The sequence below is a fragment of the Variovorax sp. P1_G12 genome (assembly GCF_056405555.1).
In genome coordinates, this window is the sequence record NZ_JBFUBW010000009.1 from 1 (window position 1) to 56,181 (window position 56,181).

General features: G+C 68.2%; 52 protein-coding genes (1 of these 52 only partly in view). 23 read left to right on the forward strand and 29 right to left on the reverse strand.

The annotated features are described in order from the left end of the window. Positions 1–357: 357 nt before the first annotated feature. The 6 genes from AC1D2O_RS11950 to purT all read right to left on the reverse strand — a co-directional run bounded on the left by AC1D2O_RS11950 (position 358) and on the right by purT (position 6,320). A complete protein-coding gene (locus tag AC1D2O_RS11950) occupies positions 358–1,170 on the reverse strand; it encodes an ABC transporter ATP-binding protein (protein ID WP_478090746.1) in 813 nt (270 codons plus the stop codon). Next, positions 1,167–2,243 (reverse strand): branched-chain amino acid ABC transporter permease, encoded by a 1,077-nt coding sequence (locus AC1D2O_RS11955; protein ID WP_478090747.1) that lies wholly within the window; start codon positions 2,241–2,243, stop codon positions 1,167–1,169. The genes AC1D2O_RS11950 and AC1D2O_RS11955 overlap by 4 nt, the downstream gene beginning before the upstream one ends. A gap of 8 nt (positions 2,244–2,251) precedes the next feature. After that, positions 2,252–3,127, reverse strand: a complete 876-nt coding sequence (locus AC1D2O_RS11960; RefSeq protein ID WP_478090748.1) for a branched-chain amino acid ABC transporter permease — start codon at positions 3,125–3,127, stop codon at positions 2,252–2,254. Between the two features lie 98 nt (positions 3,128–3,225). After that, complete coding sequence (locus AC1D2O_RS11965) at positions 3,226–3,969, reverse strand: AraC family transcriptional regulator (protein ID WP_478157154.1); 744 nt, start codon at positions 3,967–3,969, stop codon at positions 3,226–3,228. Between the two features lie 165 nt (positions 3,970–4,134). Then, entirely contained in the window at positions 4,135–5,082 is a 948-nt protein-coding gene (locus AC1D2O_RS11970; protein WP_478090749.1) for an alpha/beta hydrolase, read from the reverse strand. Positions 5,083–5,105: 23 nt separating this feature from the next. After that, the gene (gene purT, locus AC1D2O_RS11975; protein ID WP_478090750.1) at positions 5,106–6,320 is read right to left on the reverse strand and encodes a formate-dependent phosphoribosylglycinamide formyltransferase; all 1,215 of its coding nucleotides are present in this window, start codon (positions 6,318–6,320) and stop codon (positions 5,106–5,108) included. 176 nt (positions 6,321–6,496) lie between these two features. On the opposite strand from purT, the gene AC1D2O_RS11980 reads away from it, so the two are divergent. The 6 genes from AC1D2O_RS11980 (at position 6,497) to AC1D2O_RS12005 (ending at position 12,001) form a co-directional block, all read left to right on the forward strand. Continuing rightward, positions 6,497–7,345: a 3-hydroxybutyryl-CoA dehydrogenase gene (locus AC1D2O_RS11980; protein WP_478090751.1), complete on the forward strand. Its 849-nt coding sequence runs from the start codon at positions 6,497–6,499 to the stop codon at positions 7,343–7,345. Between the two features lie 132 nt (positions 7,346–7,477). Further along, positions 7,478–8,293, forward strand: a complete 816-nt coding sequence (locus AC1D2O_RS11985) for a crotonase/enoyl-CoA hydratase family protein (RefSeq protein WP_478090752.1) — start codon at positions 7,478–7,480, stop codon at positions 8,291–8,293. 22 nt (positions 8,294–8,315) lie between these two features. Then, complete coding sequence (locus AC1D2O_RS11990) at positions 8,316–9,653, forward strand: serine hydrolase domain-containing protein (protein ID WP_478157059.1); 1,338 nt, start codon at positions 8,316–8,318, stop codon at positions 9,651–9,653. Between the two features lie 120 nt (positions 9,654–9,773). Further along, the gene (locus tag AC1D2O_RS11995) at positions 9,774–10,229 is read left to right on the forward strand and encodes a MarR family winged helix-turn-helix transcriptional regulator (RefSeq protein WP_478090754.1); all 456 of its coding nucleotides are present in this window, start codon (positions 9,774–9,776) and stop codon (positions 10,227–10,229) included. A 128-nt stretch (positions 10,230–10,357) separates the two neighbouring features. After that, the gene (locus AC1D2O_RS12000) at positions 10,358–10,783 is read left to right on the forward strand and encodes an organic hydroperoxide resistance protein (RefSeq protein ID WP_478087346.1); all 426 of its coding nucleotides are present in this window, start codon (positions 10,358–10,360) and stop codon (positions 10,781–10,783) included. 114 nt (positions 10,784–10,897) lie between these two features. Then, positions 10,898–12,001 (forward strand): DUF2855 family protein, encoded by a 1,104-nt coding sequence (locus AC1D2O_RS12005; RefSeq protein ID WP_478087344.1) that lies wholly within the window; start codon positions 10,898–10,900, stop codon positions 11,999–12,001. A 67-nt stretch (positions 12,002–12,068) separates the two neighbouring features. Here AC1D2O_RS12005 and dhaL read toward each other — a convergent pair whose 3' ends face one another. Beyond that, entirely contained in the window at positions 12,069–13,844 is a 1,776-nt protein-coding gene (gene dhaL, locus AC1D2O_RS12010) for a dihydroxyacetone kinase subunit DhaL (RefSeq protein WP_478087342.1), read from the reverse strand. 285 nt (positions 13,845–14,129) lie between these two features. Here dhaL and rpiB point away from each other — a divergent pair, with 285 nt between their 5' ends. The 7 genes from rpiB to AC1D2O_RS12045 are packed head-to-tail and all read left to right on the forward strand — an operon-like array spanning position 14,130 to position 21,042. Beyond that, positions 14,130–14,636: a ribose 5-phosphate isomerase B gene (gene rpiB, locus AC1D2O_RS12015; protein ID WP_478157061.1), complete on the forward strand. Its 507-nt coding sequence runs from the start codon at positions 14,130–14,132 to the stop codon at positions 14,634–14,636. 12 nt (positions 14,637–14,648) lie between these two features. Beyond that, positions 14,649–16,127 (forward strand): sugar ABC transporter ATP-binding protein, encoded by a 1,479-nt coding sequence (locus AC1D2O_RS12020; protein WP_478087338.1) that lies wholly within the window; start codon positions 14,649–14,651, stop codon positions 16,125–16,127. Beyond that, positions 16,127–17,113, forward strand: a complete 987-nt coding sequence (locus AC1D2O_RS12025) for an ABC transporter permease (protein WP_478087348.1) — start codon at positions 16,127–16,129, stop codon at positions 17,111–17,113. The genes AC1D2O_RS12020 and AC1D2O_RS12025 overlap by 1 nt, the downstream gene beginning before the upstream one ends. Before the next feature lie 25 nt (positions 17,114–17,138). After that, entirely contained in the window at positions 17,139–18,137 is a 999-nt protein-coding gene (locus AC1D2O_RS12030; RefSeq protein ID WP_478087337.1) for a substrate-binding domain-containing protein, read from the forward strand. After that, on the forward strand, positions 18,134–18,922 hold the full coding sequence (locus AC1D2O_RS12035; protein WP_478087335.1) for a GolD/DthD family dehydrogenase: 789 nt from the start codon (positions 18,134–18,136) through the stop codon (positions 18,920–18,922). The genes AC1D2O_RS12030 and AC1D2O_RS12035 overlap by 4 nt, the downstream gene beginning before the upstream one ends. A gap of 25 nt (positions 18,923–18,947) precedes the next feature. After that, a complete protein-coding gene (locus AC1D2O_RS12040) occupies positions 18,948–20,042 on the forward strand; it encodes an alcohol dehydrogenase catalytic domain-containing protein (RefSeq protein WP_478087333.1) in 1,095 nt (364 codons plus the stop codon). A gap of 43 nt (positions 20,043–20,085) precedes the next feature. Continuing rightward, positions 20,086–21,042 carry a sugar-binding transcriptional regulator gene (locus AC1D2O_RS12045; protein WP_478087331.1) on the forward strand — a complete coding sequence of 319 codons (957 nt, stop codon included), beginning with the start codon at positions 20,086–20,088 and terminating at the stop codon, positions 21,040–21,042. A gap of 19 nt (positions 21,043–21,061) precedes the next feature. Here AC1D2O_RS12045 and AC1D2O_RS12050 read toward each other — a convergent pair whose 3' ends face one another. Continuing rightward, positions 21,062–22,045, reverse strand: coding sequence for an ABC transporter substrate-binding protein (locus AC1D2O_RS12050; protein ID WP_478157063.1), 984 nt, complete (start codon positions 22,043–22,045; stop codon positions 21,062–21,064). A gap of 177 nt (positions 22,046–22,222) precedes the next feature. On the opposite strand from AC1D2O_RS12050, the gene AC1D2O_RS12055 reads away from it, so the two are divergent. Both AC1D2O_RS12055 and AC1D2O_RS12060 read left to right on the forward strand, forming a co-directional pair. Continuing rightward, positions 22,223–24,673: a sensor histidine kinase gene (locus AC1D2O_RS12055; RefSeq protein WP_478157064.1), complete on the forward strand. Its 2,451-nt coding sequence runs from the start codon at positions 22,223–22,225 to the stop codon at positions 24,671–24,673. Positions 24,674–24,740: 67 nt separating this feature from the next. Further along, positions 24,741–25,865, forward strand: a complete 1,125-nt coding sequence (locus AC1D2O_RS12060) for an adenylate/guanylate cyclase domain-containing protein (RefSeq protein ID WP_478087325.1) — start codon at positions 24,741–24,743, stop codon at positions 25,863–25,865. Here AC1D2O_RS12060 and AC1D2O_RS12065 read toward each other — a convergent pair. From AC1D2O_RS12065 to coxB, 12 genes are all read right to left on the reverse strand, one after another. Next, a complete protein-coding gene (locus AC1D2O_RS12065) occupies positions 25,813–26,808 on the reverse strand; it encodes a winged helix-turn-helix transcriptional regulator (RefSeq protein ID WP_478157066.1) in 996 nt (331 codons plus the stop codon). The genes AC1D2O_RS12060 and AC1D2O_RS12065 overlap by 53 nt on opposite strands. A 51-nt stretch (positions 26,809–26,859) precedes the next feature. Further along, entirely contained in the window at positions 26,860–27,903 is a 1,044-nt protein-coding gene (locus tag AC1D2O_RS12070) for an NAD(P)H-dependent flavin oxidoreductase (protein WP_478157068.1), read from the reverse strand. Positions 27,904–27,914: 11 nt separating this feature from the next. Beyond that, entirely contained in the window at positions 27,915–28,901 is a 987-nt protein-coding gene (locus tag AC1D2O_RS12075; protein ID WP_478087319.1) for a Bug family tripartite tricarboxylate transporter substrate binding protein, read from the reverse strand. Further along, positions 28,898–29,623, reverse strand: coding sequence for an alpha/beta fold hydrolase (locus AC1D2O_RS12080; protein WP_478087317.1), 726 nt, complete (start codon positions 29,621–29,623; stop codon positions 28,898–28,900). The genes AC1D2O_RS12075 and AC1D2O_RS12080 overlap by 4 nt, the downstream gene beginning before the upstream one ends. Further along, positions 29,620–31,371 (reverse strand): class I adenylate-forming enzyme family protein, encoded by a 1,752-nt coding sequence (locus tag AC1D2O_RS12085; RefSeq protein WP_478087316.1) that lies wholly within the window; start codon positions 31,369–31,371, stop codon positions 29,620–29,622. The genes AC1D2O_RS12080 and AC1D2O_RS12085 overlap by 4 nt, the downstream gene beginning before the upstream one ends. 16 nt (positions 31,372–31,387) lie before the next feature. After that, positions 31,388–32,833, reverse strand: coding sequence for a carotenoid oxygenase family protein (locus tag AC1D2O_RS12090; protein WP_478087314.1), 1,446 nt, complete (start codon positions 32,831–32,833; stop codon positions 31,388–31,390). Between the two features lie 11 nt (positions 32,834–32,844). Next, a complete protein-coding gene (gene paaN / locus AC1D2O_RS12095; RefSeq protein ID WP_478087312.1) occupies positions 32,845–34,560 on the reverse strand; it encodes a phenylacetic acid degradation protein PaaN in 1,716 nt (571 codons plus the stop codon). Beyond that, entirely contained in the window at positions 34,557–35,012 is a 456-nt protein-coding gene (locus AC1D2O_RS12100; protein ID WP_478087310.1) for a lipocalin-like domain-containing protein, read from the reverse strand. Before AC1D2O_RS12100 ends, paaN begins: the two co-directional genes overlap by 4 nt. A 209-nt stretch (positions 35,013–35,221) precedes the next feature. After that, positions 35,222–36,559 (reverse strand): ferredoxin reductase family protein, encoded by a 1,338-nt coding sequence (locus AC1D2O_RS12105; protein ID WP_478087616.1) that lies wholly within the window; start codon positions 36,557–36,559, stop codon positions 35,222–35,224. Then, positions 36,550–36,897 (reverse strand): hypothetical protein, encoded by a 348-nt coding sequence (locus AC1D2O_RS12110; RefSeq protein ID WP_478157070.1) that lies wholly within the window; start codon positions 36,895–36,897, stop codon positions 36,550–36,552. Before AC1D2O_RS12110 ends, AC1D2O_RS12105 begins: the two co-directional genes overlap by 10 nt. Next, a complete protein-coding gene (gene ctaD / locus AC1D2O_RS12115; RefSeq protein ID WP_478087612.1) occupies positions 36,894–39,434 on the reverse strand; it encodes a cytochrome c oxidase subunit I in 2,541 nt (846 codons plus the stop codon). Before ctaD ends, AC1D2O_RS12110 begins: the two co-directional genes overlap by 4 nt. Next, a complete protein-coding gene (gene coxB, locus AC1D2O_RS12120; RefSeq protein WP_478087611.1) occupies positions 39,431–40,141 on the reverse strand; it encodes a cytochrome c oxidase subunit II in 711 nt (236 codons plus the stop codon). Before coxB ends, ctaD begins: the two co-directional genes overlap by 4 nt. Positions 40,142–40,174: 33 nt before the next feature. Here coxB and AC1D2O_RS12125 point away from each other — a divergent pair, with 33 nt between their 5' ends. Further along, the gene (locus AC1D2O_RS12125) at positions 40,175–40,684 is read left to right on the forward strand and encodes a DUF2231 domain-containing protein (protein WP_478087610.1); all 510 of its coding nucleotides are present in this window, start codon (positions 40,175–40,177) and stop codon (positions 40,682–40,684) included. On the opposite strand, the gene AC1D2O_RS12130 is transcribed toward AC1D2O_RS12125, so the two are convergent. Beyond that, positions 40,648–41,160 (reverse strand): CopD family protein, encoded by a 513-nt coding sequence (locus AC1D2O_RS12130; protein WP_478087608.1) that lies wholly within the window; start codon positions 41,158–41,160, stop codon positions 40,648–40,650. The genes AC1D2O_RS12125 and AC1D2O_RS12130 overlap by 37 nt on opposite strands. After that, on the reverse strand, positions 41,157–41,879 hold the full coding sequence (locus AC1D2O_RS12135; protein WP_478087607.1) for a cytochrome c oxidase assembly protein: 723 nt from the start codon (positions 41,877–41,879) through the stop codon (positions 41,157–41,159). Before AC1D2O_RS12135 ends, AC1D2O_RS12130 begins: the two co-directional genes overlap by 4 nt. Before the next feature lie 277 nt (positions 41,880–42,156). Here AC1D2O_RS12135 and AC1D2O_RS12140 point away from each other — a divergent pair, with 277 nt between their 5' ends. After that, positions 42,157–43,206 (forward strand): serine/threonine protein kinase, encoded by a 1,050-nt coding sequence (locus AC1D2O_RS12140; protein ID WP_478157072.1) that lies wholly within the window; start codon positions 42,157–42,159, stop codon positions 43,204–43,206. Positions 43,207–43,285: 79 nt separating this feature from the next. Here the strand turns inward: AC1D2O_RS12140 and AC1D2O_RS12145 are convergent, their stop codons facing one another. Continuing rightward, entirely contained in the window at positions 43,286–44,179 is an 894-nt protein-coding gene (locus AC1D2O_RS12145) for a LysR family transcriptional regulator (protein WP_478087604.1), read from the reverse strand. Between the two features lie 105 nt (positions 44,180–44,284). Between AC1D2O_RS12145 and AC1D2O_RS12150 the strand changes: the two genes are divergently transcribed. The 5 genes from AC1D2O_RS12150 to AC1D2O_RS12170 all read left to right on the forward strand — a co-directional run bounded on the left by AC1D2O_RS12150 (position 44,285) and on the right by AC1D2O_RS12170 (position 49,633). Continuing rightward, positions 44,285–46,000 (forward strand): acyl-CoA dehydrogenase family protein, encoded by a 1,716-nt coding sequence (locus AC1D2O_RS12150; protein ID WP_478157074.1) that lies wholly within the window; start codon positions 44,285–44,287, stop codon positions 45,998–46,000. Positions 46,001–46,033: 33 nt separating this feature from the next. Then, positions 46,034–47,020: a Bug family tripartite tricarboxylate transporter substrate binding protein gene (locus AC1D2O_RS12155; protein WP_478157076.1), complete on the forward strand. Its 987-nt coding sequence runs from the start codon at positions 46,034–46,036 to the stop codon at positions 47,018–47,020. A 28-nt stretch (positions 47,021–47,048) separates the two neighbouring features. After that, positions 47,049–48,029 carry a tripartite tricarboxylate transporter substrate binding protein gene (locus AC1D2O_RS12160; protein WP_478087598.1) on the forward strand — a complete coding sequence of 327 codons (981 nt, stop codon included), beginning with the start codon at positions 47,049–47,051 and terminating at the stop codon, positions 48,027–48,029. A gap of 65 nt (positions 48,030–48,094) precedes the next feature. Then, the gene (locus tag AC1D2O_RS12165; protein ID WP_478087618.1) at positions 48,095–48,469 is read left to right on the forward strand and encodes a PaaI family thioesterase; all 375 of its coding nucleotides are present in this window, start codon (positions 48,095–48,097) and stop codon (positions 48,467–48,469) included. 42 nt (positions 48,470–48,511) lie between these two features. Continuing rightward, on the forward strand, positions 48,512–49,633 hold the full coding sequence (locus AC1D2O_RS12170) for a CaiB/BaiF CoA transferase family protein (RefSeq protein WP_478087596.1): 1,122 nt from the start codon (positions 48,512–48,514) through the stop codon (positions 49,631–49,633). Here the strand turns inward: AC1D2O_RS12170 and AC1D2O_RS12175 are convergent. Together AC1D2O_RS12175 and AC1D2O_RS12180 are read right to left on the reverse strand one after the other, a co-directional pair. Further along, positions 49,630–50,628 carry a DUF1214 domain-containing protein gene (locus tag AC1D2O_RS12175; RefSeq protein WP_478157078.1) on the reverse strand — a complete coding sequence of 333 codons (999 nt, stop codon included), beginning with the start codon at positions 50,626–50,628 and terminating at the stop codon, positions 49,630–49,632. The two genes, AC1D2O_RS12170 and AC1D2O_RS12175, sit on opposite strands and share 4 nt — an antisense overlap. 213 nt (positions 50,629–50,841) lie before the next feature. After that, positions 50,842–51,117, reverse strand: coding sequence for a metal/formaldehyde-sensitive transcriptional repressor (locus tag AC1D2O_RS12180; RefSeq protein WP_478087593.1), 276 nt, complete (start codon positions 51,115–51,117; stop codon positions 50,842–50,844). Between the two features lie 47 nt (positions 51,118–51,164). On the opposite strand from AC1D2O_RS12180, the gene dmeF reads away from it, so the two are divergent. Next, on the forward strand, positions 51,165–52,175 hold the full coding sequence (gene dmeF, locus AC1D2O_RS12185; protein WP_478087591.1) for a CDF family Co(II)/Ni(II) efflux transporter DmeF: 1,011 nt from the start codon (positions 51,165–51,167) through the stop codon (positions 52,173–52,175). Here the strand turns inward: dmeF and AC1D2O_RS12190 are convergent. The 4 genes from AC1D2O_RS12190 to AC1D2O_RS12205 all read right to left on the reverse strand — a co-directional run. After that, entirely contained in the window at positions 52,120–52,584 is a 465-nt protein-coding gene (locus AC1D2O_RS12190; RefSeq protein ID WP_478087590.1) for an EVE domain-containing protein, read from the reverse strand. The two genes, dmeF and AC1D2O_RS12190, sit on opposite strands and share 56 nt — an antisense overlap. 23 nt (positions 52,585–52,607) lie before the next feature. Next, the gene (gene htpG / locus AC1D2O_RS12195; protein WP_478087589.1) at positions 52,608–54,650 is read right to left on the reverse strand and encodes a molecular chaperone HtpG; all 2,043 of its coding nucleotides are present in this window, start codon (positions 54,648–54,650) and stop codon (positions 52,608–52,610) included. A 119-nt stretch (positions 54,651–54,769) separates the two neighbouring features. Further along, a complete protein-coding gene (locus tag AC1D2O_RS12200) occupies positions 54,770–55,804 on the reverse strand; it encodes an ABC transporter substrate-binding protein (RefSeq protein ID WP_478087587.1) in 1,035 nt (344 codons plus the stop codon). Positions 55,805–55,859: 55 nt separating this feature from the next. Then, on the reverse strand, positions 55,860–56,181 hold the 3' portion of the coding sequence (locus AC1D2O_RS12205) for a hypothetical protein (RefSeq protein ID WP_478157080.1). 17 nt of this gene lie beyond the right edge of the window; only the last 322 of its 339 coding nucleotides appear in the window; the start codon falls outside the window, past its right edge; it ends in the stop codon at positions 55,860–55,862.

Genomic DNA, 56,181 nt, shown 5'->3' on the forward strand with positions numbered 1-56,181 from the left:
GCGTACCGCTGCGCGCGTACCGCTGCGCTGCTCGGCGGTGCCTCAACGGCCGGCCCGGGGCATACCGCCCACCGCCGTGGACACGTCGGGGTTGCATTGCGACGCTGGAAGCGCAGGGGCTGCTCGCACACCCCCGAAGCCCGGCATGCGGTGCGGGACGGGCGATCCCCTCTGCGCCGCTGAGGAGCGCAGCTTCAGGCGGAAAAAGGGCCGCGCGTGTTTGAGCGAAGCGAGTTTGCGCGGACCCCGCCTGAAGCGAGCACCGGAAGGGAGCCCGAAGGGCCGGCGCAGTGGGGTCGTTCGGCCCGTACCGCGTGACGGGCGCGCTTCCAACGACAACGAAAAACAACGAGAACATCAAGCCACCCTCCGCAAGCTGCTCACGTCATCGACAGTCCCGAGGTACGCCTCGATCACCCGCGCATCCGACTGCACCTGCGAAGGCGTCCCCGAAGCCAGCGCCTCCCCCATGTTCATCGCCAGCACCCGGTCCGACACCTTCGACACCAGCGACATGTCGTGCTCCACCATCAGCACCGAAATGCCGAGCTCCTGCTGGATGTCCTGGATCCAGAACGCCATGTCGGCGGTCTCCTCCACGTTCAATCCGGACGACGGTTCGTCCAGCAGCAGCAGCTTGGGCTCGGTGCACAGCGCCCGCGCCAGCTCCACGACCTTGCGCACGCCGTAGGGCAGCCCCGCGACCATCGAATCGCGGTGGTGCTGCAGGTCGAGCAGGTCGATCACCTGCTCGGCCTTCTCGCGCGCCTGGATCTCGGCGCGGCGCGTGGCAGGGGTGAAGAACAGCTCGCTCCAGAAGCCGGTCTGGCGGTGCGTGTGGCGACCGATCAGCAGGTTGTGCAGCACGGTCGCGTGCTCGAACAGCTCGATGTTCTGGAAGGTGCGCGCGATGCCGAGCGCCGCGATCTCGTGCGGCGCCTGCTGCGTCAGCGCCAGCGGTTCGGCGCCACCGTGCCAGACGATCTCGCCGGTGGTCGGCGTGTAGATGCGGCTGATCAGGTTGAACACGGTGGTCTTGCCCGCGCCGTTCGGACCGATCAGCGTGAAGACCTCGCCCCGCCGGACCTCGAAGCTGACCTTGTTGACCGCCAGCACGCCGCCGAAGCGCACGCTCAGGTCCTTGGCGGAAAGCAGGATGTCGGCGCTCATCTCAAGCGGTCCGATTTGGTGAACGACTTCTGCCGCTTGAAGAGGCCACGGCGATAGAACGGGAACAGCTGCAGCCAGGTGCGCACCTTGAGCCAGCGCCCGTAGAGGCCGAGCGGCTCGAACAGCACGAAGGCGATCAGCACCAGTCCGTAGACCAGGCCCTGCAGGCCCGGCGCCTGCCCGATGGCGGGGGGCAGCCAGTCCTTGGCCGATGCGATCAGCTGCGGCATCGCGATCAGGAAGATCGCGCCCAGGAAGGCGCCGTGCACCGAACCGAGGCCGCCGATCACCACCAGCAGCAGCAGGTCGATCGACTGCAGGATGTTGAACTGGTCCGGCGCGATGAAGCTCAGCTTGTGGGCGTACAGCGCGCCGCCGAGTCCGGCCAGCGCGGCCGAGATCGCGAAAGACATCGTCTTGTAGCGCGCCAGGTGGATGCCCATGCTCTGGGCCGAGATCTCGGAATCGCGGATCGCGACGAAGGCGCGGCCGGTGGACGAGCGCAACAGGTTCAGGATCGCCAGCGTGCACAGCACGGCGATGACCAGGCACACCAGGTAGAAGCTCTCGCTCGAGTTCAGCTCCCAGCCGAGCAGGCTGGCCGACTTCACGTGCAACCCGGAGTTGCCGCCGGTGACGCTCTCCCAGCGCGCGAACACCTCCTCGACGATGAAGCCGAAGGCCAGCGTCGCGATGCCGAGGTAGATGCCCTTCACGCGCAGCGCCGGCAGCGCAACCACCACGCCGACCGCGGCCGACAGCGCCGCCGCGGCAACCAGCGCGATCGGGAACGGCACCCCCATGTTGCTCAACACCGCCTGCGTGTAGGCCCCGGTGCCGAGGAAGGCCGCGTGCCCGATCGAGAACTGTCCGGTGAAGCCGGCCAGCAGCATCAGGCCGAGGCCGACGATGCCGTAGATCAGCACGAAGGTCAGCTGTGCCAGCCAGTACTCGGGCACCACCCACGGCGCCGCGATCAGCGCCAAGCCGAGCAGGCTGTACCAGAACACCTGGCCGCCATGCTTGGCGAGATCGATGTCCTGGGCGTAGCTGGTCTTGAAGATGAAGCGCATGGTGGGCTTTAGACCTTCTTGCGCAGCTTTTCGCCGAAGAGGCCATTGGGCTTCACCATCAGCATCACCAGCACCACGATGTACGGCGCCGTGTCCTTGAAGCCGTCGGGCAGGTAGAAGCCCGCGAAGGACTCGACGATGCCGATCACCAGCCCGCCGACGATCGCGCCCGGCAGGCTGCCGAAGCCGCCCACCACCGCGGCCGGGAAGGCCTTGAGGCCGATGAAGCCCATGTTGGCGTGCACGAAGGTGATCGGCGCCAGCAGCATGCCGGCGATCGCCGCCACCGCCGCGGCCAGCCCCCACACCAGGCCGTTGAGGCGCTTGACCGGGATGCCCATGTAATAGGCCGCCAGCTGGTTCTGCGACGAGGCCTGCATCGCGATGCCGAGCTTGCTGTAGCGGAACATCGCGAACAGCAGGCCGCACAGCACCGCGGTGGCGACGATGATGGCCAGCTGCTCGAGGTTGACCACCAGCTCGCCCAGCTTCCAGATCTGGTCCTTGTAGGGCACCGGCAGCGTGTGGGTGTCGGTGCCGATGCCCGGGATCATCGTGACCAGCCCGCGCGCCACGTAGCCGATGCCGATCGTCAGCATCACGATCGAGAACTGCGGCTGGCCCAGGATCGGCCGGATCACCACCAGTTCGAGCAGCACGCCGAAGGCGACCATGGCGGCCACCGCCAGCAGCGCGGCCAGCCAGAAGGGCAGCCCGAACAGCGACATGCCGGCGAAAGCGCAGAAGGCGCCGACCATCATCAGCTCGCCTTGCGCGAAGCTCACGGTCTCGGTGGCCTTGTAGATCAGCACGAAGCCCAGCGCGATCAGGCCGTAGATGCAGCCTTGAGCGATGCCTGAAAGCAGGAGCTGGAGTATTTGCAAGAGGGGGTCTCGTCCGGGGTTCGCGGTTTATAGCGGTGACTGGTGCGCGCGGCGCAGAGGGTTGTCCCGCATCGGCGCCTCGCGGGCGGTCCCGCGCCTCATTGGTGCACGGCGAGCCGCCGCGATCCCGCGACGATGTCGCTGGGTCGCAGGCCGTACACCTGGCGGATCGAATGGCTGAAATGGGTCGAGTCCGGATAGCCGGTGTCGAGCGCGATGTCGGTCAGCGTGGCGCTCTGCCGCACGTGGCGCAGCAGGCTGCGGGCGCGCTTCCAGGCCCGGAAGGCGCGGAAGGTCAGGCCGGTCTCCTGCGTGAAGAGGTGCAGGAAGCGCGAGAACGAAAGCTTGATGGCGGCCGCGCATTCGTCGGCCGAGGTTGGCGCCGCGGGATCGGCGTTGATGCGCTCGATCACCCTGCGGATGCGCGCATCGAGCGGCCGCGGCGCGAGCGGGCCGCCGAAGAAGAGCGCGTCGAAATCGAAACGATCGAAGCTCTCGCGCCCCGAGGCTTCGGCCAGCTGCGCATGCACGTCACGCACCCGCCGCACGAAGGCCGGCGCCTCCACCGGACCGCAGCGCTGCAGGAAGTCTGGCATCTGCGCCGGATCGACGAATTCGGATTCGATCAGCAGGCTGAGGATGGTCCGGTGCTCGGTCTCCACCTGGTGCGGCACCTGCGGCGGCACCACGATCAGCTCGCCGCTCTGCCAGGCGCCGCCGCCGATGCGGATGCGCAGCGGCGTGCCGGTGGGCGAGAGGTAGATGCCGTGGCCGCCCATGGTGCGTTCCGTCGCCGGGCCCAGAAGGCCGGCGTAGAAGACGCGTTGCGGTGTGATCCACATGAGGCGCTCGTCGCGGTGCTCGCCGCGCGGCGCATGCTTCGGTAGCCTGTTGACCAATGCCTTCTCCTCCGCTCGGCGACGGACGGCCCGGTGGCCGGCGTCGCCATCGGACGATCGTAGCGGGGGACGCCGGTCCGGTGCCGGCGATTGCGCGGGGACTTTCCCTTAGCCTCGAAGCTCGAGCGCTCGGCGCAGTTCGGCCGCGCACATCGAAACGGCGGCATTGGCCTCGTCGAGCAGCCGGCCCATGGTGATGAAGCCATGGATCTGGCGCTCGAAGCAGACGTAGCTGGTGCGGTTGCCGGCGGCGGTGAGCGCCCGCGCGTAGTCCAGGCCCTCGTCGCGCAGCGGGTCGTAGCCCGCGGTCAGCACCAGGGCCGGCGGCAGGCCGGCGAGGTCCTCGCGCAGCAGCGGCGAGGCGCGCCAGTCGAGGTCATGCGCCGCATCGGTGATGTACTGGTCATGGAAATAGCGGATGGTGTCGCTGGTCAGCAGGTAGCCCTGGCCGTTGCTGGTGTGCGACGGATGGACGCAGCGCATGTCGGTTGCCGGATAGATCAGCAGCTGGAAAGCGACAGGCAGGTCGCCGGCATCGCGCGCCGCGATCGCGACGACGGCCGCCAGGTTGCCGCCCGCGCTGTCGCCCCCGACCGCGAGCCGAGCAGGATCGATGCCGAGCGCAGCGGCTTCCCGGCGAACCCAGCGCGTGGCCGCAAGCACATCGTCGACCGCCGCCGGAAAGCGGTGCTCCGGGCCCATGCGGTAGTCGACCGCCACCACCGCGCAGCCCGACAGGTTGCACAGCTCGCGGCACAGCGTGTCGTGGGTGTCGAGGTCGCCGATGGTCCAGCCGCCGCCGTGGTAGTACACGAGCACCGGCAGCACGCTGGCGGCCGCGGAGCCTCGCGGCCGATAGAGCCGCATCGGGATCGGTCCGTGCAGCCCGTCGGCCTGCAGCTCCCGCACCTCGGCCACCTCGCCGGGCTCGGGCTGCGTGATGGCGCGCCGCTCGCGGTAGAACTTGCGCGCGTCGGCCGGCGTCAGCGTGTGCGTCGGCGGCACGCCGCGCTGCTCGAGGAGGTCGATGAAGGCCTTGGCTTGGGGATGCAGCATCAGTGGCTCCGAGGTTGAAGGAATCAGGCTTGGCGCGGCTTCACGCGCGACGCGGCTTCGCGGGCGTTGCGGCGCGCCGTGTCGATGTCCGACGCGTGCGCCAGCGCCACGCCCATGCGCCGCTTCGTGAAACTCTCGGGCTTGCCGAACAGGCGCAGGTCGACGCCCGGCACCGCGAGCGCCTCGGCCACGCCGTCGAAGACGATGCCGGCGGCGTCGACGCCGCCGTAGACCACGGCGCTGGCGCCCGGGCTCTTGAGCGTGGTGTCCACCGGCAGCCCGAGGATCGCGCGGGCGTGCAGCTCGAACTCGTTCTGCCACTGCGTCGCCATGGTCACCATGCCGGTGTCGTGCGGCCGAGGACTGACCTCGCTGAACCAGACCTGGTCGCCCTTCACGAACAGCTCGACGCCGAACAGCCCCTGGCCGCCGAGGTCGGCCGTCACGGCCTGCGCGATCTGTTGCGCCCGCTGCAAGGCGGCCGGCGCCATCGGATGCGGCTGCCAGCTCTCGACATAGTCGCCGCTCACCTGCAGGTGGCCGATCGGCTCGCAGAACTGCGTCTGCACGGCGCCGGTGCCATCGAGTGCGCGCACCGTCAGCAGCGTGATCTCGTAGTCGAAGTCGATGAAGCCCTCGACGATCACCCGGCCGTGGCTGACGCGGCCGCCGGCCATCGCGTAGTCCCAGGCCTTCTCCACATCGGCCGGGCCGTCGATCTTGCTCTGGCCCTTGCCCGAGCTGCTCATCACCGGCTTGACGACGCACGGGTAGCCGATCGCCTCCCCGTTCGCGCCATCGATCGCCGCCTGCAGTTCGGCCAGCGAATCGCAGAACCTGTAGGGGCTGGTCGGCACGCCCAGCGTCTCGGCGGCCAGGCGGCGGATGCCCTCGCGGTCCATCGTGAGCCGGGCCGCCCGCGCGGTCGGGATCACGCGCACCACGCCGGCGTCCTCCAGCTGCTGCAGCATCGGCGTGGCGATGGCCTCGATCTCGGGCACCACGAGCTGCGGCTTCTCGGCCTCGATCAGCGCCTTCAGCTGGGCCGGGTCGCTCATGGTGATGGTGCGGGCGTGGTGCGCCACCTGCTGGCCGGGCGCATTCTCGTAGCGGTCGACCGCGATGGTCTCGACGCCGAGGCGCTGCAGGGCGATCAGCACCTCCTTGCCGAGCTCGCCGGAGCCGAGCAGCATCACGCGGGTGGCGCAGGGGGACAGGGGCGTGCCGAGGGTGGTCATGGGTGCGGGTCCGTAACTGAGGGAGTGAACGCGGCACTTTAAATCACTCGCGCGGCCTCCGGCGCTGTCACGGACGGGAACCCGGCCGGCCGCGCTCTGTTCCACAATCCCGATCACGGTTCCTGCCCCGGGGCGGGGTCCTCCCCTTTCATTTTTCAGTTCAAGGAGTATTTCTCATGGCTATCCAGACAGTCGGCATCATTGGCGCGGGAACGATGGGCAACGGCATCGCCCAGGCCTGCGCGGTCGCAGGCGTCAACGTCGTCATGGTCGACATCGCGCAGGCCGCGGTGGACAAGGGTGTCGCCACCGTGGCTGGCAGCCTCGACCGACTGATCAAGAAGGACAAGCTCACGGCGGCCCAGAAGGACGCGGCCCTGGCGCTGATCAAGGGCTCGACGAACTACGACGACCTGAAGTCGGCCCAGCTGGTGATCGAGGCCGCGACCGAGAACCACGAACTCAAGCTCAAGATCCTCAAGCAGGTCGACGCGCTGCTGGCGCCCGAGGTGATCATCGCGTCGAACACCTCCTCGATCTCGATCACCCAGCTGGCCGCCGCCACCTCGCGCGCCGACCGCTTCATCGGCATGCACTTCTTCAACCCGGTACCGATGATGGCGCTGGTCGAGATCATCCGTGGCTACCTGACCAGCGACGCCACCCACGACGCGGTGAAGGAACTGGCGGTCAGGCTCGGCAAGTCGCCGATCACGGTGAAGAACGCGCCGGGCTTCGTGGTCAACCGGATCCTGGTGCCGATGATCAACGAGGCCTTCTTCGTGCTGGCCGAGGGCCTGGCGACCGCCGAGGACATCGACGCCGGCATGAAGCTGGGCTGCAACCAGCCGATCGGCCCGCTGGCGCTGGCCGACATGATCGGCCTGGACGTCTGCCTGGCGGTGATGGAGGTCTACCTGGAGCAGTTCGGGGACTCGAAGTACCGGCCGTGCCCGCTGCTGAAGGAAATGGTGGCGGCCGGACAGCTGGGACGCAAGACCAAGCGCGGCGTGTATATGTACTGACCCCCAGGTTGGCTCACTTCGTGTAGCCGCCCCCCCTTCCAGGGGGCGCCGCCCTTCGGCCCGGCGAAGCCGGTTCCGAGGCGGCCCCCGACGGGGAAGCGCCAGACCCGCACCCATAACAAAGGAGACCCCATGACCGCGACACCCAGCAATCCGCCCGCCGAAGGCTGCATCGACACCCAGGTGCTCGACCACGTGCTGCTGATCGGCATCAACCGCCCTGCCAAGCGCAACGGCTGGACGCCAGCCATGTTCCGGCAGCTGGCCGAGGCCTACACCCGGCTCGACGACGATCCGGCGCTGCGCGTGGGCGTGCTGCACGCCTTCGGCGATCACTTCACGGCCGGGCTCGACCTGCCGGCCGTGACCGAGTTCATGAAGCGCGGCGAGAAAGCGGTGCCGCCGGGCCTGGTCGAGCCGCACGACTTCGGCACACCCGGCTATCGCCGCCGCAGCAAGCCGATGGTGGTCGCGGTCAAGGGCATCTGCTTCACCGTGGGCATCGAGCTGATGCTGGGCGCCGACATCGTGATCGCGGCCGACAACTGCCGCTTTTCGCAGATGGAAGTGCAGCGCGGCATCATGGCCACGGGAGGCGCCACCCTGCGCATGGCGGAGCGCGCCGGCCTGGGCAACGCCATGCTGCATCTGCTGACGGCCGACGAGTTCGGCAGCGCCGAGGCATTCCGGCTCAACTTCGTCCAGAAGGTGGTGCCGGCCGGCCAGGAGCTCGACGAGGCGCTGGCCGTGGCGCAGCGCATCGCCGCGCAGGCGCCGCTGGCCGTGGTGGCGACACGGCGCAACGTGGTCAAGGCGATCGAAGAGGGTCCGCTGGCTGCCATGGCGGAATTCATCGAGACGCAGAAGCGGCTCGCGAACAGCGAGGATGCCGCCGAGGGCGTGCGCTCCTTCATCGAGCGCCGACCGGCGCGTTTCAGTGGTCGTTGATGAACTTCACAGGAGCTTTCCGATGCCTTCGTCTTTCCGTTTCGCACCTGCGGCGCTTGCCGTCGCCTTCAGCCTGACCGCCATGAGCGCCCTTTACGCCCAGACCGCCGCGGCCCCTGCGGCCCCCGCATTGCCCGATCCGGCCGCCACTTCGGTCGGCACTCTCGGCTGGATGCAGGGCTTCCCGCCGGCGGCCGACAAGCAGATCACCTTCGACAATCCGGCGGGCGGCGTCTACCCGCGCACCCGCTGGGTCTACTCGCACGTGCGCGAGACCGTGCCCACCGCCAACGTCTGGCGCGGCGGCGGCCTGCCGAGCCCGCTGCCGGCGGCGCCGCGCGATCTCTCAGGCATCTCCTTCAAGGCGATGGGCGGCGAACCGCTCAACTTCGGCGACATGCTCGCCCGCACCTACACCGACGGCATCCTGGTGCTGCACCGCGGCAACGTGGTCTTCGAGAAGTACTTCGGCGCGCTCACGCCCGAACGGCCGCACCTCGGGATGTCGGTCACCAAGTCCTTCGTCGGCACCCTCGCGGCCATCCTGGTCGCCGAGGGCAAGCTCGACCCGTCGGCGCCGGTCACCCAGTACCTGCCCGAACTCAAGGGCACGGCCTATGGCGACGCCACGGTGCGCCAGGTCATGGACATGACCATCGGCGTGCACTACTCCGAGAACTACGCCGATGCCAAGGCCGAGGTCTGGGACTATGCGCGCGCCGGCGGCATGCTCGCCCAGGGCCCGAACTACACCGGCCCCAAGTCCTTCTACGAATTCCTCGTCACGCTGAAGAAGGAAGGCGCGCACGACGAAGCCTTCGCCTACAAGACGGTCAACGCCGAGGTGCTGGCCTGGATCCTGCGCCGCGCCAGCAACCAGTCGCTGGCCGATCTCATGAGCGAGAAGATCTGGCGCCGCATCGGCGCCGAGCAGGACGCCTACTTCATGATCGACCGCATCGGCACCGAATCGGGCGGCGGCGGCCTCAATACCACGCTGCGCGACCTGGCGCGCTTCGGCGAGACGATGCGCAACGGCGGCCGCGCGCCCAACGGGCAGCAGGCGATCCCCAAGGCGGCCGTGGCCGACATCACGCGCGGCGGCGACCCGGCCAAGTTCGCGAAGGCCGGCTACACGCTGCTGCCGGGCTGGTCGTACCGGAACATGTGGTGGATCACGAACAACCCGAACGGCGCCTTCATGGCGCGCGGCATCCACGGCCAGAGCATCTACGTCGATCCGAAGGCCGAAATGGTGATCGTGCGCTACGCCGCGCATCCGGTGGCCGCCAACGGCGCCAACGATCCGCTGACCCTGCCCGCCTTCCAGGCCGTGGCCGAGGCGCTGATGCAGCCCTGAACGGGCCCCCACCACGCTCCCCCACTGCGTGTGGGTCGCAGCCCCCCCGAGGGGGCTGCAGGCTGCCTTGGAGATTTATTTATATTGCGCACAATTTAATTGCTCGCTACAATTCGCCTCATGCCCTCCGCGCCGCTCTCCACCGACGAACTGCTGAAGCTGGACAACCAGCTCTGCTTCGCGATGTATTCCGCCTCGCTCGCGATGACGCGGCTGTACAAGCCGCTGCTCGAGAAGCTCGGCCTCACCTATCCGCAGTACCTCGTGCTGCTGGTGCTGTGGGAGCGCGACGGCCTCACGGTGTCCGAACTCGGCGAGCGGCTGTCGCTCGACTCGGGCACGCTGACGCCGTTGCTCAAGCGACTCGAGGCCAACGGCCTGGTGGCCCGCATCCGCGACGTGGCCGACGAGCGCCGCGTGCATGTGAGCCTCACGGCCGCGGGCCGCAAGCTCAAGGCACGCGCCGCCCACGTGCCCGGCTGCCTGATGGCGGCCTCGGAATGCTCGGTGCCCGAACTCGTCGCACTCACGCAGCAGATCCAGTCCTTGCGCGACCGCATCAAGCAGGCCGCATGAATAGGCCCCACGCTCCGTCACTTCGTGTACTCGCTGCCCCCCGAGGGGGCCCAGTCCGCCTTGGGGCGGCCCGGCGGCGGACTGAGCCCCCTTTTTCCCCCTCCCACCACCACTGCAAAGGAATCACCATGACCACCAAGCTCGACAAGGTTCTCTACACCGCGCAAGCCCACACCATCGGCGGCCGCGATGGCGCCGGCAAATCCAGCGACGGCGCGATCGACGTCAAGCTCAGCTCGCCCGGCTCGGGCAAGCCCGGCACCAACCCCGAGCAGCTGTTCGCGGTCGGCTACGCCGCCTGCTTCATCGGCGCCATGAAGGCCGTGGGCCCGAAGATCAGCGTCAAGGTGCCGGACGACGTGGCGATCGATTCCAGCGTCTCGCTCGGCCCGATCAACGAAGGCAAGGCCTACGGCATCGCGGTCAAGCTCGCGATCACGCTGCCGGGCCTCGACGCCGCGCAGAAGCAGCTGCTGGTCGACACCGCGCACCAGGTCTGCCCGTACTCGAACGCCACGCGCGGCAACATCGACGTCGAACTCTCGATCGTCTGATCGGCAGCGGCGGGCGCCACGCCAGCCGTCGAAGCCCGGCAAGGAGTCGCCCGAGCGACCCGTTGCCGGGCTTTTTCTCGTGCGTTCCGCAAGCCTCTGCGCTAAGGTTCCCCGATGAGCACCGACACCCTGCTGGTCCGCAAGGACGACCTTTCCTCCACCCGCCTGCACACCACCGCCGACACGCGGCTGGCCGACGGGCAGGTCCGCGTGCGCATCGAGCGCTTCGCGCTGACCTCGAACAACATCACCTACGCCGCCTTCGGCGAAGCGATGAGCTACTGGCAGTTCTTCCCGAGCGGCGAGGAAGGCTGGGGCATCATTCCGGTGTGGGGCTTCGCGAGCGTGTCGCACTCGCTGCATCCGGGCGTGGCGGTGGGCGAAAGGCTCTACGGCTACTTCCCGATGGCCTCGGCCGCGGTGCTGACACCCGAGCGCCTCTCGCCCGATCGGCTCAGCGACGGCGCGGCGCATCGCAGCGCCCTGCCCGTGGTCTACAACCAATACCAGCGCACGCGTTCCGACCCGCTCTACACGGCCGACACCGAAGACCTGCAGGCGCTGCTGCGGCCGCTCTTCATCACCTCGTGGCTGATCGACGACTTCCTCGACGACAACGAATTCTTCGGCGCGCGACCGGGTGCCGCGCTGCTGTCCAGCGCTTCGAGCAAGACCGCCTACGGCACCGCCTTCCAGCTGAAGCAGCGCAAGGGCATCGAGGTGATCGGCCTGACGTCCGCCGCCAACCGGGCGTTCTGCGAAAGCCTGGGCTGCTACGACCGCGTGCTGGCCTACGAGGAGCTCGACCAGGTCGCCGCCGACACGCCCTGCGTCTACGTGGACTTCGCGGGCAACGCAAGCCTGCGGCGCGAGATCCACACGCGCTTCGCGAATTTGAAGCACAGCGCGTCGATCGGCGGCACCCATGTCGACCAGCTGGCGGCCAGCGGCGCGGGCAAGACCCTGCCCGGACCGCGCGCCACGCTGTTCTTCGCGCCGGCGCAGATCAGGAAGCGCATCGGCGACTGGGGCGGCGAGGTGTTCGGGCAGCGGATGGTTGAAGCCTGGCAGGCGTTCGCTGCCCGGGCGGCGAATCCACGCACGCCATGGCTGCGCGTCGAGCACCATGCGGGGGGTCCGGCGGTACAGGCGGCCTATGCGCAGGTGCTGGCGGGGCGGGGGGATCCGCGGGTGGGGCACATCCTGTCGCTTTCCTGAAGATCATTTTTCCCGACGCACTTGTCCGGCGCCCGGCACGGTGCCCGACCCGCACACGCCACACACCTCAGCTGGCGCGGTCCCCAGCCTGCGCGAGCCGCCGCTGCACCGAGGCTGCCAGTGTCTGCAGAATCAGGCAGCAACTGGTCGCCCCCGCGTCCAACACGCCGATCGATCGTGCGCCCAGGCGCGCAGCGCGTCCCACCTTCGCCTGCAGCGACTTCGTCGAATCCCTGCCGGCGGCAGCCCCAGCGCTCATCGCGCGAAGCGCGGCGGCGAAATCCGCGCCGCCGGCCAGCGTCGCGCGATAGGCGTCGAGGGCCGGCACGAGCGTGTCGATCAGCGTCTTGTCGCCCACCATGGCATGGCCCACGCGCTGCACCCCGAGAACACCAGCCGACAAGGCGTCACCGAACAACGCGGCGTCCAATTGCGAATGGGGCGCCAAGGTGGCGGCCATTTCACCGAAGAAGCTGCCGTAGAGCGGGCCCATCGATCCGCCGATGTCATCGCGCAATGCCTGAGCGAGCTGGTCGAGCGCTGCCGGAAGCTCGTTCGCCTGTGGACCGAGCGCATCGAGCCGCGCCGCGCAGTTGCCGAAGCCCTTGGCCATATTGACGCCATGATCCCCATCTCCGATCAAGCCGTCGATCTCGCTCAGGTGCTGGCGGTTGGCGATCACCGCGTCGACCAGGTCGCGCACCCATTCGCCCGCTTGGGCAAGCGTCAATGCGGTCCCGACCACAGCCCGTGGCACTGCAACAGCGATCGCGCCAGTTTCGGACGCAGCCGATGATGCGATCGAGTTCGCATAGGCGCGGCCCGTTGGCATGCTTCCAGCGACAGTCAACGCGACGCTGCTGCACGGGTAGCTCAGGCAGGCCTCAAGCTCTTCGTCAAGCTTCATCAAGGTCAGTGTCACGCCCATCATCTCGAGCGAGGTGAACAGGTTGCCTACGCGATTGAATGCGATCGCGATGCCATGGGCCTCGAGCCGTCGTGCCACCTCTGCGTAGAGGATGTACGACTCCATCACGGGCGTGGCGCCCAACCCGGAGACCAGGACGGCCACGCGGTCGCCGGCCCCGAACGGCAAGTCGGGCAGCACCGCGCCGAGCATCATCTCGGCCATCTCGGCGGCCGAGACCGTGGGACGCACGGCGATGCCGGGCTCGCCATGATGGCCGATGCCGACCTCCATCGTTCCATGCTCGACGATGAAGTTGGCCTTGCCGACCGCCGGAATGACGCAGGCCGAGAGCCCGACACCCACGCTGCGGGTGTTCGAGATCGCCTTCTGGGCGGCGGCGATCACCTCCGCCAGCGCCGCGCCCATGGCGGCTTTGGCAGCACCGACCTTCCACATCAGGATTTCGCCCGCCACGCCCCGGCGCTTGGCCTCGTCACCGCGCGGCGCGGACGCGACGTCGTCGTTCGCGGTGACGGTTCGAACCGTGATGCCTTCTCGCGCGGCCAGCTCGACGGCCATCTTCACGTTCATGTTGTCGCCGGCGTAGTTGCCATAAAGACAGGCCACGCCGGCGCCCCCGTCCGCGCCGCGTATTGCATCGAGGAAGCTCCTGGCCGTTGGCGACGAGAAGATTTCCCCAATGGCGACCGCGTCGAGCATGCCGTCGCCGACATAACCGAGGAAAGCCGGCTCATGGCCCGAACCGCCACCCGTCACCACACCGACCTTTCCCGGCTCTGACGATTGCCGGCGTTGGACGACCCGCGGGTTGCCGACGCACGCGCGCATCGAACTGCCATGCGCTTGGAGCCAGCCGACGAGCATGTCGTCGACCACTCCGTCCGGACTGTTGATGACGCGGTTCGAAGCCATGTTTTCCCCTCCACTGCTTGGTCAAGCGGCAGATTCTAGGCAACAGATATCTCAAATGATCATGATTTGCTCATTTGATCTTTTGATACATCAGCCAGAAGGTCTTATGTTTTATTAAGTTCGTGATTTCATGGAGTTTTCAACTGTCAATTTCAGCAAAACCAAGCAATTCCATGAAAACCAGATAGATCATTCGACCTTTCAATTGACAAATGATCATTTGTGGCAATACTCCCGACCGAAGCGGGCGATCGACTTCCGCTCATGAGGTCAGGGAGAACAAACATGAATGTGGCCATTGGCTGCGACGAAGCAGCTCGCGAACTGAAAGCCGTGCTCAAGGAGCACCTCCGCGCGCAAGGCCATGAGGTCACGGATTTCGGCACGCACGGCGATGAATCGGCGCTTTACCCCGACATCGGCATCGCGGTCGCCGAAGCCGTGGCGGGCGGAAAGCACGAGCGCGCGGTGCTGCTGTGCGGCACCGGCATCGGGATGGCCATCTCGGCCAACAAGGTCGCCGGCATCCGTGCGGCTCAGGCACACGACACCTACTCGGCGGAGCGTGCCAGCCGCAGCAACGATGCCCAGGTCATCACCATCGGGTCGCGGGTGGTCGGGCCGGAACTGGCCAAGGCCATCGTCGACCGCTATCTGGGCGCGCACTTCGAAGGCGGGCCGTCGAGCGTCAAGCTGGCCGTGATCGCCGCCTACGAGGGACGCAAGGCCCAAGCAACCGGCCGCCCGCCGACCGCGATAGACGAAGGTCAAGGCGCCGGCAACGACCGCTGAGCTCAGAGCCCCATGAACACGCCCCTGCTGAAAGCCGAAGGTGTCGCCAAGAGCTTCGGCGGCGTGCCCGCCCTGATCGATGGACGCCTCACGCTGGAACCGGGCAGCGTCCACGCCCTGTGCGGCGGCAACGGCGCCGGCAAATCCACCTTTCTCAACATCCTCATGGGCATCCTCCAGCGGGACGGCGGCGCCATCCAGGTCAGGGGCAAGCCCATCGACTTCGACGGCCCGGACGACGCCCTGCGTGCGCGGATCTCGATCATCACGCAGGAGCTTTCGCCCATCCCGGGAATGACGGTCGCCGAGAACATCTACCTGGGCCGCGAGCCCCGGCGCCTCGGCGTGGTCGTGGACTACCCGCGCATCCTCGCGACCACCGGGCGGTTGCTGGAGCGGCTCGGGTTCGACATCGACCCCCGAGCGCCTATGCACCGCCTGAGCCTGGCGCAGACCCAGCTCGTCGAGATCGCCAAGGCCTTCAGCCGCGACAGCGAGATCATCATCATGGACGAGCCGACCTCGGCCATCGGCGAGCGCGAGACGGAGGTGCTGTTCGATGCCATCCGCAACCTGACGGCCCATGGCGCCGGCATCGTCTACGTCTCTCATCGCCTGTCGGAAATCTTCCGGATCGCCGATCGATACACCGTGTTCCGCGACGGCCGCTTCGTCGAAAGCGGCCTGATCGGCGAGATCGATCGTGGCCACCTGGTCAGCACCATCGTCGGGCGACAACTGAAGCCGGCCGAAAAGGCGCGCCGCGCACCCGGCGCCCCGGTACTTCAAACGATCGCGCTCGGACGGCGCGGTGAGTTCTCGGACATTTCGCTGACCGTACACAAGAACGAGGTTCTGGGGATCTACGGCCTGATGGGTGCTGGCCGAAGCGAATTCCTCAACTGCATCTACGGCCTGAGTACGCCGGAGCACGGCGAAATCAAGCTGCGCAACAAGACGCTGGCCATCGGCAGCCCCGCCAGGAGCATCGCGGCCGGACTCTCGCTGGTCACCGAGGACCGCAAGGAAACAGGACTCGTCCTGACCAGCTCCATCGCCATGAACATCGCCCTGTCAGTCTATCGGCGCATGACGACCCTCTCGCTGATCAACCACCGCGCCGTCAGGAAACTGGTCGCGGCGATGGCCGAGCGCATGCGGATGAAGACCCGCTCGACGGCGCTGCCGGTCTCGTCCATGAGTGGCGGCAATCAGCAGAAGGTGGTGCTGGCGCGCTGCTTCTCCACCCAGCCGCTGTGCCTGATGTGCGACGAGCCGACGCGGGGCATCGACGAGGGTGCCAAGCAGGAGGTCTATCAACTGCTGAACGAATTCGCATTGTCCGGCGGCGCGGTCCTGCTGGTGTCTTCGGAGGCACAGGAAGTCCTGGACGCCAGCGATCGCATCGCGATTTTCAAGGCGGGTTGCCTGGTTGCCGTCGTCGACGCCAGCCGCGCAACCCAAGAGGAACTCCTGCACCTGGCTTCATGATGACAAACAACGCCCTTCACTTGCCCCAAGGCTCCGACCGCTCCTCGCTGGACCTGCGCGAGCTCTATGGCCGCTACGGCATCCTTGCGGCCCTGCTCGTCGTCTGCATCTCGCTGTCGCTCGCCACAGAGTTCTTCATGACCTGGGGCAACTGGGCCGACATCCTGCGCCAGACCTCCATCAACGGCATCCTGGCGGTCGGGATGACCTACGTGGTGCTCACCGGCGGCATCGACCTGTCGGTGGGTGCCATCCTGGCCTTCTCGGGGATCGTCAGCGCCTGGCTGGTCGCGAGCGGCGGATCCTACGGCGTGACCGGCAGCGTCCTCGCGGGATTGGGCGTGGGCCTGTTGCTGGGCGCCGTCAACGGCTTGCTGATCGCACGCTTCTCGGTGCCGCCGTTCGTGGCGACCCTGGGCATGCTGAGCGCCGCTCGCGGCTTCACCTACATCTTCAACGACGGCATGCCCGTCTCCGACCTTCCGCCGGGCTTCCTCGCGATCGGCGACGGTCGCCTTGGCGGCGTGCCGTTGCCGATCGTCATCTTCGCGGTCGTCATGGGGGTGTTCTGGTTCGTGCTTCGCTACACGATCTACGGGCGCTACATCTATGCGGTCGGCGGCAACGTGAAGAGCGCCAAGACCAGCGGCATCGGCACGCGCAAGGTCGTGTTCGCGGTCTATGCGGTCAGCGGGCTGCTGGCGGGGCTGGCCGGCATCCTGCTCGCGGCCAGGACCACCGCCGCCCTGCCCCAGGCCGGCATCTCCTACGAACTCGATGCCATTGCCGCCGTGGTCATCGGCGGCACCAGTCTTTCGGGCGGCACCGGATCGCTGGGCGGAACCCTGCTGGGCGCGCTGCTGATCGGCGTCATCAACAACGGCTTGAATCTGCTGGGCGTTTCTTCGTACTACCAGCAGGTGATCAAGGGCGTGATCATCGTCGGCGCCGTGCTGCTCGACACGTCACGCAAGAAGAGCACATAGGCAGTTTTTCACACAGGGAGACAACATGACACGACTGAAGAATCTGGCTCTGGCCCTCACTCTGGCGACCGCAGTGGCCGCGCATGCACAAGACAAACCCTTGCGCGTCGGGGCCGCGATCTATGGCCTCAAGGGCGAGTTCATGCAGATGTGGAGCGCACAGCTGAAGGCGCACCCTTCCGTGCAGGACGGCTCCGTGAAGATCACGATCTTCGACGGCAACTACGACGCACTCACGCAGAGCAACCAGTTCGACACGATGATCACGCAAAAATACGATGCGATCATCTTCGTGCCGATCGACCTCAAGGCCGGCGCCGCACCGGTGCAGAAGGCGATCCGGGCCGGCATCCCCGTCGTCGGCTCCAACACCCGCGTCGCCGGCGATGTCCTGACCTCCTACGTCGGCAACGACGACGTCGTCGCCGGCCGCATGGAGGCCGAAACGCTCATGAAGAAGATCGGCGGCAAAGGCAACATCGTCATCATCGAAGGGCCGATCGGCCAGTCCGCCCAGATCGAGCGCGCCAAGGGCAACGACGAAGTGCTGGCCCGACACCCCGAAGTGAAGGTGCTGGCACGCAAGACCGGCAACTGGTCGCGCGCCGAGTCGATGGCGCTGATGGAGAACTGGCTCACGGCGTTCCCCGGAAAGATCGATGGCGTCATCGCGCAGAACGACGACGAAGCGCTGGGGGCCGTGCAGGCGATCAAGTCCAAGGGGATGGACATCCGGAAGATCCCCGTGGTCGGCATCGACGGCATCGCCGCCGCCATCGGTGCAGTGCAGCGCAACGAGATGACGACCAACTTCCAGGACGCCCAGGCCCAGGCGCAGGGCGCGATGGACGTTGCGCTGCGCGCGATCAAGGGGCCTTCCTACACACCGCGCTCGACCATCTGGGCCGAGTATGCGCAGCAGATGCCCTGGGGCGACGGTACGGCGAAGTCGTACACGGTGCCCTGGACCGAGATCACGCCGGCCAATGCAGCGCCCTTCCTGAACAAGGTCAAGGCGCCATGACGCGCGAGGACACCGCCGCGAGCTCCCATTGGACCCACGGCTTCGATCTCTCGGGGCAGGTGGCGGTGGTCACCGGCGCCGCCAGCGGCATCGGGCTGGCGGCCGCCGAGTTGCTGTCGCAGTGCGGCGCCCGCCTCGCCCTGCTGGACCTTCGCGGCGAGGTGGCCGGCGTCGCAGCCGACCTCGAAGGCGGTCTCGATCGCCATCTGGCATGCGCTGTCGATCTGGAGGAACCCTCCGCGATCGCCGAGGCGATCGCGCAGGCGCACGACCGCTTCGGTGCCGTCGACATCCTGGTGAACAACGCCGGGGTCGCGCTCCTCGATGAGGCGGAAGACCTTTCCGAATCGGCGTGGGACAGGACGATGGCCATCAACCTGAAGGCCCCCTTTCTGCTCGCGCAGGCGGTCGGGCGCGGCATGAAGCAGAGAGGCTACGGACGCATCATCAACCTGGCCTCGCAGGCCAGCGTGATCGCGCTGAATCGCCATGCGGCGTACTGCGCCAGCAAGGCCGCACTGATCGGCCTGACCAAGGTGCTGGCACTCGAGTGGGCCCCACACGGCATCACCGTCAATGCCATCTCGCCCACGGTGGTCGACACCGACCTGGGCAGGAAGGCATGGGCCGGCGAAACGGGCGCCGCCATGCGAACGCGGATTCCGGTGGGCCGCTTCGCCAGGCCGGACGAGATCGCCGGCGTCATCCTGTTCCTCGCGAGCGACGCCTCGGCCATGGTCACAGGAGAAAACATCATCGTCGATGGCGGCTACACAGCCCAGTGATCGGCACTCCAGGGAGGACGAGACAATGAACTTTCACGACACGGACATGCTGGCAGTCGTCTGCCATGCGCCCCGGGACTATCGTCTCGAGCGGGTCAAGCGACCGGCGGCCGGCGCCAACGAGGTAGTGATCAAGATCGCCGCCTGCGGCATCTGCGCCAGCGACTGCAAGTGCCACTCGGGTGCGGCCCGCTTCTGGGGCGACCCATCAAGGAACAAGCCGGCCTACGTCAAACCGCCCGTGATACCCGGCCATGAATTCTGGGGCCACGTGGTCGAGATCGGCGCAGGCGCCGAGGCGTTCCACGGCGTCAGTCTTGGCGATCGGGTGATCGCCGAACAGATCGTTCCCTGCACCCGATGCCGCTACTGCAAGACGGGCTTCCGCTGGATGTGCGAGGTGCACGACGTCTACGGCTTCCAGCGGCAGGTGGCGGACGGCGGCATGGCGGACTACATGCGCTTGTCGGCACGCGCAGTGATTCACAAGATCCCAGGGCACATCTCGTTCGAGGATGCCTCCATGACCGAGCCCTTGTCCTGCGCGATCCACGCGGTCAACCGGGCCGACATCCAGCTGGACGACGTGGTCGTCATCGCCGGCGCCGGGACGCTCGGCCTGCTGATGGTCCAGGTCGCGCGCCTCAAGACACCGAAGAAGCTGATCGTGATCGACATGATCGACCAGCGCCTCGAATTGGCGCGGGGTTTCGGCGCCGACGTCGTGATCAACCCGGGGCAAGAGGATGCCGAGGCCATCGTTCGCTCGTTGACGGACAGCTACGGCTGCGACGTCTACATCGAATCGACGGGTGCGCCGGCCGGTGTCACGCAGGGCTTGAACATGATCCGCAAGCTCGGTCGCTTCGTCGAGTTCAGTGTCTTCGGGCGCGACACCACGGTCGACTGGTCGATCATCGGCGAGGAGAAGGAACTCGACCTTCGGGGCGCCCACCTGAGCGGCGACTGCTATCCCGTTGCGATCGACCTGCTCGCCCGCGGCCTCGTCAAGTCCGCGGGCATCGTGACCCACACCTTCGCCTTGTCCGAGTGGGATGCGGCGATCAAGCTCGCGGATTCGACGGACTCCATCAAGGTGCTGCTGAAGCCGGCACCTTGAGCCTGCCGGCGCCGGGCGGGTGGCGCGCTGATATAACCGCTGCATGACGGAAAACGACCTGGCTCAGCTCGCCACGCTGTACTACATCGATGGGCAGACCCAGGAAGAGCTTTCGAAACGCTTCGCGATCTCGCGCGCCACCATCGGGCGCCTGCTGCGCAAGGCGCAGAAGACAGGCATCGTCGAGATCCGCGTGCGTCCGCATGCAGCGCTCACGTCCGACCTGGAAAAGCAGTTGGTCGAGCGCTTCGGCATCCAGCGCGCGCTGATCTCCGTGGACCACAAGGAACCCGAAAGCCAGCGCGCGCTGCTGGCGGGCGTCGTGGCAGGTTACCTCGACCGCATCCTGGTCGACGACAGCGTGGTCGCGGTCGGCATGGGGCGCAACGTCAGCGCGGTCAGCGAGCACGCGATCTCGGCGACGCGCCGCAGTTGCGTCTTCGTGAGCGCCATCGGCGGCAGCTACCGGGGTGGCGAGACGATGAACGCCGACCACATCGCGCGGCGGTTGGCGGCGCGTTTCGGCGGCGAGTCCGAATCGCTCTACGCGCCCGCGCTGGTCGGGGAACCCGCCGTGCGACAGGCCTTGCTCGAGAACGACACCGTCCGCCATACGCTCGACCGCGCCCGGCGCGCCGACATTGCCATGATCGGCGTCGGCGACATGAGCGAGGACAGCAACATGGTCCGCATGGGCTGGTTCTCGGCCCGCGAGATCAGCGATGCCAAGCGCACCGGGACGGTCGGCGACATGATGGGCTACGACTTCATCGACATCCACGGCCGGCCGGCGATGACGCCGATACAGGGGCGGGTCGTGGGGCTCAATCGCAACGACCTGGAACGCATCCCCGACGTGATCGCGATCGTGGCCGAATCGAGCAAGGTCACGGCGATGCTCGGCGCACTGCGCACGCGCACGATCAATACGCTGGCGACCACGGCGAGCAACGCGATGGCGGTCTTGCAGCTGAGCAGCGCGACGCCTGGGGAGAATTGACCGCTCGCCCGCCAAAGGATCACTGGATCACCTTGTCCGCCCGGTTCAGAACCGACTGCGGGACCGTGAACCCGAGCCGCTTCGCCGTCTTCAGGTTGATCAGCAACTCGAACTTCGTCGGCTGCTCGATCGGAAGGTCCGCGGGCTTGGCGCCTTTCAGGATCCGGTCGACGTAGCGGGCGCCGTCCTTGCCCTCGGTGCCGTAGCCGGGTCCGTAGGCCATCAGGCAGCCGTTTTCCGCATAGTCGCCCCGCGCGCAGATCGATGGCAACCCATGTTCGATGGCCAGCTCCGCGATCAGCTTCTGGTTTGAATTGGCCACCGGGTTCAGCGTGACCCACACGGCATTGCTGCGCGCCTTGACGGCTTCCTTGAACGCTGCCGCATAGCGGTCGGCGCTGCCGGCCTCCATCGAATAGAGCTCGAGGCCCAGTTTCTCGGCCGGCAGCCGGCTGGCCTCCCACTGCGGGACGGAGCCGGGCGCCTGTGGATCCCACAGCACCGCCACACGGGCGATCCTGGGGTTGATTTCCTTGAGAAGCTCCAGCCGCTTGCCGGTGAGGATGGCCGCCACGTTGGTGATGCCCGTGCTGTTCCCGCCGGGCCGCGCAAGGCTCTCGGCCAGTCCGGTGGCGATCGGATCCGTGACGCCCATGAAGACGATGGGCACCGTCGTGGTCGTCTTCCTGGCGGCCTGCGCCGCGTTGGTCGTCACCGCGACCAGCACGTCGATGTCCAGGCGAATCAGCTCGGCCGCCAGGCTGGGGAGCCGCTGCAGATCCTGGCTCTCGTGGCGGTAGTCGATCAAAATGTTCTGCCCTTCGACATAGCCGAGATCCCGCAGCCCTTGCCGAAACGCTTCCAGGCGCGGCGCGTCGGCGCTGGCCGAAACGGCCGCCAGATAACCCACGCGCGCGACCTTCCTCGGCTGCTGGGCCCGGGCAAGGGAACCGGCAGCCGCCAGCACGGTGCAAAGAAGGAGCCACAGGATCTTGCTGCGCATCGGACATCTCCTTGTTGCCAGCGTCCTCAGAAGGGCGATTTTGCGCCGCTTCCGGCCCATCGCCTGTGCCTCATGCGTGGGGTCCGGGTCGGCCGATCGGCCTACGCGACCGGTCTTCCCATCGCGCGGACGGCGATGTCCAATGGGCAGGCCATGATGCCCCCGGATTCGTCCCCTGTGTCACCGACGGGCGAGCTCGCACCGCCAGCCGATGGCCGACGCTTCACGGTGCTGTCAAGGGCCACGCGGGATGTCCACCGCGGGCGCCTGTTCCGCAAGTACCTGCTGCTGATCCTCTCGCTGGTGACGACGGTGCTGCTGGCGTCCAGCGCGATCAGCCTCTATTTCTCCTATCAGGAGACCAAGGCGGCCCTGGCCAGCTTGCAGCACGAAAAGGCCGTCGGCGCGGCCTCCCGGATCGAGCAGCACGTCCAGCAGGTGTCCCAGCAGCTGGCCTACGCGTCCCTGGCCCAGCTCGACGCCTCGGACCTGGAGTCGCGGCGCACGGAATTCTGGCGGCTGCTGCGCCTGGCCCCGGAAGTGACCGACATCGCGCAGCTCGACCGTGCCGGTCGCGAACAGATCGCGGTATCGCGGCTGGGCATGGACGTCGTGGGTTCCGGCAGGGATCGGTCGTCGGAGACGCCGTTCCGCAACGCCGAGCCCGATGCGGCCTGGTTCGGGCCGGTGTACTTCAACCGCGACACCGAGCCCTACATGACGGTGGCGATCCGGTCCGGCGGCGCGAAGGGGCCGGTCACGGTGGCCGAGCTGAATCTCAAGTTCATCTGGGATGTCGTATCGCGCATCGAGATCGGCCACGCGGGCAAGGCCTATGCGATCGACGGCAACGGCCTGCTCGTGGCAGACCCCGACATCGGGCTGGTACTTCGCAAGACCAGCCTGGCATCGTTGCCGCATGTCCAGGCTGCCGCGGCGGCCGACGGCCCGTCGAAACCGCAGGCGATGGTGTCGCGCAACCTCCAGGGGGCCACCGTGCTGACCTCGATGGCGCCGATCGATTCGCTGGGCTGGAAGGTGTTCGTCGAACAGCCGATCGCAGAGGTGTATGCCAAGCTGAACGCCTCGATCCTGCGCGCCGCCGTGCTGCTGCTCGCGGGCCTGGCGATCTCGGCGCTGGCGGCATCGGTCCTCGCGCGCAGCATGGTGCGGCCGATCCGCACCCTCGCCCGCGGTGCGCGGCGCATCGGCCGGGGCGATCTGAATCCCGAGATCGTCGTCCACACGGGCGACGAGCTCGAAGGCCTGGCCCAGCAGTTCAACCGCATGTCGGTGCAGCTTCGCGAGTCGTACGGCGAGTTGGAGCGCAAGGTCGAGCAGCGCACCGCCGAACTGACGGCGTCGCTCGAGTACCAGACCGCGACAGCGGAGATTCTCAGGGTCATCAGCCGTTCGCCGACCGAGCTCCAGCCCGTCCTGTCGGCCGTCGCCGAGCGTTCCGCGGTGCTGTGCCGGGCCCACGGATGCCGGGTCTGGCTGCCGGAGGGTGATCACTTGCGCGCCATGACCGGCTACCAGGGCGCCAGCGACGGCTCCGAATCGGGCCGTGATGAAGTCCTGCCGCTGACGCGCGGATCGGTGGTGGGACGCGCCTTCCTGGAGCGCCGGACCGTGCACGTCGAGGATGTCGCCCGCCTGATCGATTCCGACTACCCCGATTCGCGCGACCCCCAGTCGCGCCACGGATTCCGTACCGTACTGGGCGTTCCCATGGTGCGCGAGGGCGCATCGCTCGGCATCATCGCCGTGGTTCGCAGGGAGGTGCGGCGCTTCTCGGAGGCCGAGGTCCGCCTCGTCGAGACCTTCGCCGACCAGGCGGTGATCGCGATCCAGAATGCGCGCCTGTTCCAGGAGATCGAGGACAAGAGCCGCCAGCTCGAAGTGGCGAACCGCCACAAGTCGGAGTTCCTGGCCAACATGTCGCACGAGCTGCGCACGCCCCTGAACGCCATCATCGGCTTTTCCGAGGCGCTGACCGAGCAGATGTTCGGCGACGTCAATGCCAAGCAGATGGAATACCTGCGGGACATCCACTCGTCGGGCCAGCACCTGCTGACGCTGATCAACGACGTGCTGGACTTGTCGAAGATCGAAGCCGGACGCATGGAGCTGGACCTGAGCTGCTTCGATCTCGGCCTGCTGCTGGACAACGCCCTGACCCTGGTGCGCGAGCGCGCGCAGCGCAACGGCCTGTCGATGTCGCTGGAGGTGGGCGAAGGGCTGACGGAATGGGTGGCGGACGCACGAAAGCTCAAGCAGGTGGTGGTGAACCTGCTGTCCAACGCGGTGAAGTTCACGCCGGCCGGCGGCCGCGTGCGCCTGGACGCCCGCCGCATCGAGACGGCAGCCGGCCCGGCCCTGGTCGAGGTGAGCGTGACCGACACCGGCGTGGGCATCGCGCCCGAAGACCACTCGCTGGTGTTCGACGAGTTCCGACAGGCCGGCGGCGATTACCTGCGCAAGGCCGAAGGCACCGGGCTGGGGCTGTCGCTGTCCAAGCGCTTCGTGGAGCTGCACGGTGGCACGTTGCGCGTCGACAGCCGCCCCGGCGAAGGCTCGACTTTCACCTTCCAGCTGCCGCTGCAGAGCCTGGAGGCCATCGGATGAACACGGTCCTGATCGCCGAGGCATTTCCGGCCGCCGCGCTTCGGCTGCCGTGCGGGGGGCGCTGGAAATGAGTCCGCATATCCTGGTCGTCGACGACGTCGCCAAGAACGTGCGGCTGCTCGCGGACGTCCTGACGGCGCGCGGCTACCGGACGAGCACCGCGGCGTCCGGCGAAGAGGCCCTGGCATGCATCGCGGCCGACCCACCCGACCTGGTGCTGCTGGACGTGATGATGCCGGGCATGAACGGCTATGACGTGTGCCGCGCCCTCCGCGCCGATCCCGCCTGCGCGGTGCTGCCGATCGTGCTGGTGACCGCACTCGATCCGGAGCAGGAGCGCGTGAAGGGCCTGGAGGCCGGCGCCGACGACTTCCTGGGCAAGCCCATCAACCAGGCCGAGCTGATGGCACGCGTGCGCTCCCTGTTGCGGGTCAAGACGCTGTACGACGAAGTCCAGCAGCAAAAGGCCTTGCTGCAGGCCTGGAACGCCACGCTGGAACAACGCGTGGCGGAGAGTGTTCAGCAACTGGAACGCGTGGGGCAGCTCAAGCGCTTCTTCTCGCCGCAGCTGGCCGAGGCGATTCTTGCCGGCGGCGCCGACGACCCGCTCAGGAGCCATCGGCGCGAGATCACCGTCGTCTTTCTCGACCTGCGCGGCTTTACCGCGTTCACCGAAACGGCCGAGCCCGAGGAAGTGATGGCCGTGCTGGCGCAATACCATGCCGCGATGGGGCAGCTGGTGCTTGCCCACGAGGGCACGCTGGAGCGCTTCTCGGGCGACGGCATGATGATCTTCTTCAACGACCCGCAGCCCGTGGCCGATGCGCCGGCGCGCGCATTGCGCATGGCGGTCCAGATGCAGCGCGAGATGGCGGCCCTCAGCGGGCAATGGCGCCGCCGGGGCTATGACCTGCACATGGGCATCGGCATCGCGCAGGGCTTCGCGACGCTCGGCGGCATCGGCTTCGACGGGCGCATCGACTACGGGGCCATCGGCACGGTCACCAACCTGGCCGCGCGCCTGTGCGGCGAAGCCGGCGGTGGAGAAATCCTGATCTCGCAGCGCGTTCAGGCGGCCTTGCAGGACGTCGCGGCGAAGACCGCCGAATGGTCGATCGAGGGAGCGGGTGAACTGGAACTCAAGGGGTTTCAGCGCCGGGTGGCGGCGTGGCGGGTCGTGGCCGCGTCTTGATCGGATGATGCGCCGCGGGGCCCTCCGCCCGCACCTCGCGCGCCAGCAAGGGCTGCTGGCAGTGGCTGCACACCACTTGCGGCGCGAACGCATGTCCGCAGGCCCGGTGCATCGGCCGGATCGAGCTCGGTTCGATGAAGTGATGGCGGCTGGCCCAGCTCGAAAAGCACAGGATGTAGCCGAACAGGTCGCGGCTCGCGGGCGTCAGCCGGTAGATCCTTCGCCGGCCGTCGGCCAGATCGGCCTGGCTCAGCAGCAGCCCGGTGTCGACCATGCCCGCCAGCCGGCGCGTGAGCACGCTGCTGCCGATGCCCAGCACATGACTGAGTTCGTCGAAGTGATGACAGCCGAGCAGCACGGCCGAGATGATCAGCAAGGCCCAGCGGTCCACCCGTAGGCCCAGGCCGGGCTCCCCACCTTCGGCCTGCGCCAGCCGGGGGGCGCGGCCGCGCGCGGGCGGGTGTTCGCGCAGCGCGTCGACGGCCTCCAGCGTGAAGCTCAGGTCGCCGATGCCGACCTTGTCGCCGCAAGCCCCGCAGGCCAGCCAGGGCACGAATGGGTGGCCGCAGCCGATGTGGACCAGGCGCTCGGGCAGGTCGGAGGCACGAGCCCCCCAGCGCCGCTCCCACGACCACATCATGAGCACATGCGGGTAGAGCGTGAGCCCCTTGGCCGTGAGGTGGTAGCCATGCCGCAGCGGGCGCTGCTGATAGGGGCGCTGGCGCAGCAGGCCGAGCGCGGTGAGCGCGCGCAGGCGCTGGGCCAGCGTGTGGCGTGGAATGCCCAGGCGGCTCTGCCATTCATCGAAGCGCCGCACGCCGAGAAAGGCGCCGAGCACGACCGCCATGGTCCAGCGGTCGCCCAGCAGTTGCAGGCCGTGGTCGAGGGTGCTGGTGGCCAGCGCGTCGCGACGCAGGTCGAGTTCTTCGGGAGTCAGTGGCACCGGATGATTGTCAGCTTGTGGGTCGCGCGCCGCCGCGCTCAGCCACGAAGCTTACGACGGTTGCGCACAGCTCGCCGATTCTGAGCTCTCAGGCGTGTGTCGCGGATCCTTCGCGCCAGCGCGCGCAGCAGGCTGCGCCAGGCCGGCGAATCGTGCACTGGCCTGCGCATACTCGCGCTCGAGCCGATCGACCACCGCGGTCACGGTCTCGACCTCGCGGATCGCACCGATGCCCTGGCCGGCGGCCCACACATCCTTCCAGCGCCGGGCTGCCATCGGCTGGCCGCTGTCGTACTGGCGCTGGGGCGCACTCGGCATGTTGTCGGGATCGAGGCCGTTGGCCCGCAGCGACGCCTTCAGCCAGCTCGCGGGCGTCCCGGTGACGCCCGCGCTCACCACCAGGTCGTCGACCGTGCTGTCGACCAGCATCTTCTTGTAGGCGTCCGGCGCCAGGCTCTCGGCCACCGGAATGAAGCGCGTGCCCATGTAGACCAAGTCGGCGCCCGAGGCGATCGCGCCGGCCACGCCCCAGCCGTCGCTGATGCCGCCGCCGGTGACCACCAAGCCATCGAAGAACTCGCGCACCGCGCTGACGAAGGCGAAGGGCGACAGGAAGCCGGTGTGGCCGCCCGCGCCGGCCGACACGCAGGCCAGGCCGTCGGCGCCGGCCGCCACCGCCTTTTTCGCGAGCTGCAGGTTGATGACGTCCGCGAACACGCGGCCGCCATAGCGGTGCACCACCTCGATCGCGGGCTTGGGGCTGCCGAGCGCCGTGACCACGATCGGCGGCTTGTAGCGAGCGACCAATTCGAGATCTTCGGCCAGCCGCGTGTTCGACGAATGCGTGACCAGGTTCGCGCACCAGGGGCCGAGGGTGGCGGCCGGCTGCGCGTCGCGCGCCCGCGCCAGGCCTTCGGTGATCTCGCGCATCCAGGCGTCGAGCATCTCGATCGGCCGCGCGTTGGGCGTGGGGAAGGCGCCGACGATGCCGGCGCGGCAGGCGGCCAGCACCAGTGCCGGCCCGGAGATCAGGAACATCGGCGCCGCGATGACCGGCAGCCGCAGCTGGAAGGGAGGGATCGAATTCGTCGTCATGTCGGCGTGCCTCATTCGCTGGCCTTGAAGCCCGAGATCCGCACCGCTTCGGCCCAGCGTTTCGAGTCGGCCTGGGCGAAGCGGGTGAATTCCTGCGGGGTCGAAGGCAGGGTCTCGAAATCCATGGTCTTCCATTTCTCCTTGAGTTCGGCCGAGCGGAGGATCTTCACGAACTCGCCGTTGAGCCTGGCGATGACCGCATCGGGCGTGCCGGCCGGCGCCGCGATCGCCGCCCAGATGTAGATCTCGAGATCGGGGTAGCCCTGCTCCCGGAAGGTCGCGACCTGCGGCATCAGCGCCGAGCGCTGCGGGCTCGTCACGGCCAGCACCTTGACCTTGCCCGCGTCCACCTGCGGCTTGACCGCCAGCAGCGGCAGGAAGGCCGCATCGACCTGGCCGCCGACCAGGTTCGTGACCGCCGGCGGCGTGCCGTTGAAAGGCACGTGCACCATGTCGATGCCGGCACGCTGGTTCAGCAGAACGCCGGCGAAATGCGAGGAGTTGCCGGCCGTGAAGGAAGCGAACGACACCTTGCCCGGACGCGCCTTGGTCCAGGCGACGAATTCCTTGATGTCGTTGGCGGGCACCTGGTTGTTGACCGCCATCACCATCGAGGCGCCGAGGAAGTTGCTGACCGGCCTGAAGTTTTTCTCGGGGTCGTAGGGCAGCCGCGCGAAGGTGTGCGGGTTGACGGTGAACATGCTGGTGTTGGCCAGCAGCAGCGTGTAGCCGTTGGGCGGCGCGCTCATCACGGTCTGCGCCGCGATGATGCCGGAGCCGCCGGGCTTGTTGTCGATCAGGAGCGGCTGGCCGGCGTTCTTCTTGAACTCCTCGGCCACCTGGCGCAGCGCGGTGTCGAGGGTGTTGCCGGGCGCGAAGGGCACCACGATGCGCAGCGGCCTGTCCGGGAAGGCGGCAGGGTCCTGTGCGCGGGCCCAGGGTGCGGCGCTCGCGAGCGCCAGGCCGCCGAGCTGCAAACAGGCGATGCGTCGGTTCATGTCTTGTCTCCTGTAGAGGGGTCCAGCAGCGAGCCGATCGCGGCGGCCACCTGCGCCGGCGCTTCCAGCGGCGTCATGTGGCCCGCGCCCTCGATCCATTCGAGCCGCGCGGACGGCATCAGCGCGGCCAGTTCCTGCGACAGCTCGGGCGGCGTGATGCGGTCGCTTCGGCCGCACACCACACGCACCGGAATCCGCAGCGCGGCCAGCGCTTCGCGATGGTCGGAGCGACCGACGATCGCGCGGTTCTGACGGATCGCCGCCTCGGGGCCGACCTCGCGCAGCAGCGTGCGCAGCGCGGCCATCCAGGGCTCGTCGGCATGGCGCGCATCGTCGGTCGCGAACTGCGCGACGCCGGCCGTGACCTTGTCAAAATCGCGGCCGATCGCGGCAATGGTCTTCTCGCGCAGCGCTGCGCCTTCGGTCGACTCGGGCCGGCCCGAGGTGTCGAGCAGCACCAGGCCGTCGACCCGGCGGCCCTGCCCCGCGATCATCTCGATCGCCACGTAGCCGCCCATCGAGAAGCCGCAGACCCGCACCGGCACGCCGAGGGGCACATCGGCCACACGGGCCCAGGCATCGCGCGCCATCTCGGCGATGCTGGACTGGGTCTGGACGTCGGCGATGCGGACATCGAAGCGCGACTGCAGCAGCGGCACCACCTCGCGCCAGACCGCGGCCGTGTTCAGCATGCCGGGGATCAGCAGGAGCACCGGCTTCATGCAACCACTCCCGGCAGGTCGGCGAGTGCGCGCGCGCGCAGCCGCAGCTCGCGCTTGAGGATCTTGCCGACCGGGTTGCGCGGCAGCTCGGCCAGCGGCAGCAGGTACTCGGGCAGCTTGTAGACCGCTACGCGCTTGTGCTCGCGCAGGAAAGCGTTGATCCCCTCGAGCGTGGCCGGCGCGGCGACGTCGACCGAGACGACGCAGGCGCAGAGCTTCTCGCCGAGCACCTCGTCGGGCACGCCGACCACCGCGGCCTCGCGCACGCCGGGACAGGCCAGCAGCAGGCTCTCGATTTCCTCCGACGAGATGTTGACGCCACCGCGGATCACCAGGTCCTTGGAGCGCCCCACGTAGCGGTAGTACTGCAGGCGATCTCCGGCGATCTCGAACAGGTCGCCGGTCTTGTAGAAGCCCTGTTCGTCGAACGCGCGCTGGCTCAGCCCGGGCGCGTTCCAGTAGCCGCTGAAGATGGTCGGGCCGTCGAAGCGGATCTCGCCGGGGCGGCCGCCGTCCTCGATGTCCTCGCCGGTCTCGCAGTCCACCAGCCGCGTGCGGATCTTGCGCGTGGTCGAGATGCTCCAGGCATGGCCCGGCACGCCGGCGCGCGGAAAGAACTGGGCGCGCAGCCCGGGGTCCGGGATGTCGACATGGTTGCCCGACAGCGCGGCGCCCTCGTTGGAGCCGAAGTAGTTGACGATCTGCACCCCGCGCTTCTCGGCGAAGCCACGCACCATCCAGTCCGACAGCGGCGCCGAGCCCGAGCCGATGCGCGCCAGCCGCCCGAAGTCGATGCCCTCGAGCAGCTGCTCGTTCTGCAGCAGCATGTTGAGGATCGCCGGCGGCGCCACCGTGTAGTCGATGCACTCGTCGCGCAGTTGCTGCAGGAACACCGGCAGCGCGAAAGGCTGGTGCTGCACCACGGTGCCGCCCAGCACCAGCCAGGCGGCGAAGGCGGTGGAGATGCCTGCCATGTTGACCAGCGGGAACGGATTGAGCAGGCGCGCCCGCTCGCGGATCTCGCCGGCCTCGATGATCGAGGGCGCGATCACCAGCCACTCGTTGTGGCTGCGCGGCACGCCCTTGGGGCTGGCCTCGGTGCCCGAGGTCCAGCAGATCGTGAACACGTCGTTGGCCGTGACGGCAGCCTCGCGCTCGGCCTGCGCGAGGCGCTGCAGGTCGCCGGGTCCCGGTGGCAGGCGCAGATGCGCCGCGACGTCGACCATGCCCTCGTCCACGGCGTCGCCCCAGGCGAGCACCGTGCGCAGCGAAGGGTGCGCGGCACGCAGGCCGGCATACATGCGCGCAGCCGCATGCCCGCCCTCGGCCTTTCCGATGCGCGAGAAGCTCAAGGCCGCGCTGGCCTGCGTGATCTCGAGGATCTGCGCCAGCTCGTGCTCGCGGTACTGGATCGGCACCGGCGTCGCGATGATGCCCAGCCGCGCACAGGCGAGGTAGACGACGAACTGCTCGATGCAGTTGGGCAACTGCACCACCATCACTTCGTCGCGGCGGATGCCCTCCACCAGCAGCATGAGGCAGAAGCGGTCGATCTCGTCGCCGAGCTGCGACCACGTGAGCCGGCGCGGCGCGCCGTGCGCGAAGTCGGCGCGGTTCGGTGCATCGACCACCGCCTCGTCATCCGGATGTGCCGCCAGGTTGTTGCGGAACAGCTCCCACAAAGTGATGCTGCCCCACCAGCCACGCGCGGTGTAGTCGTCGATCTTGTCTTGAGGCACGAGGATCATGGCGGCGTCCCGTTTCTCAGTACCCGCGCTGGAGGCGCTCGCCACTGACCCAGGTGGCATGGAAGCCGTTGGGCACCCGGTGCGGAATGCGGATGCGTGCCACCGGGCCCTGCGCGACGTCGCTGGCGTCGAACACGGTGACGAAGGACGCCTTCTTCTCGTCGTCCCACATGAAGCCCACCAGGTAGCCGTCGTCCTCGGCTTTCCAGTGGTCCTTCGGCGCGAAGGGCGCTTCGCTGAACCACTTGTGCACGCCCTCGTGGTAGCTGGTGCTGATGCCGCGCTCGAGGTCCTGGCGCACGAAGCCGCAGAAGCGCGGATCCTCGGCGCGGTTGCTGCGGCCCATCAGCACGTTCCACGAGTAGCGCGTCTTGTGGCCCTGCATCCACGAGTTGATGACCGGGAACTCCTGGTTGACGATGTCGTCGAGCACCCGCTCGCGGGTCTGTCCGGTGCGCAGGTTGAAGCGCCATTCGTAGAACATGAAGTCGTGCTCCAGGTTCGCGAGCATCTTGGGGAAGCGGTCCACCTCGACGTTGCCGCGCCAGTCGCGCGGCAGGCGAAAGGGCGTGCCGGTCATCACGATCTCGATGCCGCCGTGGCCATCGGCTTCTTCCCACGCGTTCGACACGTGGTACATGTAGGTCGGGCTGGCCTCGAACCAGCGGATCTGCTCGGGTGTGCCATGGCGCGGAATGACGCCGAAACGCGAGGGCAGCGTGTGATGGAACTTGAGCTTGTGGCGGCCGGCCGCGAAGGCGTCCATGTCGTAGAAGAGCGGCAGATCGTGCACGATCGTGTAGTTGGGCGTGATCGCCATGTCGTGCGGCAGGCGCGGTCCGGGCAGCTGCACCGGCATGAAGGTCTGCAAGGCGCCGTGGCGGTCCATCACGCCGTAGTGCATGTAGGGCGACTCCTTGCCGTAGGCGAAGAACAGGAATTCGCCGGTGCGCTCGTCCACCTTCGAATGCGCCGACACCGGCAGGCCCTTCATGCGCGGATCGAACTCCAGCTTGCCGACGGTCGACAGGTCGTTCGGCCGGCACTGGTAGACCGAGCCGCCCAGGTACCACATCGAGACCAGGTGGCCGGCGTAGAACTTGACGTCGGTGTTCGAGGTGTTCTTCACCGGCATGTCGGGCCGGTCCTTGCGCGGCGGGTCCTTGATGCCCTGCCACAGCGCCGAGCCGGCCGCGAGTTCCTCGTTCAGGCTGTCGGTCATGACCCAGCGGTTCTGGTAGTGCGCGCGGCCGCCCTCGAAACGCACGGCATGCAGCATGCCGTCGCCGTCGAACCAGTGGTAGCGGCCCGGGGCCTCGAAGCGCCGGTTGGGACCGTTGCGCACGTGCATGCCGGTGAGGTCGCGCGGGATCTCGCCCTCGACTTCGGTGAGTTCCATCGTGACTTCGTCCTCGATCGGCGCGAAGCCGCCCGTGAGGACGGGTATGTCGTTCTGTCCCATGTCGTTCTCCTTCAGTTCGAGGGGTGCGCGCTGCGCGAAGGCCGGCGCGATTGCGAGATGCGGAAGCGGCCGGCGACGAAGGCCAGGTCGGTCAGGCTGGCGTTGCCCGCCGGATTCAGGCCGGTCACGTGGTAGTCGCTGTAGGCGGCCGCGAAGTTGAGCGGCATCGGTCCCGTGAGGTTGATCGTGAGCTGCGCGCCGGCCCTCGCGTAGGTCGCTTCGGCGCGGGCGACGAAGGCCTCGTCGGTGGAATAGACAAAGGCCGTGAGCCCGCCGAACTCGCGCACGTCACGCGTGGCCTGGGCCAGTGCATCGGCCGCGTCGTCGCAGGCGATCACGAAGCTCACCGGACCGAAGCGCTCTTCGCCGTAGAGGTCGCGCTCGCTCTTGCCGACCTGGAGCATCAACGGCGTGCGCGTGCGCGCCTCGGGAAACTCGGGGTGCACGTAGGGCGCCGGCCGCAGCAGCACCCGGCCGCGGGTCTCGCCCTCGCGTTCCAGGCGATCGAGCAAGGCGATGCTCTGCGTCGACTGCAGCGCCGCGAGGATCATCGCGGCCTTCTTCGGCTCGCCCGCGATGGCTGCGACCGCAGCGGCCAACCGGCGCGCGACCTCGTCGAGGCTCACGACACCCTGCGGCGTGCGCACGCCCTGCGCCGGCAGGTAGATGTTCTGCGGGCTGGTGCACATCTGGGCGCTGAACATGCACAGCGTGGTGGCAAGGCTGCGCAGCACGGCGTCGAGATCCTCCACCGACTCGATCACCACCGTGTTGCAGCCGGCGGTCTCGGTGAAGACCAGCGCCGGGTGCGCATGCTGCTCCACCCACTGGCCGAAGGCGACGCTGCCCGTGAAATCGACGATCGCGGTCTGCGGATGCCCAACCAGCTGCTTGCCGATCGGCGAGGCCTGCGTGTCGAGGGCCAGCGTGACCAGGTTCGGATCGAAGCCCGCCGCCTCCAGCACGCGGCGAAAGGCGCGCACCGTGATCGCCATCGGCAGCACGGTCGCCGGATGCGGCTTCACGATCACCGCATTGCCGGTGGACAGGCTGGCGAGCATCGAGGGCCAGGCGTTCCAGGTCGGGAAGCTGGCGCAACTGAAGCAGACCGCCACGCCGCGCGGCACCAGCCGATAGGTCTTGTCGAGCACGATGCGCGCGGCGCCGAAGCTGCGCTCCCAGCGCGCGCTCGGCGCGATCGCCTCCATCGCCTGGCGGGCGTGCACCAGCACCTCGATGCCGCGGTCGAGCGCGTTGACGCCCGAGCCGGCATAGGCCATGTTGAAGCTCTGGCCGGCCGTGTGCATCACCGCGTGCGCGATCTCGAACAGGTGCTCGCGGTAGAGCGTGTCGAGCGCCTCCATCAGGACGCCGATGCGGGTGTCGATCGCGGCGTCGGCCCAGGCCGGGATCGCGGCTTCGCCGGCGTCGAACAGCCGGTCGATGTCGGACTGCGGATAGAGGATGCCAAGCGGCTGCTGGGTGTAGGGCGAGAGCTCCTCGCCGACTTCGGCCGTGATGCCGGGCTGGTCCAGCACGAAGCGCTGACCCAGTTGCCGGCGGAAGGCCTGCGCCCCGGCGGCCTGCGCGCGGGCGGCGTCCGGATACTGGCCAGGCATCTCGGGATAAGGGCTCCAGCAGTGGCGCGCACTGCAGGCCCGCACCGCGCGTTCGAAGGTGGCCCGGTGCTTCTCGTACAGCGTCGACGCCACCAGCGCCTCGCTCATGCAGCGGCCCTCTTCCACATCAGCCGGTGATGGCGCGCGACGTCCGTGCCGGGCACCGTGTCGGAGGCCGACAGCGTGAGCCGTCCTTCGGCATCGAAGTGCATGTCCCGCACCTGCTGCGTGCCGACGAAGTTCGGATTCAGCGACTGCGTGACCGAGTGCACCACCTGCTGCGCGCCGGGCTCGCCGCGGATCTCGTAGCGGCCGGCGTACTGGAAGTAGCTCTCGAAGGCCGCCAGGCGCTCCCGCTCCGGGGCGCTGCGCACGCTGTCGCTCGACAGCCTGGGCCGGTCGGGCCGCGCGATGCAGGCGTTCATCCAGCCGTCGGTGCTGTAGAGGATCAGCCCCACCGCCGCTTCGCCGTAAGGCAGCGTGGCGGGCCGGCCGTCGCCGTAGCCGATGTCCCAGCGGACGAGCTGCCATGTGCCGAGCAAGGGATTGCGTTCCTGCATGCAATGTCTCCTTTTAACTTTCTTAATTGAACTCAGTTTAGACAACTCGATTGCCGCATGCAAGAGGGGCTTCGAGCCTCCCCAGAAGAAAGGGATCAGGCGCTCACGCGCCAGAGGGCGAACACGATGGCCACCAGGACCACGACGACGCCCGTGGCGAGAACCAGTCGATCGGCGAACAAGCGGCGCATCGGGATCTCCTAGACGACCTAGACGAAGCTGTAGCGCTCCGAGTGGTACTTGGACAGTGGCACCTTCATCTCGCCCAGCGCCGCCTCGATCGCATCCATCATCACGTTCGGGCCGCAGATGAAGTACTCGTGGTCGGCGTAGCGCGGCGGCAGATGGCGCTTGAACACCTCGGCGCCGACGTAGCCGCGCTCGCCGGCCCAGCCTTCCGGCGGCTGCGACAGCACGTAGACCACCGTCAGGTCGATCCGCGTTGCCAGCGCGTCCAGTTCCTCGCGGAAAGTCAGGGACTCCAGGTCCTTGCCGCCATAGAGCAGGATCAGCGGGCGCTTGTCGCCGCGGTCGGCCAGCGTGCGGATCATGCTCACCATCGGCGTGATGCCGATGCCGCCCGCGATCAGAACGTGCATGTCCGCCGGGTTGCCGATGGTGAAGGCGCCGTAGGGGCCGTCGAGGTAGACGCGCCGGCCCACGGGGACCTTGGCGATCCCGCTCGTGAAGTCGCCGAGGTTCCGGATCGTCATCTCGACGCGGCCGTCCGCGGCCTCCGCGCTCGACGAGAAGGAGAACGGATGGCCGGTGATCCTGAACGGGCTCCCCCACAGCGTCAGCCATCCGAACTGGCCGGGCCTGAATCGGAAGCCGGCGTGGCCGTCGGGCCGCATCACCAGCGTCGTCGTGTCGCCGCGCTCCTGGCGCACCTCCGCCACGCGGTACGGCCGGCGCAGCATGAAGAGCGGCTTGACCACGCGCACGTAGCAAAGCAGCGCGATCCAGAAGACCGTCATGCCGATCCACAGCGCGCGCTTCAAGGGATCGGCGAGGTAGAAGCCCCAGCCGACCATGTGGAGCAGCCCGCCGCCAACGGCGATGAGGGCCAACAGGATGTGCGTGGCATGCCAGAGCTCGTAGCTGATCTTCAGTCGGGTGCGCCACAGCGCCATCACCACCAGCGCCACCAGCGCGCCCAGCGACAGCACCGCGAACACCGCGCCCGGCGGCACGTCCGCCAGCGACGCGGGCGGCGCCAGCTTGTCCGACCCGGTCGCCAGCAGGATCAGCGGATGCACCACCACCAGGGCGACCGCGAGCAGCGAGACCCGGCGATGGAAGTGATAGATGACGTCCTCGCCCCAGGGCTCGGTGACGTGGCGGAAGCGCGCCGTCAGGCCGAACTGCAGCCCCATCATCGCCAGGCCCGAGTAGCCCAGCGCGACCGAGAACTCGGTCCAGAAGTCGCGCGCAGGCGGCAGCGCACCCGCCAGCAGCGCGAACAGCGGCGCCAGGATGAACAGCAGGTAGACCGCGATCCAGACGCTGCGGCGCACGAGATCGCGGTGGCGCACGCTCAGAGGCATGTGGAGAGCAGCAGCGGCGGGCCGAAGGTCAGGAGCGTGGCGGCAAAGGCGGCGATGGTGGTCCAGACGATCGCCGCATGCAGGAAGCTGCCGGTCTCGCCATGGTCGTGATCGGAGCGTGCCCTGGCGAAATTTCGCCACATCCATCCGACCGCCGCCAGATGCGCGAGGAACACGAGGACCAGGCTCCAGCGCAGCGCGCCGGCCGGCCAGCCGAAGGCGCAGCCGATCGCATGGAGCGCATAGAGCACCACGAGCGCGCTGCACCAGACGGCAAAGCCGCCCGCGAGCCACCAGACCCGCCGGGTCGGGATCGTCAGCACATTCGTCACGCTCATGGCCGTCCTCCAAGCACCGTCACCAGCGCAGGCAGCGCGAGCACCAGACCCAGCGCGATGATGCCCGTCACCAGGGTGTAGTCGAGCCAGAGCCGGGTCAGGCGCAGGTCGGTGCAGCGCCGCCGCGAGATGTAGCCGCTGCGGATGCGCTGGAAGTTGCTGATGAGAAACAGCAGCCCGGCGCCGGCATGCAAGGCCACATAGCCCAGCAGCACCGACGCGGTCGCGCCGAGCGCATGCTCGCGCGGATGCGGCGCGACGCCCATGATCAGCTCCACGACGGCTGCGACGGCCGCGATCAGCGCGATCGCGGTGAGCGCCATCCAGCCCGAGGCCTTGCCGCTGGCGATCACGACCCTGAGCGAAGCGCGCGCCGCCAGCGCGGCGACCAGCAGACAGGCGATGGCGCCGAGGGCCTGCAGCCGGTTCGGCTCGGGCGGCGTCATCTTCTGCCAGTCCCCGCCGGCCAGCCAGAGATAGAAGGTACCGAACACCATCGACGTGAACAGCGTGCCATTGGCCACCAGGGCGCAGATCAGCGCCAGCCAGGACGGCGCGCTCGCCGCCTCGGTGTGCGGCGGCACCTCGACACCGAGGCCGACCGGCAGCGGGCCATAGTCGCGCGGCAGGCCGGCACGCCGCCCCGCGAAGACGAACAGGCCCAGCGTGACCAGGGCCAGCACCAGCGACACCCAATAGGCCTTGAACAGGAAGCCGAGCACCACCCCGCCGGTGAAGAGCGCCGTGACCAACGGCAGGTAGGTCGGGTTCGGCAGCACGATCAGCTGCTCGGGCTTGCCGCTCGTGATGTGCACGCCCAGCGTCTCCTGCCAGCCGTTGCGCGTGGAGCCCAGGTAGCCTTCGCCGCGTGCCAGCGAGACGGCGAGTTCGCCCTTCGGGATCTTGTCGGTCTGCGGACCCAGGTGCGGAATCGAGGCGAAGGCATACGGCGCCGGCGGAATCGGCATCGCCCATTCGAAGGTCGTGGCCCGCCAGGGATCGCGCCGCACGCGGCGTCCGTAGCGCAGCTGCACCACCACGTCGATGACGAGCAGTCCGAAGCCGATCGTCATCACGAAGCCGCCCACCGAGGACAGCAGGTTGAGCCAGTTCCAGCCTTCGTCGCCGCGGTAGGTGTAGACGCGCCGCGGCATGCCCAGCAGGCCGGTCAGGTGCATCATGAAGAAGGTCATGTTGAAGCCGATGAAGATCAGCCAGAACGCGAGCACCGACAGCCGCTCCACCGCGGCGCGCCCGGTCAGCAGCGGCAGCCAGTAGTACAGCGCGGCCACCATCGGGAAGGCGAGCGCCCCGGCCACCACGTAGTGCATGTGGGCGACGACGAAATAGGTGTCGTGCGCCTGCCAGTCGAAGGGCACCATCGCGAGCATCACGCCGGTCAGCCCGCCCATCGCGAAGACGAAGAAGAAGCCGAAGACGTAGAGCATCGGAACGTCCCAGCGCGGCTTGCCGTGCGACAGCGTGGCCAGCCAGGCGAAGACCTGCACCGCCGTCGGCACCGCGACGATCGCCGAGCCGGCCGAGAAGAAGGCCAGCGCAAGATGCGGAATGCCCACCGTGAACATGTGGTGCACCCAGATGCCGAAGCTCAGGAAGGCCAGCGCGATGATGGCGACCACGATCGCCCGGTAGCCCACCAGCTCGCGGCCGGCGAAGACCGGGATCATCGTCGACAGCACGCCCGCCATCGGCAGGAAGATGATGTAGACGTCCGGATGGCCGAACAACCAGAACAGGTGCTGCCACAGCAGCGAGTCGCCGCCGCGCGTCGGGTCGAAGAAGGGCAGGCCGAAGGCGCGCTCGAGCTCGAGCAGGATCGAGCCGAGGATCAGCGGCGGAAAGGCCACGATCATCATCAGCGCCGTGACCAGGATGTACCAGCCGAAGATCGGCATCCGGTCGAGCGACATGCCCGGCGCGCGCATCTTGAGGACCGAGACGATGATCTCGATGGCGAGCGACAGCGCGGAGATCTCGACGAAGGTGATGCCGAGCAGCCAGATGTCGGCGTTGACGCCCGGGGTGTAGACGTTGGAGCTCAGCGGCGTGTACATGAACCAGCCGCCATTGGGCGCGACGCCCAGGACCAGCGACACCGTCACGATCGAGGCGCCGAACAGGTAGCACCAGTAGCCGTAGGCGGTCAGCCGCGGGAAGGCGAAATCGCGCGTGCCGAGGATCTTCGGCGTCAGGTAGACCGCGAAGCTCTCGACCATCGGAATGGCGAACAGGAACAGCATCATCGACCCGTGCACCGTGAAGACCTGGTTGTAGGTCTCGGGGTCGAGAAAGGCCGAATGCGGCGTCGCGAGCTGCACGCGGGTCAGCATGCCCAGCACGCCGGCGATGAGGAAGAAGACGAAGGACGTGATGAACATCCGCATGCCGATGACCGAATGATTGACGGCGGCCAGCCGCTGCCATCCCGGCCCGGTGGCCCAGATCTTGTTCAGCTGCCGGTGCAGCCGCAGCGCGCGGGCGCCGCCTTCCGGCTGCGGGTCGACGGATCCACTCATTTCTTCGCCTCCGGCGCTGCGAGCGCCTGCGTCAGGGCAGCGGAAAAGTCCTCCGGTCGGTGGACGATGACGACGAAGCGCATGCCCGCGTGGCCGAGGCCGCAGAATTCGTCGCAGGTGCCTTCATAGCGGCCCGGCTGATCGGCCTGGATGCGCAGCCGGTTGACCCTGCCCGGCACCGCATCGATCTTGCCCGCGAAGCGCGGCACCCAGAACGCATGGATCACGTCCTTGCTCGTCACGACCATGTCGACCGGCGCGCCCGCGGGCAGCAGCAGGACATTGCGCGTCTCGACGCCGCCATGTCCGGGGTAGCGAAACGTCCAGACCCACTGCGCCGCCACCGCCTCGATGCGCTGCGCCGGCGCGCTGCCCGGCAGCGGCAGCAGGCGCTCTCCGGTGACCAAGCCATAGGCCAGCAGCGGCAGCAGGACGATCGCCGGCAGCACCAGGCCGCCCAGCACGATCCAGCGCGTCGGCGACACGCTGGAGCCCCAGCCCGGACGCCTCATCACCTGGATGAAGATGCCGATGACGAGCAGGAAGAGCACGGCCGAGCCGATCAGCATCACCCACCACATCGTGGCGATGGAGGCCGCGGCCGGCCCCGAAGGATCGAGCGTCGACAACGGCCCGCTGCAACCGGACAACGCCGCCAACGATCCGGCTTGGAGGCCGACGCGCAAGACGCTACGATCGCCGCTCACCGGATGCGACATCCGCTGCAAAGGAGAAGAACCATGGCGGACACAGGCGACAGGTCTCAACCCCGGAGCGAAGTTCTGCTGGAACTGCAGCGGCTCGACGTCGGCTCCGCGGTCGCGCTGGTGGGCCATCCGTTGCACGTGATGCTGGTGCATTTCCCGGTCGCGTTCGTGGTCGCAACCCTCGGCGTCGACGTCTTCTACTGGTGGTCGGGCGATGTCTTCTGGCTGCGTGCAGGCCTGTGGTCGGCCGGCATGGCATTCTGGAGCGGCGTCGCCGCGAGCCTCGTCGGCACCGGCGAGCTGCTGCTGGTGCGCGGCATCCGCCTGCACGAGGCCAGTTGGTCGCACGCCATCGCGGCGATGACGCTGGTCGCGATCGCCGGGGCCAGCTGGGGCCTGCGCCTGACCGATCCGGCCTCCGTGCTGCCGCACGGCCTGGTGCTGTCGGTGCTGGCTTCGGTCATGGTCGGATTCGCCGGCTGGCACGGCGGCAAACTGGTGTTCGATCATGGGATCGGCATCCTCGTGTCGCCGAAGGACTGATGCCACAGGCGTGAGAGCCCGCCGGGCTCGAACAGGTGCGTCGCGAACTGGTTCGAGTCGATCTGGGGCTTGGCCAGCACGACCCAGACGATGGCGACGATCAACACCGCGTAGGTGCCCGACAGCGCCACGAACGAGAACCGCCCGAAGCGGCCCTGGGGCGAGAACAGCTGGTGCACCACCAGGCCGGCGACCACATGCAGCATCGCCATGATGCCCACCAGCACCATCTTGATGGAGAACCATTCCTCGAAGGTGGCCTGAAGGAAGATCAGCGCCGTTCCGCTGGCGATGGCGAAGAAGGCGGCCGGCGAGGTCAGCTCCACATACACGAGGCGGACGATCCGGTGCAGCCGGTCCAGATCCGCACCGGCCTCGAGAGCGCGGCGCTGCCAGAACAGGAAGGGCAAGGCGAGCAGGCCGCCCGACCAGATCGCAATCGCGGCCAGGTGAATGAACTTCAGGGCCGTCGTCACAAGGCGGCCTCGGTGGGCCGCAGGCTCGACCAGGCAAGCCAGAGGCCGGCGGCCAGGTAGGGCAGCATCGCCGGCACCCACATCAGGAGCCCGGCGAGCTGCTGGTCGGCCAGCGGCGTGAAGCCCCAGGCCAGGGTGCTCGCGAAATGCACCGGGTAGAGCGGCACCGAGGCGAAGACGATCAGGGCGCCGAGCAGGCCCATCTGCCCGATGGTCACCCCGAGCGCCACCAGCGCGGTGCCCGGTGGCGTGGCCGGCGACAGGATCGCCCGCCACATCAGCCAGCCGCTGCCCAGCAGCGACAGCTGCATCAGCCAATAGCCCGGCACGCTGGCGAGACCCCAGGCATAGGGCCCCGGCGCATGCCAGAGCCACAGGGTGACCGCATGGGCCGCGACCCACATGGCGAGCGGCACAGGGCCGGCGCGCCGCTGAGGAAAGGCGAGCGCCAGCAGAGGCGCCACGGCGCTCACGAGAATGACGTGATGCAGCACGCGCACCGAGAAGAGCGCCGACGACAGGGCGCACAAGGGCGAGACGAAGACCACGGCCATCAGCGCGATGGCGCCCCAGCCTGCGCGAGCATCGGACGAGCGACCGCGAACGACCACGAAGGCCAGCGCCGCAAGCGCAGCGATCAGCAGCGGATCGGCATTCCAGCGCGACCACACTTCGTCAGGGACCGCGGCGGCGCCGCAGTAGGCGATCATTGAATTCATCATGGCTCGCTTGTTCTTCCGCCGTTCCGCAACTGCGGATACGAGGCGGGCTGCCCGGCTTGAAAAAATACTAGCGCAGGCCGCGGCGCCCGTCGCAGGGTTCGACACGCATGACAAACGCCCACTTCTGTGCAATGCCTGTGGCACGGCGCCTCACGGGTCGCCACGGTTCAACGGCAGCCACCCAGGCGACGCTGCACTGTCGTCCCAAGCAGGGCAAAAATCAAGCTGCGGCATGAAAGCCGGGCACTCGCCCGCCAGGCCCGACAATGTCGGGGTGTCTCCCTCCCCCACTCCTTCCCCGCCATCGGCCTCGGCCGCTCATCCCTACGAGAGCCTCACGCCCGACGTGGTGCTCGATGCGCTCGCCACACTGGACATGCATGGAGACGGGCGGCTCACCGCCCTGAACTCCTACGAGAACCGCGTCTACCAGGTCCATCTCGAAGACCGCAGCGCGGTGGTCGTCAAGTTCTACCGGCCTGGCCGCTGGGACGATGCCGCGATCCTCGAGGAACACGGCTTCGCGCTCGAGCTCGCCGCGGCCGAGGTGCCCGCCGTGGCGCCGCTGGCGGTCGATGGCCACACCTTGCACCGGCATGGCGGCTTCGCCTTCAGCGTCAGCCCGTACCGCGGCGGACGGGCGCCGGAACTCGAGGACTTCGAGGTGCTCGAGTGGGTCGGCCGCTTTCTGGCGCGCATCCACGCCATCGGCGCGCAAAAGCCCTTCGAGGCGCGCCCGACGCTCGACCTCCAGACCTTCGGCATCGCCTCGCGCGACTGGCTGCTGGGCCACCAGATGGTGCCGCTCGATGTCCAGCGCGAATGGGAGACGGCCTGCAACGCGGCCTTCGAGATGATCGCAGCCACCGCGCTCGGCGCCCGCCACGACGGCGACAACGACTCGGCGCTGAAGAAGCTGCGGCTGCACGGCGACGTGCACCCCGGCAACATCCTCTGGACGCCCACCGACCGGCCGGACGGTGGCCCGCATTTCGTCGATCTCGACGATGCCCGCACCGGCTTCGCGGTGCAAGACCTGTGGATGCTGCTCTCCGGCGACCGCGCCCAGCGCACTGCGCAGTTGAGCGGACTGCTCGACGGCTACGAACAGTTCCGCGACTTCGACCGCCGCGAGCTGGCGCTGATCGAGCCGCTGCGCACGCTGCGCCTGATCCACTACAGCGCCTGGCTGGCGCGGCGCTGGGAAGATCCGATCTTCCCGATCAACTTCCCGTGGTTCGGCTCGAGCGACTACTGGAAGGGCCAGATCCTGATGCTGCAGGAGCAGTGCGAGCAGATGGCCGAAGAGCCGCTCTACGCATAGGCCCCCACGCTCCCTCACTGCGTGTGGTCGCTGCCCCCCGAGGGGGCCGCAGGCCGCCTTGGGGCGGCCCGGCGCCGGCCTAGTCGCCCGGCGCAGGCACGGCTGCCTGCACCGCGCGCAGGAAGCCCTGCACCACCGCGTTCTCGGGCCCCTCGCGCCAGACGCAATAGGCGTCGGAGCGCGACACCTCTTCCTCCAGCGGCCGGAACACCGCGCCGCGCAGCGCCGCGTGCCGCAAGGCGCTCGGCACCAGCGCCACGCCCATGCCCTGCGACACCAGCGACACGACCGAGAGCCAGTGGCGCACCTCGTGCCGCACCTCGGGCCGGAAGCCCGCATCGGCGCAGATCGAGAGGATGCGCTCGTGGTAGTCGGGCGAGGCATTGCGAGAAAACAGCACGAAAGGTTCGTCGCGCAGGCTCGCGGTGGCGACCTTGCGCCTCCGTGCGAGCCGGTGCCCGACCGGCAGGCAGGCCACGAAAGGCTCCGACACCAGCAGCGCATGGCGAAGCTCAGCGGGCATGCGGCTGGTGTGGACGAAGCCGACATCGAGCCGGTCGTGCAGCAACTCGGCGATCTGCTCGCCCGAGTTGAGCTCGGCCAGCGTGATGCGCACCGCCGGGTGTTTCGCCTGGAACTTGGCGAGCGCCTGCGGCAGGCCCCGGTAGAGCATGGCGCCGACGAAGCCGATGCGCAGGCGGCCCGCCGAGCCCTGCGAGACGTCGCGGGCCTCCAGCGCGGCCTCCTCCGCCTGGCGCAGCAGCAGGCGCGCCGAGTTCTGCAGCACGCCGCCGGCGGGCGTGAGCCGCACTTCCTTGCTGTTGCGCTCGAACAGCCGCGCGCCGACGGATTCTTCCAGCTGGCGGATCGCGACGCTCAGCGGCGGCTGCGAGATCGCGAGCCGCCGCGCCGCCCGGCCGAAATGCAGCTCCTCGGCCAGGACGACGAAATAACGCAGATGACGCAGTTCCATGCGGCTCAGTTTTTCACAATAGGCAAATCAAATCAATCAAGACGTATCTGATATTGGACAGGAATCGTCAACGGCGGAAAGATGCGGCCGACAAGGAGACCCGACATGTCCAGTACCGCTGCGCCCCGCGTCGATGCCGCCGCCCATCCCGTGCCCGACCGCCACGGACAGAACCTCTTCACCACCGACACCGAGCTGCACAAGCTGCTGGCGCTCTACCTGCCGCGCGAGCTGCTGCAGCACATGCGACCGCACTTCGAGCGCCTGGGCGCCCTGGCCGGCGGCCCGCTCGACGAACTCGCGCAGACCGCCGACAAGAACCCGCCGACGCTGTCGCTGCGCACCCGCACCGGCATCGACGACCAGAAGGTGATCAAGCATCCCGCCTACATCGAGATGGAGCGGCTCGCGCTGAGCGAATTCGGCCTGGCCGCGATCTCGCACCGCGACGAGACCCTGGGCTGGAAGGGCAAGATGCCGCCGCTGGTCAAGTACGTGCTGACCTACCTCTTCGTGCAGGCCGAGTTCGGCCTGTGCTGCCCGGTCTCGATGACCGACTCGCTGGCGCGCACGCTCAAGAAGTACGGCAGCCCCGAACTGGTGGCGCGCTTTCTCCCGCGCTTCCAGTCGCTCGACTTCGACACGCTGGCCCAGGGCGCGATGTTCATGACGGAGCAGGCGGCCGGCTCCGACATCGCAGCGACCGTCACGCGCGCCTGGCAGGACGAGGCCGGCCAATGGCGCCTCGGCGGCGACAAGTGGTTCTGCTCCAACCCCGACGCCGACTTCGCGATGGTGCTGGCGCGCGCCGACGACGCCCCGGCCGGCATGAAGGGCGTGTCGCTGTTCCTGCTGCCGAAGCGGCTCGACGACGGCAGCGCCAACCACTACCGGATCCTGCGCCTCAAGGACAAGCTGGGCACGCGCTCGATGGCCAGCGGCGAGATCCGGCTCGAAGGCGCGGTGGCGTACCTGGTGGGCGAGGCCGGCCGCGGCTTCCAGCAGATGGCCGACATGGTCAACAACTCCCGCCTGTCGAACGGCGTGCGCGCTGCCGGCCTGATGCGTCGCGCGGTGGCCGAGGCCGAATACGTGGCCGGCGAGCGCCGCGCCTTCGGCCGCCGGCTGGCCGACATGCCGCTGATGCAGCGCCAGCTGCAGAAGCTCAGGCTGCCGGCCGAGCAGTCGCGCACCATGGTGTTCCAGACCGCGCTGGCGCTGGCGCGCTCGGACGGCGGCGACAAGGCGGCCTACCCGCTGCTGCGCATCCTGACGCCGCTCATCAAGTTCCGCGCCTGCCGCGACGCCCGCAAGGTCACCGGCGACGCGATGGAAGTGCGCGGCGGCTGCGGCTACATCGAGGAATGGAGCGACCCGCGCCTGGTGCGCGACGCCCATCTCGGTTCGATCTGGGAGGGCACCAGCAACATCGTCGCGCTCGACGTGATCCGCGCGGTCAAGCGCGAGGAATCGCTGCCGGCGCTGCAGGCGCACTTCGGTGCGCTGCTGGACGACATGGCCGTGCCGCCGGCCTTCGCCCAGGCCCTGCGCGAAGCACTGGTGCGGGCGTCGGCATTGACCGCCACCGCGGCGCACGAGGGTGGCGACGTGCTCGCACGCCAGGCGGCCTCGGCGCTCTATCACACCTGCAGCGCGATCGCGATGGCCTGGGAGGGCGTGCGCGGCGGCTCGGCGCAGCGAGTCGAGTGGGCGCAGCTGGTGCTGTTGCACCGCGTGCTGCCGCGCGACCCTCTGGCGCCGGATGGCGTGCCGGCGTCCTGGAGCGCCGCAGCACCGGAGAAGCACGCGGCCACCGCCTGACGCGCGGCGAAGACAAGAAATCAAGGAGACCACATGAAACTGCTCAAGACCCTCATCCTCGCCGCCGGCGTCGCCGTGCTGCCGGTGCTGCCCGTACTGTCGACGGCACACGCGCAGGGCTTCCCGACCAAGCCCATCTCGCTGATCATCCCGTTCCCGCCGGGCGGACCGACCGACGCGATGGCGCGCACGCTGGCGGCCGAGATCCGGGACCAGCTCGGGCAGCCCGTGATCGTCGAGAACCGCGCCGGCGCCGGCGGCAACATCGGCGCCGACTTCGTGGCGCGCGCCGAACCCGACGGCCACACGCTGATGTTCGGCACCTCGGGTCCGCTGGCGATCAATTCGAGCCTCTACCGCAAGATCAGCTACGACCCGGTCAAGAGCTTCACGCCGGTGATCCAGGTCGGCCATCTGCCCAACATCCTGGTCGTGAACCCGGCGGTGCCCGCGAAGGACGTGCGCGAGCTCATCGCCTACGCCAAGGCCAACCCGGGCAAGCTCAGCTATGCATCGTCGGGCAACGGCGCCTCCTCGCACCTGGCGGGCGTGCTGTTCAACGGCATCGCCGGCACCGACCTGCAGCACATCCCCTACAAAGGCACCGGCCCCGCGCTCAACGACCTGCTGGGCGGCCAGGTGTCGATGAGCTTCACCGACGTCCTGACCGCACTGCCGTACGTCAAGGCCGGCAAGCTGCGCGCGCTCGGCATCGCCACCGCGCAGCGCTCGCGGGCGCTCCCCGACCTGCCGACATTGGCCGAACAGGGTGTCACGGGCTACGACGTCAGCGTGTTCTTCGGCATCGTGGCGCCGGCCGGCACGCCGCCGGCCACGGTCGCAAAACTCAACAAGGCCTTCGCCGACGCGCTCGCCACACCCAAGGTGAAGCAACTGTTCGCCTCCCAAGGCCTGGAGCCGGCAGCGGACGGTTCGCCGGAGCAGCTCGGCCGCTTCATCGTGTCCGAGACCGCGAAGTGGAAGGACGTGGTGAAGAAGTCCGGCGCCCAGCTGGACTGATGTCGCCGGCCCCCGAGGAGACAAGAAAGTGAAATGGCTGTCACGCATGCGCCTTCACGGGCGCTACCCTCTCGCTGCCGCGGCACTGTGCTTCGCTGCGGCGGCGACCGGGCAGACCTATCCGCAGCGACCGATCACGCTGGTCGTTCCCTACGCGCCGGGCGGCCCCACGGACCAGCATGTGCGTGCGCTGGCCGACGAGGCAGGCAAGATCCTGGGGCAACCCATCGTGATGGACAACCGGCCCGGCGCCAGCGGAACCAATGGCGCCGCGGCATTGACCCGCGCCGCGCCCGACGGCTACACGCTGGCGGTGCTGCCGGCGTCGGTCTATCGCGAGCCCTACATCAACAAGGTCCCGTTCGACCCGAGGACCAGCTTCTCCTACGTGGCCCTGCTGTCCGACTACGCCTTCGGACTGGCGGTGAAGGCCGATGCGCCCTGGAAGTCCTGGAAGGACTTCGCCGCCGACGCGGCCAAGCGACCCGGCAAGCTGAACGTCGGCGCCACCGGCGCGGTGGGAACGCCGCGCATCGTCATGGACGAGATCGGCGAGGCCGCCAAGCTGCAGTTCAACATGGTGCCGTTCAAGGGCGATGCCGATGTGACGAACGCCATCCTCGGCGGCCACATCGATGCGGCGCCCTTGTCGGGCGTGGCCGTGCCGCACATCGAGGCCGGCAAGATGCGCTACCTGGCGATGCTCACGCCGCAGCGCGTCAAGCGCTACCCGACCCTGCCGACCATGAAGGACGAGGGCATCGACGCCTTCATCGATTCGCCCTATGGCATCGCCGGACCCGCCGGCATGGATCCGGCCCAGGTCAAGCGGGTGCAGGACGCGTTCAGGAAGGCACTGGAATCCCCGGCCAGCCAGCGCGTCCTCGACCAATTGAACCAGCCGGTCAACTACCTGGGCTCCGAGGACTACCGCGCGTACGCGCTCGCCAGCCATGCGCGCGAGAAGGGCCGCGTCGAGCGTCTGCGCCAGAAGGGGTTGCTCGATTGAACGCCGGTCGGTCACCTGCGAACACTTTCACGGAAGAAGGGCCCGGCCTGCTGTTCGGGCTGCCGATGCCGATGGTCCAGGCCTTCGGCCTGCGCGGCGAACAGATCGGACACGACAGCGCGCGCGTGCGCATGCCCTTCGACCCGATGCACACCAACAGCCGCGGCGATGTGCATGGCGGCGCCCTGGCCGTGCTGCTCGACTGCGCGCTGTCCAGCGCAGTACGCGCGCACGCGCCGACGCAGTTCGGCGTGGTGACGATCGACATCACGGTCCATTTCATCGCGCCGTCGAGCGGCGACGTGATCGCCTCCGCCTCCTGCCAGCGACGCGGCCGCTCGCTGTGCTTCGCGAGCGGCGAAGTGCGCGATACCCAGGGCGAACTGCTGGCGCTGGCCACAGGCACCTTCAAGCTGGTCGAACGCACCGCGGTGGCCTGAACCCAACGGCCTGCATCTTTTCTCTCATCCAAGGAAAACCCCATGACCGCGACTGCCAACACCGGCGCACTGGCCGGCATCCGCGTGCTCGACATCTCGCGCATCCTCGGCGGCCCGTACTGCGGCCAGATCCTCGGCGACCATGGCGCCGACGTGCTCAAGGTCGAGCCGCCGCAGGGCGACGACACGCGCACCTGGGGCCCGCCCTTCAAGGACGGCGTGGCTTCCTACTACCACGGGCTCAACCGCAACAAGCGCACGATGACGCTCGACCTGGGCAGCGAGGCCGGGCGCGAGGCGCTGCTGGCGCTGGTGGCCGAGGCCGACGTGCTGGTCGAGAACTTCAAGACCGGCACCATGGAACGCTGGGGCATCGGCTACGACGCGCTGTCGAAGCGCTTTCCGCGGCTGGTCTGGTGCCGCGTGTCGGGCTTCGGCGCCGACGGGCCGCTCGGCGCCCTGCCGGGCTACGACGCCGCGGTGCAGGCGCTGACCGGCATCATGAGCATCAACGGCGAGGCCGATGGCGGGCCGCTGCGCGTCGGGCTGCCGGTGGTCGACATGGTGACCGGGCTCAACGCGGTGATCGGCGTGCTGCTCGCGCTGCAGGAGCGCCAGCGCAGCGGACGCGGCCAGTTCGTCGAGGCGGCGCTGTACGACAGCGGCCTGTCGCTGCTGCATCCGCACGCAGCCAACTGGTTCCTCGACGGCCAGCCGCCGCGCCGCACCGGCAACGCGCATCCGAACATCTATCCCTACGACGCGCTCAAGACCGGCACCGATCCGATCTTCCTGGCGGTCGGCAACGACCGACAGTTCGCGAGCTTCTGCAACTGCATCGGCCTGCCCGAGCTCAGCGACGATCCGCTCTACCGCGACGCTGGTCTGCGCTCAGTCCATCGCGAAAGCCTGAAACAGCGTCTCGAGGCGCAGCTGGCGACCTTCGACGGCCGCCAGCTGGTCGACCAGCTCATGGCTGCGGGCGTGCCGGCGGCACCCGTGCTGTCGGTCGACGCGGCGCTCGAACACCCGCACACCGCGCACCGCGGCATGGTGGTCGAGATGGCAGGCGGCTACCGCGGCATCGGTGCGCCCGTGAAACTGAGCCGTACGCCGGCCAGCTACCGGCATGCGCCGCTGACGCCGGGAGAGAAGTTCGTCTAGCGTGCAGCCGCTACCGGCCGAGGCTCCGGAAAGGTCCAGGCGCCGCTGAGGATCTCGGCGCGCGGACGGTACAGGCGCACCGTGTAGTTCCAGCCGTTGGTGATGGGCAGGCAGTTGGGGGTCGACGCGTCGCAACCACCGAACTGGATGGCGATCGAGCCGTCGTCGCCCTTCTTCGCCGTGAGGTTGTTGAGCGCGTACGCGTTGGCCGGATTCTTCTGGAAGTAGCCCTCGGCGTTGTAGACGCTCACCGACCAGAAGGCGTCCACGGGCACCTCCTTGACGTCGAGGCGATAGACCGTGCTGCCGTCGTTCTTCGCCGGCGTGACGTTGAGATAGGTGGCATCCTTGTCGGGATTGCCGCCCCAGGCCGCCGCCGTTGCAATCAGGCGCCGCACCGGATCGACTTCTGCCTTGGTGCCGAACGCCTTCTTGAAATCCGGCAGGGTCGAGGACAGCACCAGCAGTGCCTCGCGGACCTTCTTCTGACTCGCGGCATCCCAGTTGGGCAGCTCGAGCTTGCCCGGCGCCTTCTGACTGACCTGGATGGCGTCCTGCAGCGCGTGCACCTGCTTGATGTCGTCCGGGCTGCTCGGGTCGACCAGCGTGCGGATCGCGGTGACCACATAGCGCGATCCGACGTTCTCGCGCGTCAGGGTGTGCGTGCCCGCGCCGTAGAACACGTTCGGCACGTAGTGGTCCTCGTTGATGACCTGCAGCGCCATGAAGCGCGGGCCGGAATCGGGCATCGTGATCGTCACCGGTCCGGCGTCGAGATCGAAGACGCCGGACGAATACAGCGTGTCGCGGTTGAGGCGGATCACGGTCTGGTGATCGATCGACGCCGGCTCGCGGCGATGCAGGAGCTTGCCCAGGCCGCCCTGCTTGGCGAGGGCGCCGACATACAGGTCGGTTTCCGCGCGCACGAAGTTGTCGGCCGTGACTGCGACCGCCTGGCCGGCGGACGGGGATTGCGATTGGGCGGGTTGGGTCATGGCGAGCGCTGCGGCGGCGATGCAGAGAGTTGCGAAGGGGCGGTCGAGAAGGTGGGGCATCACCCCAGCATAGATGAAGCCGGGTGCAAATTCACTTGCACCAAGGTGCAGGCCGGATGGCATGCCTGTGCAATTGCGCGCCCCCCTGTGCGGCTTCCCGAGCCAGGTCGCCAAGCGTGGCGCCGGGCGCGGGCAGGCGTCCCGCGGCGGGGCCTACTTCAGATAGGACCGCAGCGCCGCCACCACCGCCTCCGTGTCCTCGGCGCGCTGCGCCTCGTCGCTCGCGTTCGCGCCCAGATGCTCCCGGATGTGGCCTTCGAGCACCTCCAGCATCAGCCCGTTGACGGCGCCGCGTATTGCCGCGATCTGCTGCAGGATCGCCATGCATTCGGTTCCCTCGCCCAGCGAACTCTCCAACGCGGCTGTCTGGCCCCTGATGCGGCGCACCCGCGCGAGCAGCTTCGCGCTTCCTGTGATGGTGTGGGTCATGCGCGAATTCTAGGGCGTGCGAATATACTGGGGTACAGTATATGACCATGCAGACCTCTCATGCCGCCCGGGGCTGGCAGCACCGCCACGTCTTCGACGAAAGCAATCCATTGGCCGAACGGGCCACGCTGTGGGCCGCGGCATTGACGGCGCTCATGATGGTGGTGGAGATCGCCGGCGGATGGGTCTTCAACTCGATGGCGCTGCTGGCCGATGGCTGGCACATGAGTTCGCATACCGTGGCCCTGGGCCTGTCGGTCGTCGCCTATGCGGCGGCCAGGCGATTCGCCGACGACCACCGCTTTGCCTTCGGCACCTGGAAGATCGAGGTCCTGGGCGGCTACACCAGCGCGATCCTGCTGGCCGGCGTGGCCGTGTCGATGCTCTACCAGTCGGTCGAGCGGCTGTTGGCCCCGAGCGCCATCCACTATGACCAGGCGATCGCGATCGCGATCCTGGGCCTGCTGGTGAACCTGGCGTGCGCCTGGCTGCTGCGCGGCGGCCACCATCACGACCATCACGACCATCACGACCATCATCACCACGATCACGTCGCGCACGGGCACCATGACCTGAACCTGCGCTCGGCCTACGTGCACGTGGTGGCGGACGCCGCCACCTCGGTGCTCGCGATCGTCGCCCTGTTCGGCGGCAAGCTGTGGGGCGCGAGCTGGCTGGACCCGGTGATGGGGATCGTCGGCGCCGTGCTGGTCGCCCTGTGGTCCTGGCGGCTGCTGCGCGATTCAGGCCGCGTGCTGCTCGACGCCGAGATGAACGCACCGGTGGTGGCCGAGATCCGCGAGGTCATCGAGGCCAGCCCGGTGCCGGCGACCCTCTGCGACCTCCACGTCTGGCGCGTGGGCAAGGGCAAGTACGCCTGCATCGTCTCGCTCGCCACCCACGGCGACGTGGGGCCCGACTACTTCAAGCAGCAATTGCGCATCCACGAAGAACTGGTCCACATCTCGGTCGAGGTGAACGATCCGGACGCGGCGGTGGACGTCAAGCCAGCATCCGCTCGGCAATCAGCTGCCAGTGGGCCGCATCGACCGGCGTGATCGACAGCCGGTTGCCCCTGCGCAGCACGAGCATGTCGGCCAGCGCGGGCGTCGCGCGCAACTCCGGCAACGAGAGCAGCCGGGTCTTGCGCAAGGCCTGCACGTCCAGCAGCAGCCAGCGCGGTTGTTCGGGCTTGGACGCCGCATCGAAGTAAGGCGAGGTCGGATCGAACTGCGTCGGGTCCGGCCGCGTGCCCGATGCCACGCGCGCGATGCCCACGATGCCGGGCTCGGGGCAACTGGAGTGATAGAACAGCACGCCGTCGCCGACCTGCATCGCATCGCGCATGAAGTTGCGCGCCTGGTAGCTGCGCACGCCGGTCCAGGGCACGGTCGCGCCGGGCGCTGCGAGCGCGTCGTCGATCGAGCACTCCTCAGGCTCGGACTTCATCAACCAGTATCCGGACATGGCGGCGTGGCGCGGCGCGCGTGTCAGACCAGCAAGGCGTTGACCCGGCGCACGTAGGCGGCGGGATCGGCCGGCAGGCCCCCTTCTGCCAGCAGCGCCTGGTCGAACAGGATGTGGGCCAGGTCGTCGAAATGCGCCGAGCCCTCCAGCTTCCTGACCAGCGGATGCTCGGCGTTGACTTCGAGCACCGGCTTGAGATCGGGCGCGGGCTGTCCGGCCTGCTTGAGCATGCGCGCGAGCTGGGTGCTCATGCCGCCGTCCTGCACCACCAGGCAGGCCGGCGAGTCGACCAGGCGGGTGGTGACGCGCACGTCCTCGGCCTTGTCCCTGAGCGCCTCCTTGAGCCGCTCCAGCAGCGGCTTGAAGGACTCGGCCGCTTCCTCGGCCGCCTTCTTCTCGGCCTCGTCCTGCAGCTTGCCCAGGTCGACCGCGCCCTTGGCCACGCTCTGCAGCGCGGTGCCGTCGAACTCGGTCAGGTAGTTGAGCGCCCACTCGTCGACGCGATCGGTCATCAGCAGCACCTCGATGCCCTTCTTCTTGAAGATCTCGAGCTGCGGGCTGTTCCTGGCGGCGGCCAGCGTGTCGGCCGTGATGTAGTAGATCGCGTCCTGGCCTTCCTTCATGCGCGACTTGTAGTCGGCGAAGCTCACGCTCGGGGTGTCGGTGGTGCTCGAGGCGAAGCGCAGCAGTTTCGCGATCCGGTCGCGGTTGCCGAAGTCTTCGCCCAGGCCTTCCTTGAGCACCGAGCCGAATTCGGCATAGAACCTGGCGTACTTGCCCGACTCGTCGGCGTACTCGGCCGCAGCCTCGGCCGCCGGCATGCTCTCGGTGGCCTTCTTGTCGACCACGTCGGTGACCCCTTCGGTCGGCTCGGGCGCGGGCACGGATTCGCCGGAGCCGACGTCGATCTTGCCTTCGCTGCTCTCGGACGCCGTCTTCTGCTTCTTGGCCAGGTCTTCGAGCATGCCGAGCACGCGCTTGGTGCTGCCCTCGCGGATCGCCTTGACGTCGCGGCTCTCCTGCAGCAGCTCGCGGCTGACGTTGAGCGGCAGGTCAGCCGAGTCGATCACGCCCTTGACGAAGCGCAGGTAGCTCGGCAGCAGCGCCTCGGCGTCGTCCATGATGAAGACGCGCTTGACGTAGAGCTTGACGCCCGCGCCCTTGTCGCGGTTCCACAGGTCCATCGGCGCCTTGGCCGGGATGTAGAGCAGCTGCGTGTATTCGGTGTTGCCTTCGACCCGGTTATGGCTCCAGGCCAGCGGGGCCTCGAAGTCGTGGCTGACGTTCTTGTAGAACTCGACGTACTGCTCTTCGCTGATGTCCTTCTTCGGCCGGCTCCAGAGCGCGTTGGCCTGGTTGACCGGCTCCCACTCGCCGGTCTTGACCATGGCGCCGCCCTTGTTCTCCTCGCCTTCCTTCCACTCTTCCTTCTCCATCAGGATCGGGAGCGAGATGTGGTCGGAGTACTTGCCGATGATCGACTTGAGCTTCCATGCGTTGAGGTAATCCCCGGCATCGTCGCGCAGGTGCAGGGTGACGCTGGTGCCGCGCTCGGGGCGGGTGATGGTGTCGACCTCGAAGTCGCCGGCGCCGCTGCTGACCCAGCGCACCCCCTCTTCGGCGGCCAGGCCGGCGCGGCGCGACTCGACCGTGATCCTGTCGGCCACGATGAAGCCCGAGTAGAAGCCGACGCCGAACTGGCCGATCAGCTGGGCGTCGGCCTTCTGGTCGCCCGACAACCTGCTCATGAATTCCTTCGTGCCGCTCTTGGCGATGGTGCCGAGGTGGTCGATGGCTTCCTGCTGGCTCATGCCGATGCCGCTGTCGGTGATGGTCAGGGTCTTGGCCTCGGCATCGAAGGCGACGCGCACTTCGAGCTTGGGCTGGTCCTCGAACAGCGCGGGCTGGTCGATGGCTTCGAAGCGCAGCTTGTCGCAGGCATCCGAGGCATTCGAGATCAGCTCGCGCAGGAAGATTTCCTTGTTCGAGTAGAGCGAATGCGTGACCAGGTGCAGCAACTGGGCGACTTCGGCCTGGAACGGGAGTTTGGTCTTGGAGATGGTCATGGCGCGAGAACAATCAAAGGGGGACAAACGGTTCGCCAGCGGCGAACGTTCAACTTTACAAGACCTGGGGTTGCCCAGCCCGTTCGCAAGGGCCGGCCGGTTTCAAAGGCTTACGAGTCTCAGCGCGGCTGCGACTCCACCTCGCGCGTCCAGCGGTCGATCAGCCGCTTGCGCTCGGCCGCCTGGCCGTACTTCTCGAAGTCGTACTTGATGAGCTTGACCCCGTCCATCGACGGGATTCGCGGATCCGGCTTGAAGGTCCTGTTGGCCGGCGACTGCAGGCTGCCGGCCCTGGCGCCGATCGACTGCCCGGCCGGGCTCATGAGCCAGTCGTAGTAGCGCAGCGCGTTGGCACGGTTGCGCGCGCCCTTCACCAGCGCGATGCCGCCGACCTCGTAGCCCGTGCCCTCGCACGGCGCCGCGGTCTTGACCGGGTACTTGTCGTGGCGCCACTTGTCGAAGCCGAAGATGAAACTGATGCCGACCGCGACCTCGCCCTTGGCCACATTGGGCGCCTGGGCCTGGCCGCTGCGGGTGTAGGCGGTGGTGTTGCGGTGCAGCTTCTTCAGGTAGTCGAAGGCGGCGTCCTCGCCCATCAGCTGCACCAGCCCGGCGATGATGGTGTAGCCGGTGCCGCTGGTGGCGGGATGCGACATCTCGATCTCGCCCTTGTACTCGGGCTTGATCAGGTCGGCCCAGCAGCGCGGCTCGGGCAGCTGCTTCTTCCTGAGCACCTCGGTGTTGAAGCCGAAGCCCATCGCGCTGGTGTAGAAGCCGCCGACCCGGTTGCCCGACATCGCGTACTGCCGCACCGACCAGTCGTACAGGTCGTTGACGTAGGCCGGGCGGTAGGGTTCGAGCAGGCCTTCCTCGGCCGCCTGCAGGAAGGGGTCTCCGGTGCCGCCCCACCAGATGTCGGTCTTGGGGTTGGCCGCCTCGGCCCGCAGCTGGGCGCCGATCTCGCCGGTGCCCTTGTGCGCCTGCAGCACCCGGATGCCGGTGGCGCGCGTGAACTCCGCGGCCGCCGCCTCGCACCAGCCGGAGTCGGTGCTGCAGAGCGCATTGACCGTGCCCTGCGCGCCGGCGTTCGTCGCCGCCAGGAGTCCCAGCAGGGCGCCGACGACGGCAAGAGGTCTGGAAACGAAGCGGCGCATGGCGTATCCCGGGTTTCACGAAGGAAACCGCAGGATAGCGCCTGGCGGCTCCCACTCAGCGAGGCGTGCCCGAGGTGATGCCGGCCGTCCCGGTCGACTCGCCGATCGACTCGGTGTTCATCGGGTGCGACGCCTCGACCGCGCCCTTGTAGACCTCTGCGCGCGTGAGCTGCGACCTGACCGGCGCCGCCACGGTGGACTCGCCGACGGACTCCGTGGCAGCCGGGCGTGCCGCCGCCCTGGCGCCCGCGCTCACCTGGGGATCGGGCGCCGAGTTGTTGGTCTGCATCGGACGATAGTCCGAGCCGTCCGACTGCGCGCTCGCGGTCATCGAAGCAACGGCAGCGAGGGTTGCGAAAGCGCCAAGAGCGATGACT

Coding starts and splice junctions, on each gene's coding strand:
- AC1D2O_RS11950 (WP_478090746.1), bottom strand. CDS start 1,170: ATGAGCGCCGACATCCTGCTTTCCGCCAAGGACCTGAGCGTGCGCTTC.
- AC1D2O_RS11955 (WP_478090747.1), bottom strand. CDS start 2,243: ATGCGCTTCATCTTCAAGACCAGCTACGCCCAGGACATCGATCTCGCC.
- AC1D2O_RS11965 (WP_478157154.1), bottom strand. CDS start 3,969: ATGTGGATCACACCGCAACGCGTCTTCTACGCCGGCCTTCTGGGCCCG.
- AC1D2O_RS11970 (WP_478090749.1), bottom strand. CDS start 5,082: ATGCTGCATCCCCAAGCCAAGGCCTTCATCGACCTCCTCGAGCAGCGC.
- purT (WP_478090750.1), bottom strand. CDS start 6,320: ATGACCACCCTCGGCACGCCCCTGTCCCCCTGCGCCACCCGCGTGATG.
- AC1D2O_RS11980 (WP_478090751.1), top strand. CDS start 6,497: ATGGCTATCCAGACAGTCGGCATCATTGGCGCGGGAACGATGGGCAAC.
- AC1D2O_RS11985 (WP_478090752.1), top strand. CDS start 7,478: ATGACCGCGACACCCAGCAATCCGCCCGCCGAAGGCTGCATCGACACC.
- AC1D2O_RS11990 (WP_478157059.1), top strand. CDS start 8,316: ATGCCTTCGTCTTTCCGTTTCGCACCTGCGGCGCTTGCCGTCGCCTTC.
- AC1D2O_RS11995 (WP_478090754.1), top strand. CDS start 9,774: ATGCCCTCCGCGCCGCTCTCCACCGACGAACTGCTGAAGCTGGACAAC.
- AC1D2O_RS12000 (WP_478087346.1), top strand. CDS start 10,358: ATGACCACCAAGCTCGACAAGGTTCTCTACACCGCGCAAGCCCACACC.
- AC1D2O_RS12005 (WP_478087344.1), top strand. CDS start 10,898: ATGAGCACCGACACCCTGCTGGTCCGCAAGGACGACCTTTCCTCCACC.
- dhaL (WP_478087342.1), bottom strand. CDS start 13,844: ATGGCTTCGAACCGCGTCATCAACAGTCCGGACGGAGTGGTCGACGAC.
- rpiB (WP_478157061.1), top strand. CDS start 14,130: ATGAATGTGGCCATTGGCTGCGACGAAGCAGCTCGCGAACTGAAAGCC.
- AC1D2O_RS12020 (WP_478087338.1), top strand. CDS start 14,649: ATGAACACGCCCCTGCTGAAAGCCGAAGGTGTCGCCAAGAGCTTCGGC.
- AC1D2O_RS12025 (WP_478087348.1), top strand. CDS start 16,127: ATGACAAACAACGCCCTTCACTTGCCCCAAGGCTCCGACCGCTCCTCG.
- AC1D2O_RS12030 (WP_478087337.1), top strand. CDS start 17,139: ATGACACGACTGAAGAATCTGGCTCTGGCCCTCACTCTGGCGACCGCA.
- AC1D2O_RS12035 (WP_478087335.1), top strand. CDS start 18,134: ATGACGCGCGAGGACACCGCCGCGAGCTCCCATTGGACCCACGGCTTC.
- AC1D2O_RS12040 (WP_478087333.1), top strand. CDS start 18,948: ATGAACTTTCACGACACGGACATGCTGGCAGTCGTCTGCCATGCGCCC.
- AC1D2O_RS12045 (WP_478087331.1), top strand. CDS start 20,086: ATGACGGAAAACGACCTGGCTCAGCTCGCCACGCTGTACTACATCGAT.
- AC1D2O_RS12050 (WP_478157063.1), bottom strand. CDS start 22,045: ATGCGCAGCAAGATCCTGTGGCTCCTTCTTTGCACCGTGCTGGCGGCT.
- AC1D2O_RS12060 (WP_478087325.1), top strand. CDS start 24,741: ATGAGTCCGCATATCCTGGTCGTCGACGACGTCGCCAAGAACGTGCGG.
- AC1D2O_RS12070 (WP_478157068.1), bottom strand. CDS start 27,903: ATGACGACGAATTCGATCCCTCCCTTCCAGCTGCGGCTGCCGGTCATC.
- AC1D2O_RS12075 (WP_478087319.1), bottom strand. CDS start 28,901: ATGAACCGACGCATCGCCTGTTTGCAGCTCGGCGGCCTGGCGCTCGCG.
- AC1D2O_RS12080 (WP_478087317.1), bottom strand. CDS start 29,623: ATGAAGCCGGTGCTCCTGCTGATCCCCGGCATGCTGAACACGGCCGCG.
- AC1D2O_RS12085 (WP_478087316.1), bottom strand. CDS start 31,371: ATGATCCTCGTGCCTCAAGACAAGATCGACGACTACACCGCGCGTGGC.
- AC1D2O_RS12090 (WP_478087314.1), bottom strand. CDS start 32,833: ATGGGACAGAACGACATACCCGTCCTCACGGGCGGCTTCGCGCCGATC.
- paaN (WP_478087312.1), bottom strand. CDS start 34,560: ATGAGCGAGGCGCTGGTGGCGTCGACGCTGTACGAGAAGCACCGGGCC.
- AC1D2O_RS12100 (WP_478087310.1), bottom strand. CDS start 35,012: ATGCAGGAACGCAATCCCTTGCTCGGCACATGGCAGCTCGTCCGCTGG.
- AC1D2O_RS12105 (WP_478087616.1), bottom strand. CDS start 36,559: ATGCCTCTGAGCGTGCGCCACCGCGATCTCGTGCGCCGCAGCGTCTGG.
- AC1D2O_RS12110 (WP_478157070.1), bottom strand. CDS start 36,897: ATGAGCGTGACGAATGTGCTGACGATCCCGACCCGGCGGGTCTGGTGG.
- ctaD (WP_478087612.1), bottom strand. CDS start 39,434: ATGAGTGGATCCGTCGACCCGCAGCCGGAAGGCGGCGCCCGCGCGCTG.
- AC1D2O_RS12125 (WP_478087610.1), top strand. CDS start 40,175: ATGGCGGACACAGGCGACAGGTCTCAACCCCGGAGCGAAGTTCTGCTG.
- AC1D2O_RS12135 (WP_478087607.1), bottom strand. CDS start 41,879: ATGAATTCAATGATCGCCTACTGCGGCGCCGCCGCGGTCCCTGACGAA.
- AC1D2O_RS12145 (WP_478087604.1), bottom strand. CDS start 44,179: ATGGAACTGCGTCATCTGCGTTATTTCGTCGTCCTGGCCGAGGAGCTG.
- AC1D2O_RS12150 (WP_478157074.1), top strand. CDS start 44,285: ATGTCCAGTACCGCTGCGCCCCGCGTCGATGCCGCCGCCCATCCCGTG.
- AC1D2O_RS12155 (WP_478157076.1), top strand. CDS start 46,034: ATGAAACTGCTCAAGACCCTCATCCTCGCCGCCGGCGTCGCCGTGCTG.
- AC1D2O_RS12165 (WP_478087618.1), top strand. CDS start 48,095: ATGCCGATGGTCCAGGCCTTCGGCCTGCGCGGCGAACAGATCGGACAC.
- AC1D2O_RS12170 (WP_478087596.1), top strand. CDS start 48,512: ATGACCGCGACTGCCAACACCGGCGCACTGGCCGGCATCCGCGTGCTC.
- AC1D2O_RS12175 (WP_478157078.1), bottom strand. CDS start 50,628: ATGACCCAACCCGCCCAATCGCAATCCCCGTCCGCCGGCCAGGCGGTC.
- AC1D2O_RS12180 (WP_478087593.1), bottom strand. CDS start 51,117: ATGACCCACACCATCACAGGAAGCGCGAAGCTGCTCGCGCGGGTGCGC.
- dmeF (WP_478087591.1), top strand. CDS start 51,165: ATGCAGACCTCTCATGCCGCCCGGGGCTGGCAGCACCGCCACGTCTTC.
- AC1D2O_RS12190 (WP_478087590.1), bottom strand. CDS start 52,584: ATGTCCGGATACTGGTTGATGAAGTCCGAGCCTGAGGAGTGCTCGATC.
- htpG (WP_478087589.1), bottom strand. CDS start 54,650: ATGACCATCTCCAAGACCAAACTCCCGTTCCAGGCCGAAGTCGCCCAG.
- AC1D2O_RS12200 (WP_478087587.1), bottom strand. CDS start 55,804: ATGCGCCGCTTCGTTTCCAGACCTCTTGCCGTCGTCGGCGCCCTGCTG.